This window comes from Microbacterium sp. (assembly GCF_047971895.1).
GTDB lineage: Bacteria > Actinomycetota > Actinomycetes > Actinomycetales > Microbacteriaceae > Microbacterium.
The window spans coordinates 1-50120 of sequence record NZ_JBKEAF010000009.1; the positions used below are offsets into that span (position 1 = coordinate 1).

General features: G+C 68.2%; 41 protein-coding genes. 14 read left to right on the forward strand and 27 right to left on the reverse strand.

The window, feature by feature from the left end; translation table 11 throughout:
* Nucleotides 1-304: 304 nt before the first annotated feature.
* Nucleotides 305-1255: a COX15/CtaA family protein gene (locus ACK5IN_RS01410; RefSeq protein ID WP_416894451.1), complete on the forward strand. Its 951-nt coding sequence runs from the start codon at nt 305-307 to the stop codon at nt 1253-1255.
* 111 nt (nt 1256-1366) lie between these two features.
* On the opposite strand, the gene ACK5IN_RS01415 is transcribed toward ACK5IN_RS01410, so the two are convergent.
* The 3 genes from ACK5IN_RS01415 to ACK5IN_RS01425 form a co-directional block, all read right to left on the reverse strand.
* Nucleotides 1367-2203, reverse strand: coding sequence for a DUF559 domain-containing protein (locus tag ACK5IN_RS01415; protein WP_416889697.1), 837 nt, complete (start codon nt 2201-2203; stop codon nt 1367-1369).
* Nucleotides 2204-2398: 195 nt separating this feature from the next.
* Complete coding sequence (locus tag ACK5IN_RS01420) at nt 2399-3325, reverse strand: heme o synthase (protein ID WP_416889696.1); 927 nt, start codon at nt 3323-3325, stop codon at nt 2399-2401.
* Nucleotides 3326-3397: 72 nt separating this feature from the next.
* Nucleotides 3398-4744 (reverse strand): APC family permease, encoded by a 1347-nt coding sequence (locus tag ACK5IN_RS01425; RefSeq protein WP_416889695.1) that lies wholly within the window; start codon nt 4742-4744, stop codon nt 3398-3400.
* Nucleotides 4745-4897: 153 nt separating this feature from the next.
* On the opposite strand from ACK5IN_RS01425, the gene ACK5IN_RS01430 reads away from it, so the two are divergent.
* The 7 genes from ACK5IN_RS01430 (at nt 4898) to pgl (ending at nt 14202) form a co-directional block, all read left to right on the forward strand.
* A complete protein-coding gene (locus ACK5IN_RS01430; protein WP_416889694.1) occupies nt 4898-5917 on the forward strand; it encodes a LacI family DNA-binding transcriptional regulator in 1020 nt (339 codons plus the stop codon).
* Nucleotides 5918-6091: 174 nt separating this feature from the next.
* A complete protein-coding gene (tkt, locus tag ACK5IN_RS01435) occupies nt 6092-8188 on the forward strand; it encodes a transketolase (protein WP_416894452.1) in 2097 nt (698 codons plus the stop codon).
* On the forward strand, nt 8185-9306 hold the full coding sequence (tal, locus tag ACK5IN_RS01440) for a transaldolase (RefSeq protein ID WP_416889692.1): 1122 nt from the start codon (nt 8185-8187) through the stop codon (nt 9304-9306). The genes tkt and tal overlap by 4 nt, the downstream gene beginning before the upstream one ends.
* Complete coding sequence (locus tag ACK5IN_RS01445) at nt 9303-10919, forward strand: glucose-6-phosphate isomerase (protein WP_416894453.1); 1617 nt, start codon at nt 9303-9305, stop codon at nt 10917-10919. Before tal ends, ACK5IN_RS01445 begins: the two co-directional genes overlap by 4 nt.
* Nucleotides 10920-10926: 7 nt before the next feature.
* Entirely contained in the window at nt 10927-12474 is a 1548-nt protein-coding gene (gene zwf / locus ACK5IN_RS01450; protein WP_416894454.1) for a glucose-6-phosphate dehydrogenase, read from the forward strand.
* On the forward strand, nt 12471-13433 hold the full coding sequence (locus tag ACK5IN_RS01455) for a glucose-6-phosphate dehydrogenase assembly protein OpcA (RefSeq protein ID WP_416894455.1): 963 nt from the start codon (nt 12471-12473) through the stop codon (nt 13431-13433). Before zwf ends, ACK5IN_RS01455 begins: the two co-directional genes overlap by 4 nt.
* Complete coding sequence (pgl, locus tag ACK5IN_RS01460; protein WP_416894456.1) at nt 13417-14202, forward strand: 6-phosphogluconolactonase; 786 nt, start codon at nt 13417-13419, stop codon at nt 14200-14202. Before ACK5IN_RS01455 ends, pgl begins: the two co-directional genes overlap by 17 nt.
* Here the strand turns inward: pgl and ACK5IN_RS01465 are convergent, their stop codons facing one another.
* From ACK5IN_RS01465 to rpsA, 13 genes are all read right to left on the reverse strand, one after another.
* Nucleotides 14203-14559 carry an RNA polymerase-binding protein RbpA gene (locus ACK5IN_RS01465; protein ID WP_416894457.1) on the reverse strand — a complete coding sequence of 119 codons (357 nt, stop codon included), beginning with the start codon at nt 14557-14559 and terminating at the stop codon, nt 14203-14205.
* 1 nt (nt 14560) lies between these two features.
* Nucleotides 14561-14809, reverse strand: coding sequence for a preprotein translocase subunit SecG (gene secG / locus ACK5IN_RS01470; RefSeq protein WP_416894458.1), 249 nt, complete (start codon nt 14807-14809; stop codon nt 14561-14563).
* A 59-nt stretch (nt 14810-14868) separates the two neighbouring features.
* Complete coding sequence (gene tpiA, locus ACK5IN_RS01475) at nt 14869-15657, reverse strand: triose-phosphate isomerase (RefSeq protein ID WP_416894459.1); 789 nt, start codon at nt 15655-15657, stop codon at nt 14869-14871.
* Nucleotides 15648-16862, reverse strand: a complete 1215-nt coding sequence (locus tag ACK5IN_RS01480) for a phosphoglycerate kinase (RefSeq protein ID WP_416894460.1) — start codon at nt 16860-16862, stop codon at nt 15648-15650. The genes tpiA and ACK5IN_RS01480 overlap by 10 nt, the downstream gene beginning before the upstream one ends.
* Nucleotides 16863-16866: 4 nt before the next feature.
* On the reverse strand, nt 16867-17877 hold the full coding sequence (gene gap / locus ACK5IN_RS01485) for a type I glyceraldehyde-3-phosphate dehydrogenase (RefSeq protein ID WP_416894461.1): 1011 nt from the start codon (nt 17875-17877) through the stop codon (nt 16867-16869).
* A 97-nt stretch (nt 17878-17974) separates the two neighbouring features.
* Nucleotides 17975-18601 (reverse strand): superoxide dismutase, encoded by a 627-nt coding sequence (locus tag ACK5IN_RS01490; RefSeq protein ID WP_416894462.1) that lies wholly within the window; start codon nt 18599-18601, stop codon nt 17975-17977.
* A 149-nt stretch (nt 18602-18750) separates the two neighbouring features.
* Nucleotides 18751-19722 carry a DNA-binding protein WhiA gene (gene whiA, locus ACK5IN_RS01495; protein ID WP_416894463.1) on the reverse strand — a complete coding sequence of 324 codons (972 nt, stop codon included), beginning with the start codon at nt 19720-19722 and terminating at the stop codon, nt 18751-18753.
* Between the two features lie 72 nt (nt 19723-19794).
* Nucleotides 19795-20676, reverse strand: a complete 882-nt coding sequence (gene rapZ / locus ACK5IN_RS01500) for an RNase adapter RapZ (RefSeq protein ID WP_416894464.1) — start codon at nt 20674-20676, stop codon at nt 19795-19797.
* 28 nt (nt 20677-20704) lie between these two features.
* Nucleotides 20705-22585 carry an excinuclease ABC subunit UvrC gene (gene uvrC / locus ACK5IN_RS01505; protein ID WP_416894465.1) on the reverse strand — a complete coding sequence of 627 codons (1881 nt, stop codon included), beginning with the start codon at nt 22583-22585 and terminating at the stop codon, nt 20705-20707.
* 4 nt (nt 22586-22589) lie between these two features.
* Complete coding sequence (gene uvrA / locus ACK5IN_RS01510) at nt 22590-25490, reverse strand: excinuclease ABC subunit UvrA (protein ID WP_416894466.1); 2901 nt, start codon at nt 25488-25490, stop codon at nt 22590-22592.
* A 100-nt stretch (nt 25491-25590) separates the two neighbouring features.
* Entirely contained in the window at nt 25591-27687 is a 2097-nt protein-coding gene (uvrB, locus tag ACK5IN_RS01515; RefSeq protein WP_416894467.1) for an excinuclease ABC subunit UvrB, read from the reverse strand.
* Entirely contained in the window at nt 27687-28310 is a 624-nt protein-coding gene (coaE, locus tag ACK5IN_RS01520; protein ID WP_416894468.1) for a dephospho-CoA kinase, read from the reverse strand. The genes uvrB and coaE overlap by 1 nt, the downstream gene beginning before the upstream one ends.
* A gap of 70 nt (nt 28311-28380) precedes the next feature.
* Complete coding sequence (rpsA, locus tag ACK5IN_RS01525) at nt 28381-29835, reverse strand: 30S ribosomal protein S1 (protein WP_416894469.1); 1455 nt, start codon at nt 29833-29835, stop codon at nt 28381-28383.
* A 773-nt stretch (nt 29836-30608) separates the two neighbouring features.
* On the opposite strand from rpsA, the gene ACK5IN_RS01530 reads away from it, so the two are divergent.
* Entirely contained in the window at nt 30609-31544 is a 936-nt protein-coding gene (locus ACK5IN_RS01530; protein WP_416894485.1) for a 5'-3' exonuclease, read from the forward strand.
* 144 nt (nt 31545-31688) lie between these two features.
* Here the strand turns inward: ACK5IN_RS01530 and trpD are convergent, their stop codons facing one another.
* Entirely contained in the window at nt 31689-32753 is a 1065-nt protein-coding gene (trpD, locus tag ACK5IN_RS01535) for an anthranilate phosphoribosyltransferase (RefSeq protein WP_416894470.1), read from the reverse strand.
* 118 nt (nt 32754-32871) lie between these two features.
* Between trpD and ACK5IN_RS01540 the strand changes: the two genes are divergently transcribed.
* The 4 genes from ACK5IN_RS01540 to ACK5IN_RS01555 are packed head-to-tail and all read left to right on the forward strand — an operon-like array spanning nt 32872 to nt 37292.
* Entirely contained in the window at nt 32872-33507 is a 636-nt protein-coding gene (locus tag ACK5IN_RS01540; protein ID WP_416894486.1) for a cytochrome c oxidase subunit 3, read from the forward strand.
* Between the two features lie 20 nt (nt 33508-33527).
* A complete protein-coding gene (locus ACK5IN_RS01545; protein WP_416894471.1) occupies nt 33528-34331 on the forward strand; it encodes a c-type cytochrome in 804 nt (267 codons plus the stop codon).
* 49 nt (nt 34332-34380) lie between these two features.
* Complete coding sequence (locus ACK5IN_RS01550; RefSeq protein WP_416894472.1) at nt 34381-35457, forward strand: Rieske 2Fe-2S domain-containing protein; 1077 nt, start codon at nt 34381-34383, stop codon at nt 35455-35457.
* Entirely contained in the window at nt 35454-37292 is a 1839-nt protein-coding gene (locus tag ACK5IN_RS01555) for a cytochrome b (RefSeq protein ID WP_416894473.1), read from the forward strand. The genes ACK5IN_RS01550 and ACK5IN_RS01555 overlap by 4 nt, the downstream gene beginning before the upstream one ends.
* A gap of 900 nt (nt 37293-38192) precedes the next feature.
* On the opposite strand, the gene ACK5IN_RS01560 is transcribed toward ACK5IN_RS01555, so the two are convergent.
* The 5 genes from ACK5IN_RS01560 to ACK5IN_RS01580 all read right to left on the reverse strand — a co-directional run bounded on the left by ACK5IN_RS01560 (nt 38193) and on the right by ACK5IN_RS01580 (nt 43284).
* On the reverse strand, nt 38193-38657 hold the full coding sequence (locus ACK5IN_RS01560; protein ID WP_416894474.1) for a cytochrome c oxidase subunit 4: 465 nt from the start codon (nt 38655-38657) through the stop codon (nt 38193-38195).
* A 1-nt stretch (nt 38658) separates the two neighbouring features.
* Complete coding sequence (gene ctaD, locus ACK5IN_RS01565) at nt 38659-40425, reverse strand: cytochrome c oxidase subunit I (RefSeq protein ID WP_416894475.1); 1767 nt, start codon at nt 40423-40425, stop codon at nt 38659-38661.
* Between the two features lie 2 nt (nt 40426-40427).
* Nucleotides 40428-41327, reverse strand: a complete 900-nt coding sequence (coxB, locus tag ACK5IN_RS01570; protein ID WP_416894476.1) for a cytochrome c oxidase subunit II — start codon at nt 41325-41327, stop codon at nt 40428-40430.
* A 127-nt stretch (nt 41328-41454) separates the two neighbouring features.
* Complete coding sequence (gene erpA / locus ACK5IN_RS01575) at nt 41455-41820, reverse strand: iron-sulfur cluster insertion protein ErpA (RefSeq protein WP_416894477.1); 366 nt, start codon at nt 41818-41820, stop codon at nt 41455-41457.
* Nucleotides 41821-41865: 45 nt separating this feature from the next.
* Nucleotides 41866-43284, reverse strand: a complete 1419-nt coding sequence (locus ACK5IN_RS01580; RefSeq protein ID WP_416894478.1) for a dipeptidase — start codon at nt 43282-43284, stop codon at nt 41866-41868.
* 47 nt (nt 43285-43331) lie between these two features.
* On the opposite strand from ACK5IN_RS01580, the gene ACK5IN_RS01585 reads away from it, so the two are divergent.
* Complete coding sequence (locus tag ACK5IN_RS01585) at nt 43332-43904, forward strand: DUF3043 domain-containing protein (protein ID WP_416894479.1); 573 nt, start codon at nt 43332-43334, stop codon at nt 43902-43904.
* On the opposite strand, the gene ACK5IN_RS01590 is transcribed toward ACK5IN_RS01585, so the two are convergent.
* The 5 genes from ACK5IN_RS01590 to dnaE form a co-directional block, all read right to left on the reverse strand.
* A complete protein-coding gene (locus ACK5IN_RS01590) occupies nt 43897-44919 on the reverse strand; it encodes a quinone-dependent dihydroorotate dehydrogenase (RefSeq protein WP_416894480.1) in 1023 nt (340 codons plus the stop codon). The genes ACK5IN_RS01585 and ACK5IN_RS01590 overlap by 8 nt on opposite strands.
* Nucleotides 44920-44929: 10 nt before the next feature.
* Nucleotides 44930-45382 carry a transcriptional regulator NrdR gene (gene nrdR / locus ACK5IN_RS01595; RefSeq protein ID WP_416894481.1) on the reverse strand — a complete coding sequence of 151 codons (453 nt, stop codon included), beginning with the start codon at nt 45380-45382 and terminating at the stop codon, nt 44930-44932.
* Between the two features lie 12 nt (nt 45383-45394).
* Complete coding sequence (gene hisD, locus ACK5IN_RS01600) at nt 45395-46696, reverse strand: histidinol dehydrogenase (protein WP_416894482.1); 1302 nt, start codon at nt 46694-46696, stop codon at nt 45395-45397.
* A gap of 30 nt (nt 46697-46726) precedes the next feature.
* Complete coding sequence (locus tag ACK5IN_RS01605) at nt 46727-47776, reverse strand: hypothetical protein (protein ID WP_416894483.1); 1050 nt, start codon at nt 47774-47776, stop codon at nt 46727-46729.
* Between the two features lie 94 nt (nt 47777-47870).
* Nucleotides 47871-50120: DNA polymerase III subunit alpha (dnaE, locus tag ACK5IN_RS01610; protein ID WP_416894484.1), on the reverse strand; the 2250-nt coding region annotated here is incomplete at its 5' end.

Consider the following 50120-nt stretch of genomic DNA (forward strand, 5'->3'; position numbering starts at 1 on the left):
ACATCCGACATGGGCTTTTCCTCCTTCACGGCCGCAACGGTGTCATCCGTCCCGGCATTCCCGCTCCCCCGCCGTGTTCACGATTGGAGGGTCGTGTACGAGGGTGGGATGCCGCTTCCAGGGCCATAACTCGTGGCGCACGGACCGCGCCTATACTTGGGGGGACGGCGAGGCGCGCCCCGCTGTCTCCACCCGTCGAGTCTACAGGCAACGCCCGACACCGACGGCCCCCGCTACGACGCCCCGGGAGACAACCGAGTACATGTCCACGACGGCCGTTGCGAACTCCGTCCGGTCCTTCCTCATGCCCCACGCCATCACCCGGTGGGTGCGAGCTCTGGCGTGGGCCTCGCTGGCCGTCAACATCGGCATCGTGGGTACCGGCGGACTGGTCCGGCTCACCGGCTCGGGCATGGGCTGCGACACGTGGCCGTACTGCACCGGATCGTCGCTCGTCCCGACGAGCGAGCTGGGCATCCACGGCATGATCGAGTTCGGCAACCGCACCCTCACCGGGGTGCTCGTCGTCGTGGCGCTGTTCATGTACCTCTCCGTGGTGCGCCTGCGTCCGCGCCGGCTGGACCTCGCCCGCATTGCGTTCGCGATCGGTCTGGGGATCATCCTGCAGGCCGTCGTGGGCGGCATCACCGTCCTCATGCACCTGCATCCGAGCGTCGTCGGCACCCACTATCTGATCTCGTCCGCCCTGGTCGCGCTGGCGACCGTGCTGGTGGTACGCGTGTACCGCGAGCCGGGTCCCCGGGTGCGCGCCGTCGGCTCCGGATACGCCGCGCTCGCGTATGCCACCGGCGTGGCGGTGCTCGTCACCGTCGTCGTTGGCATCCTCCTCACCGGGTCCGGTCCGCACGCCGGCGATGCCGCCGCGGCGCGCAACGGCCTCGACCCCGTGTGGTGGCAGCACGTCCACTCGTGGCCGGCCTACCTCGCCTTCGCGCTCACGCTTGCGCTCGTCGTCGGCGCTCGGCGGACTCCTCCCGCGCTGCACCTGCGGCGCTGGACCCTGGTGCTCCTGGGGGTCGAGCTCGTGCAGATCGGCATTGGGCTGTGGCAGGCCCGCTCCGGGCTGCCGATCGTGCTGGTCAACGTCCACATGGTGCTCGCGGTGGTGCTGGTGGCAGCCGTGGTCGTCGTCCTCATGCACGTGACGGCACCCTCCCCCACACCCCCCTCCCGTACCCCCAACCGCTCCGGCTCCCTCAACCACTCCGCCACCCCCACCCACTCCCCCGCGTAGCCCGGGTCATCCCGCGGCACATCTCCGCATTTCTGCAGTTCTCCGCATTCAGGCGTGGCTCGGCATCCGGAGAACTGCAGAAGTCCGCTGAAGCGCGTCACCGCGCGCGGGTCAGGCGGCCCGATGCAGGCCCTGCGCGACGGCCTGTTGGATCGCGTCCTGAACCGCGGGCCAGTCGTCGACGATCTGCGCGTAGGTGTAGCGGAGCACGGTGTATCCGCGCAGCACGAGCTCCGCGTCGTGCGCGATGTCCGCGGCGCGTTGCGCGCCGACGTGGTGCCCGCCGTCGATCTGCACGACCAGGCGATCGCCGATCAGGAAGTCGACCCGATGCCCGTGCAGCCAGATCTGGGAGAGGATCCGAACCCGCAGCCACCGCAAGCGAGTGCGAAAGAACGTCTCGAGCCCGGAGTCGGCGAAGGGTGACACCTCGTCGAGCAGGTCGCGCGCGGCGCCGGACAGCGTCAACCGCTCGAGGGTCTCACGGGAGACCGCACCCTGCCGGATCGCCGAGTCCCAGACCGCCAGTGCTTCCTCGAACGGCTGGCAGCCTGCGACAAGCGCGAGGGTGTTCTCGATCCGGTCCACCAGTTCATCGGGTGCGCGGGGCACCAGCGGCGCAGCCCAGTGCACGTGCAGCTGGGCCGGCCAGCCCCCACCGCTTCCCTTGCGGACGGCCACGTGCCGGGTGTCCTCGCCCAACACCCACAGCCCGGCGCGACGCGCGGCGCTGACGCAGGTGATCACGACGCCGTATCGCGCCGCCGCGACCAGTTCGGCATCCGCCCCCGGCGCGGCAACCCAGTCCCGGCGCACGCGAACGAGTTCGCCGTGGCGAACCGCCTCGGCGATGTAGTGTCGGGAGTGGCCGGCGCGCTGCAGCGACGACGCGCGCGCAACACCCCCCGCGACGGCCGCAACCAGTTCTGAAATCCCACGTCTCGACATGGGCACACTCTTGCGCGCCGACCGCCCCGGTGCGTCCCCCGTGCTCGCTTCTGTGGATGCCTGGGCGTATCCGCGCGCTGTGGAGGAATCGACTCGCCCCACGCAACCCCGCACATCTGCACAACTCCGGATGCGGGAGGCCCCGGATATGCGGAGAACTGCAGATCTGCAGAGAAGTGCAGGCCGGGGCAGCGGTCAGAACGGCAGCAGCGGGTCTACGGCGATCGCGACAAACAGGAGTGTGAGGTAGGTGATGGATGCGTGGAACACGCGCATCGGACGCGGCTGCTCACCGCGCACGGCACGGTTGTACAGCACGTGCGACTCGCAGATGAACCAGCCGCCGAACACGACGGCGGACACGGAGTAGACCGCGCCCATCGCGGCGACGGGGATCAGCAACAGCGAGCATGCCACGGTCGCCCACGCGTACAGGATCACCTGCAGTCCGACCTGCGAACCGTTGCGGGTGGCACCCAGCATCGGCACGTCGGCCTCGTCGTAGTCGTCCTTGTACTTCATCGACAACGGCCAGTAGTGCGGCGGCGTCCATAGGAACACGAGCACGAACAGGATGAAGGGAGTCCACGTGAGCGAACCCGTCACGGCCGACCAGCCGATCAGCACCGGGAAGCAGCCCGCAATCCCACCCCACACGATGTTCTGTTCGGTACGGCGCTTGAGGATGATCGTGTAGACCACCACGTAGAAGAAGATGGCCAGCGCGCTCAGGCCCGCGGCCAGCCAGTTCGTCGTCAGCCCCAGCCAGAGCGTGGACCCGATCGCCAACACCCACGCGAACACGAGCGCACCGCGCGGCGAGGCTTCGCCGGTGACCAGTGGACGGTTCTCGGTGCGCTGCATGTGCGCATCGATGTCCCGATCGATGTACATGTTGAACGTCGCCGCCGAACCCGCACTCATGGATCCGCCGATGACCGTCGCGATCACGAGCCACAGGGACGGCAGCCCCTGCTGGGCGAGCACCATCACCGGTACGGTCGTGACCAGCAGCAGCTCCAGAACGCGCGGCTTGGTCAGAGCGACATAGGCGCGGATCGTGCGACCCAGGGATCGGCGATCCGCGGATGCCGCGAACCCGCCCGTGGTCGTGATGTCCATCGCCCCGCAATCGCCGTCAAGTCTCCCCGCCAGTCTATGGCACCGTGGGAGTCCGCGTTCGCGCGCGTCCGCTCAGTCAAGTCCCTCCAACTGCGGGACGGGCCGGCGGAACCCACCGGTGACGACGGCGATCCACAGCGCGCCGAGCGCCACCCAGACCAAACCCACTACCAGTGCCGCACCGGACAGGCTTGTCCACAACCACACCGTGATGGCGAAACCGATCCCCGGGATGACGAGGTTGTTCATGACCGCACCGCCGCTGCGCTCCTTCAGGTCGACGAAATAGTGCTTCGCGACCGCGAGATTCACAAGAGAGAAGGCCGCAAGCGCACCGAAGCTGATCAGCGAGGCGACCGTGCCGAGGTCGAGCACGAGCGCCAGGAGGCCGACCGCCGATGTCATGGCGATACCCGCGACCGGGCTCTGCCACCGTGCGCTCAGCCGGCCGAAGAACCGCCGCGGCAGCACGCCGTCACGGCCCATTGCGTAGATGATGCGCGACACCGCCGCCTGCGAAGTGAGTGCGGAACCGAGCGAACCAGCGACGTAGGCCGCCGTGAAGAATGCCGCGAGGAATGTCCCACCCGCCTGCATCATGACCTCGACCGCCGCCGAATCAACGTCGGCGAACGACGTGGTCGGCAGCACGAGGTAGCTGATGTAGGCGAGCCCGATGAACAACGCCCCCGCGATGAACGTCGTCTGCATGATCGCGCGGGGAACGACCCGCTTCGACTCGCGCGCCTCCTCGGCGAACGTGCTGACGGCGTCGAACCCGAGGAAGGACAGGCAGAGGATCGCGGCCCCGGACAGGAGCGGACCGACCCCGCCGGCGCTCCCGTCGCCGACGAAGGGAGCGAGCAGATCGACCTGACCCGATCCGCTGAGGCCGACGACGGCGAGGATCACGAAGACGACGATGAACACCGCCTGCGCACCGATGATGAGATAGTTCGCCCGCGCCACCGTGACGATGCCGAAGATGTTGAGCGCGGTCACCAGCACGACGCTGCCGACGATGAACACCCAGGCGGGCACCGCGGGGAAGGCGGCCTGCAGGTAGATGCCGATGACGAGATAGTTGATCATCGGCAGCAACAGGTAGTCGAGCATCAGCGCCCAGCCGGTGAGGAAGCCTGCGGTCCCACCGAACGCCCCGCGACTGTAGGTATAGGCGGAGCCGGCGGTCGGGTACGCCCGCGCCATCCGGCCGTACGAGCGAGCCGTGAACAGCATGGCCACGAGCGTCACCGTGTACGCGAGCGGCAGCCGTCCCCCGGTGATCTCCGTCACGATCCCGTACGTCGTGAAGATCGTCAACGGCACCATGTACACCAGTCCCAGCAGCACGAGCGAGGGTGTTCCCAGCGCGCGTTTCAGGGTGACGACGTTCGTCTGTGCAGATGCATCGGCCATGGGCGGACTCCTTCGGTCTTTTCGGCGCCGGCTACTCCCGTCGGGCCACTCTCGCTTCGATGACTCCAGTGCGGAATCGATTCCGCATTGGAATGATGGTAGCGGCCCACGCCGCCGGGCACAAGACCTGACCCGCCGCCTAGGATGAGCGTGATGAATCGATCCCGCGTGACACTGCTCGACGTCGCCGTCGCCGCCGGGGTATCCCGCACGACCGCCTCCGTCGCCCTGGGCGGGTCGGGCCGGGTCTCCCCCGCGACGGTCGACCACGTCCGCGCCGTCGCCGCGCGACTCGGGTACCACGGCAACGACGCGGCTCGGAACCTGAGGCGGGGCCGAGCCGGCATCATCGGCCTGTACCTTCCGGTGGACATCGGCACGCTCGAGTACTACATGCGCTTCGTGTTCGGCGCCGCCGAGCAGGCCCGCGTGCGCGGTTTCGCCCTCACGATCCTGCTGGCCGGCCACGACCTGTCCTCGCTGCCCGACCGCGTCGACGGCGTGATCGCCGTCGATCCGCTCGCCGCCGACGCGGGCCTGCAGGCACTCATCCGCGCAGAGTTCCCGGTCGTGTGCAATGAGCGGATCCCGGATGCCCCCGACGCACCCGTCCCCGTCGTCGAGCCCGACCACGACCAGGTGATGACCACGCTGCTCGACCACCTCGCGGACCGCGGCGCCGAGCGGGTCGCGTTCATCGCCGCCGGCGACAACACCAGCTGGGGGCGTCGCACGGCCGCCGCGTATGCCGGCTGGTGCGACCGCCATGAACGCCGCGCGTTGCTGCGGCAGACGTCGTTCACGGCGTCCGCTGACCACGTCGCCGACGTCGCGCGCGACCTGGTCGCCGACCCGCGACGTCCCGACGCCGTGATCAGCGCTCCCGACGGCGCTGCGATCGGCGTGCTCGACGCGGCACGCAGCCAGGGACTCGTCGTCGGCGGGGACATCCTCGTCGCGGCGGCCGTGGACAGCTCCGCCTTCCGGCTCGTCCGCCCCGGAATCACCGCGGTCGACCACTACCCCGCCCGCATCGGTGCACAGTGCACCGATCTCGTCACCGACTGGGTCGAATCCGGTGCCCGCCCGCCCGCACCGCCCCGGCTGCGGTTCGACCTCATCGCGCGCGGTTCCACCGGGGGTGCGGTGCCGGCATCCGTGCCCGCGCGCTGAGCGCACTGCGCCGGTGAAACGGCGCGTCACGCGGCGCCGTCCGGTGCCGCGCCGACAGGCCCCTTCGATATGCTGGGGGCACATACGCCCCCGTCCCTCGCGCCGCGGCTCGTCGCCTCTCGACGGCCACGAGCGACTGCGACGACGCGGGGCTTCCGAACGAAAGGCGACCCGTTGTCACAGCTGGTGTGGGAAGAGATCGATCGGCGCGCGGTGGACACCGCTCGTGTTCTGGCGGCGGATGCCGTAGAGAAGGTGGGCAACGGTCACCCCGGCACCGCGATGAGCCTGGCACCGGCGGCATACCTGCTCTATCAGAAGGTGCTGCGCCACGACCCGGCCGACACCGACTGGCTCGGGCGCGACCGGTTCATCCTGTCGGCGGGCCACTCGTCGCTGACCCAGTACGTGCAGCTGTACCTCGGCGGTTTCGGGCTCGAGCTGACCGACCTCGAGGCGCTGCGCACGTGGGGGTCGCTCACCCCCGGTCACCCCGAGTACGGGCACACCAAGGGCGTCGAGATCACGACCGGTCCGCTGGGTCAGGGCCTGGCCTCGGCGGTGGGCTTCGCGTACGCGGCCCGCTACGAGCGCGGACTGTTCGATCCGGCCGCTGCCGCCGGAACCAGCCCGTTCGACCACTTCGTGTACGTCATCGCCGGTGACGGCGACCTGCAGGAGGGCGTCACGAGCGAGGCATCGAGCCTGGCCGGGCACCAGCAGCTGGGGAACCTGATCGCGATCTACGACTCGAACCAGATCTCCATCGAGGACGACACCAACGTCGCCTACACCGAAGACGTGCGCGCCCGATACGAGGCGTACGGGTGGCAGGTCCTCACAGTCGACTGGAAGAAGACCGGACAGTACGTCGAAGACGTCGCGGAGCTGTTCGCGGCGATCGAGGCCGCCCAGGGCGAGACCGCCAAGCCGTCGCTGATCATCCTGCGCACCATCATCGGCTGGCCGAGCCCGGGCAAGCAGAACACCGGCAAGATCCACGGTTCCGCGCTCGGCGCCGACGAACTCGCCGCGACCAAGAAGGTGCTCGGTTTCGACCCCGAGCAGGCGTTCGCCGTCGCCGACGACGTCATCGCGCACACCCGAGCGCTGTCGGACCGCGCCGCCACCGCGCGCGCGGCGTGGCAGCAGGGGTTCGACGCCTGGGCGGCGGCGAACCCCGACCGCAAAGCGTTGCTCGATCGACTGGAGGCCGGTGCCCTCCCCGACGGCATCGCCGACGCCCTCCCCGTGTTCGAGGCCGGGAAGGACGTATCGACCCGGGCCGCCTCCGGTCAGGTGATCAACGCCCTCGCCGCCGAGCTCCCCGAGCTGTGGGGCGGATCGGCTGACCTCGCGGAGTCGAACCTCACCACCATCAAGGGCGCGAAGAGCTTCATCCCCACCGAGTGGTCCACCCACGAGTGGTCCGGTGACTCGTACGGCCGGGTGCTGCACTTCGGCATCCGCGAGCACGCGATGGGCGCGATCGTCAACGGCATCCGTCTACACGGCCCCACCCGCCCGTTCGGCGGCACGTTCCTGATCTTCAGCGACTACATGCGCCCCGCCGTGCGTCTGGCCGCGCTCATGAACATCCCGAGCGTTTTCGTCTTCACCCACGACTCGGTCGCCCTGGGTGAAGACGGCCCCACCCACCAGCCGATCGAACAGCTCGCCTCGCTCCGCATGATCCCCAACATGACGGTGGTCCGACCCGCCGACGCGAACGAGACCGCACACGCGTGGCTCGAGATCGTCCGCCGCACCGCCGGGCCCACCGGCATCGCGCTGACCCGCCAGAACGTGCCGGTGTTCCCCCGCGGCGACGGCACGGCATCCGGCGACGTCTTCGCCTCCGCGGCCCACACGGCCAAGGGTGCGTACGTCCTGGCCGAAGCGCCGAACGGAGACCCGGATGTGATCCTCATCGCGACCGGCTCCGAGGTGCAGCTGGCCGTGGCTGCGCGCGACGCGCTCGCCGCCGAAGGCATCGGCGCTCGCGTCGTGTCGGCCCCCTCGCTCGAGTGGTTCGCCGAGCAGGACGCGGCGTACCGCGAGTCGGTGCTGCCGGCCGCGGTCACCGCCCGGGTGTCGGTGGAAGCCGGCGCCACGGGGCTGTGGCGCGGGGTCGTGGGCGACCGCGGCCGCACCGTCGGCATCGACCATTTCGGCGCCTCCGCCGACTGCAAGACCCTGTTCCAGAAGTTCGGCGTCACCGCCGACGCGGTCGTCGACGCGGCCCGCGCAACCGTTGAGGAGAACGCATGAGCACCCCCACCCACGCTCTGTCCGCAGCCGGCGTCAGCATTTGGCTGGACGACCTGAGCAGGTCCCGGATCGCCTCCGGCAACCTCGCCGACCTCATCGCGACCCGCGACGTGACCGGTGTGACCACCAACCCCACCATCTTCCAAGCCGCGATCGGCGGCGGCAGCGCCGACTACGCCGGTGAGCTGGCGGCGCTCGCCGCCGGCGGTGCCGACGCGGATGCCGCGATCTTCGCGCTCACCACGGAAGACGTCGCCGCGGCGGCCGACATCTTCCGCCCCGTGTACGACGCGACCGGGGGCGTCGACGGGCGCGTGTCGATCGAGGTCTCCCCCGACCTCGCCCACGACACCGAGGGCACGATCGCCGAGGCCAAGACGCTGTGGGCGAAGGTCGATCGCCCCAACGCCCTCATCAAGATCCCTGCGACAAAAGCGGGCCTGCCCGCCATCACCGAGGTGATCGGCGCGGGCATCAGCGTGAACGTCACCCTGATCTTCTCTCTGGAGCGCTACGCGGCCGTCATCGACGCGTACCTGGCCGGTCTGGAGAAGGCGAAGGATGCCGGCATCGACCTGTCCAGCATCCACTCGGTCGCGTCGTTCTTCGTCTCCCGCGTGGACACCGAGGTCGACAAGCGACTGACGGCGATCGGCTCGGACGACGCCCTCGCGCTGAAGAGCAAAGCCGGTGTGGCGAACGCACGGCTGGCATACGAGCTGTTCGAGCAGGAGTTCGGCGCCGATCGCGCGCAGGCCCTGGTCGCGGCCGGCGGCACCGTGCAGCGTCCGCTCTGGGCCTCCACCGGCGTCAAGGACCCGAGCTTGCCCGACACACTGTACGTCACCGAGCTCGTCGCCCGCGGCACCGTGAACACGATGCCCGAGAAGACCCTGGAAGCCACGAGCGATCACGGTGTCGTCACGGGAGACACCATCACCGGCAACTACGCCGACGCGCACGCGGTGATCGACGGTCTCGCTGCCGTCGGCGTCGACTTCGCCGACGTGACGCAGGTGCTCGAGGACGAAGGCGTGGCCAAATTCATCGACTCCTGGCACGACCTGCAGGCAACGGTCCGCACGGCGCTGGCCACGGCGCCCGAGGCATCGCGTTGAGCTTCGAGATCCACGTCTCCGGCCACGTGGCGTCCGTCGTCGAGGCGACGCTGCCCGGGCTGGTCTCCGACCTCATCGCCAGCGGCATCACCGCCGGCGACGCCGACCTGTGGGGGCCGGATGCCGAGGCCGAGGCCGCCCGGCGACTCGGCTGGGTACAGGCCGTGTCGGTCTCGCGTCCGCTCGTCGCCGAGATCGCGTCGCTGCGCGAACGGCTGCACGCGGACGGCGTCAGCCGTGTCGTCCTGGCCGGGATGGGCGGATCATCGCTCGCACCGGAGGTGATCACTGCGACAGCCGGTGTGCCACTGGTCATCGTCGACAGCACCGCACCCGCGCAGGTGCTCGCGGCGATCGACGGTGAGCCCGGTCTGGGGCTCGAGCGGACCGTCCTGGTCGTGTCGTCGAAGTCCGGTTCCACGGCCGAGACCGACGCTGTGCTGCGTGCTTTCGAGGCTGCATGGCGGGATCTCGGTATCGATCCTGCCGAGCGGATCGTGGTCGTCACCGACCCCGGTTCAGCGCTCGATGCCGCCGCGTCGCGCGCCGGTTATCGCGTCTTCCACGGCGACCCGACCGTCGGCGGCCGGTACTCGGCGCTGACCGCGTTCGGGATCGTGCCAGCCGGTCTGGCCGGAGCCGACATCGCGGAACTGCTCGACGAGGCCGAAGCAACGCTGTTGGAAGTCGCGATCGACGACGCGAATAACCCCGCACTGGTCCTGGCTGCGGCGATCGCGGGCGGTGACCCGCGACGCGACAAGCTGGGCCTGGTCAGCGACGGCACCCACATCCTTGGCCTGCCCGACTGGATCGAACAGCTCGTGGCGGAGTCGACCGGCAAGGACGGCACCGGCATCCTCCCCGTGGTCCTGCTGCCGGTCTCGCCCGAGACGGACACGCCGCAGACGGACGTTCAGATCGTCCGTTTCGTCGACGACGCGGTGCGCTTCCAGATCATCGAGCGGTACCCGGACGAGGTGCTCATCAGCGGATCGCTGGGCGCCCAGTTCGTCGTATGGGAGTACGCCACCGCGATCGCGGGACGCATGCTCGGCATCAACCCGTTCGATCAGCCCGATGTCGATGCGGCCAAGACCGCCGCACGCGGACTGCTGGAGGCGCGTCCCGAGCCGTCCGCTCCGGCGTTTGTGCAGGACGGCATCGCGGTCCGCGTCTCCGACCCCGCCCTCGCCACCGGGGGGACGATCGAGGCGGTCTTCGACGCCCTCTGGCGTAACGTGGCCGACACCGGGTACGTCGCGGTGCAGGCGTACGTGGACCGGCTCGCCATGCCGCAACTGGCGGGTCTGCGCGAACTCATCGCCGCCGACTGCGGCCGGCCGACCACCTTCGGGTGGGGTCCGCGGTTCCTGCACTCCACCGGCCAGTACCACAAAGGCGGACCCCGCAACGGTGTCTTCCTCCAGATCCTCCAGTCCGGAGACGTCGACCTGGAGATCCCGGGACGCCCCTTCACATTCGGCCAGCTCATCGCTGCCCAGGCCGCCGGGGACGCCGCCGCCCTGACCGCGCTCGGCCGCCCGGTCGTGACGCTCACCCTCAGCGACCCGCAAGCCGACGTGCTCGCGCTGTTCGAAGCCGCACAGTAGGAACCAGATGACTGTCCCGATCTCCCGCGGCCACAACCCGCTGCGCAACGCCGACGATCGCCGGCTGAACCGCATCGCGGGCCCGAGCGCGCTGGTCATCTTCGGGGTGACCGGTGACCTGTCCCGCAAGAAGCTCATGCCCGCCGTCTACGACCTCGCCAACCGCGGGCTGCTGCCGCCGGGGTTCGCGTTGGTCGGGTTCGCCCGGCGGGACTGGAAGGACCAGGATTTCGCCGCGGTCGTCCACGATGCCGTCCGGGAGCACGCCCGCACGCCCTTCCGCGAGGAAACCTGGCAACAGCTCCTGCAGGGCATCCGGTTCGTCTCCGGCGAGTTCGGCGACGCCGACGCCTTCCGCCGGCTCCGCGAGACCGTCGAGCGGCTGGATGTGGACCGCGGCACGATGGGAAACCACGCGTTCTACCTGTCGATTCCGCCCCGGGACTTCCCCATCGTCGCACGCCAGCTGAAGGAGTGCGGCCTGGTCGACGAGACACCCGGAACCGACAGCTGGCGGCGCGTGGTCATCGAGAAGCCGTTCGGTAGCGATCTGCGGACAGCACGCGAACTGAACGCGGCGCTCGAGGTCGCCTTCCCCGCGGACTCGATCTTCCGGATCGACCACTACCTCGGCAAGGAGACCGTCCAGAACATCATGGCGCTGCGGTTCGCCAACGAGCTGTACGAACCGATCTGGAACGCGAATTACGTCGATCACGTGCAGATCACGATGGCCGAGGACATCGGCGTGGGCGGCCGCGCCGGGTACTACGACGGCATCGGCGCCGCGCGGGACGTGATCCAGAACCACCTGCTGCAGCTGCTCGCGCTGACGGCGATGGAAGAGCCCAACTCGCTCGACGCACGCGATCTGCGCGCCGAGAAGGAGAAGGTGCTGGCCGCCGTCCACGTGCCGGACGATCTCGGCGCCGCGACCGCGCGCGGCCAGTACGCCGGGGGCTGGCAGGGCGGCAGAAAGGTGCCCGGTTTCCTGGAGGAGGACGGCATGGCCGCCGACTCCACGACCGAGACCTACGCCGCCGTCAAGCTCGAGATCGCGACGCGCCGATGGGCCGGGGTGCCGTTCTATCTGCGCACCGGCAAGCGCCTCGGCCGCCGCGTGACCGAGATCGCCGTGGTGTTCAAGCGCGCTCCAGAGCACTTGTTCTCCCGCGCGCAGACCTCCGAGCTCGGGCAGAATGCCCTTGTCATCCGCGTCCAGCCCGACGAGGGCGTGACGATCCGGTTCGGCTCCAAGGTTCCCGGCTCGGGCACCTACGTGCGCGACGTCACGATGGATTTCGGCTACGGCCACGCCTTCACCGAGGCGAGCCCCGAAGCGTACGAACGACTCATCCTGGACGTCCTCCTCGGCGACCCCCCGCTCTTCCCTCGTCACGAAGAGGTCGAGCTGTCGTGGCGGATCCTCGACCCCATCGAGCGATTCTGGGCCGCCGAGGGCGGGCCGGTGGAGCAGTACAACCCGGGCTCCTGGGGCCCCGAGTCGGCCGACGCCCTGCTCGCGCGCGACGGACGAGTCTGGAGACGCCCATGATCATCTCGCTGCCCGACACCGATGTGAGCAAGATCGCCCGGGCTCTGGTCGAGGTGCGCGAAGACGGCGGCGCCGTGGCGCTCGGCCGCGTGCTGACCCTCGTCATCTCGTCGAAGTACGGCGCTCTCGAAGACGCGATCGAGGCGGCGAACGATGCGTCGCGGGAGCACCCGATGCGCGTCATCGTGCTGACCCTCGACCGGGATGCGCGCAGCGCGCCGCGGCTGGACGCCGAGATCCGCGTCGGCGGCGACGCCGGCGCGAGCGAGGTCATCGTGCTGCACGCGTACGGATCCGCCGCCTCGAACGCGGAGAGCCTGGTCACGGGGCTGCTGCTGCCGGATGCGCCCGTCGTCGCCTGGTGGCCGTCCGACACGCCTCCGGTGCCCTCCGAATCAGCGATCGGCCGCATCGCTCAGCGGCGGATCACCGACGCGTCCCGGCATGAGAATCCGAGCGCATGGGCCCACGCGCTCGGAGACCACTACGCCCCCGGCGACACCGACCTCGCCTGGACACGGCTGACCCGGTGGCGAGAGCAGCTGGCGGCCGTGCTCGACCAGCCGCCGTACGAGCCGATCACGGCCGTCGAGGTGACGGGCGCGTCCGACTCGCCCTCGACCGGGCTGCTGGCCGCGTGGCTGCGACTGCAGCTGGACGTGCCCGTGCGCCACGAGCACCTCGATGCCGATACGTGGACCAGCGGCATCCGATCTGTACGCCTCACTCGCCGCAGTGGCGACATCGTCCTCGAGCGGCCAACCCCGGGCGTGGCCGTGCTCAGCCAGCCAGGGCAGCCGTCGCACGAGCTCTCCTTCCCGCGCCGCACCCTGCGCGAATGCCTGGCCGAAGAACTCCGCGGACTGGACCCGGACCTCCTGTATGGTCGAGTGATCACGGAGGGCTGGGACCTGCTCGGTGCTCCGGCAACCGGGGAGACAGATGACGACGCCGAGTGACTGGCTGACCGAACGCCGCGTCGTGGTCAGGGACGACCCCGCCGGCGTCGCCGCGGTGCTCGCGAACAGGCTCACCACCAAGCTGGTCAAGGGCACGCGTCACGGCGCCGTGATGCACGTCTCGCTCACCGGGGGCAGTGTCGGGATCGGATCACTGCGGGCAGCGGCGGCACATCCGCAGGCTGCGGATGTGAATTGGTCGCACGTGCACTTCTGGTGGAGCGACGAACGGTTCGTGCCGCGAGCCGATGCCGAGCGCAACGCGCTGCAGGCGCGGGAGGCCTACCTCGATCACATCCCGGTGCCTGCCGGCAACGTCCACGAGATGCCGGCCGCCGACGACGGCATGGGCCTCGATGACGCGGCGCGGGCCTACGCCGCCGAGCTGGCTCGATTCGGCAGCGACGAGCAGCCGTGGCCGGCGTTCGACATCTGCCTGCTCGGTGTGGGACCCGACGGACACATCGCCTCGCTCTTCCCCGACCGGCCCGAAGTGAGGGTCACCGACGATGCGGTCGTCCCGGTGCGCGACTCCCCCAAGCCTCCGCCCGAGCGGCTGTCGCTGACGCGCCCGGTCATCAACTCCTCGCGGCGGGTGTGGATGGGGCTGGCCGGAGCCGACAAGGCACCGGCGCTCGGTCTCATCCTGGCGGGCGCGAGCTATGCGAACGTTCCAGCGGCCGGCGCCAAGGGGCGTCAGCGCACGTTCGTCTTCGTCGACTCCGCCGCGGCGGCCGAGGTGCCGCCCGAGCTCATCGAGCGGGACTGATCAGGCCTGCCCGCGCCGCTCGCGCAGCTGGGTGAGCGCGTCTTCGAGAAGAGTCTCGGCCTCTTCCTCACTGCGACGCTCCTTGACGTACGCGAGGTGGGTCTTGTACGGCTCGGTCTTGGCCACCGCGGGCGGATTGTTCTTGTCACGACCGGCCGGCAGACCCGAGTGCGGGTGGTCGATGACATCCGGGATCTCTTCTTCCGGGAGATTCGCCGCGAAGTAGCGCACCGTCTCGTTGCCCAGGGCGTCCCAGTACGTGATCGCCACGCGCTCGGCGTGGAACCCGTGGTCCTGCTCGCCCATCGGGCCGGCCCCCACGCGGGTGCCGCGAATCGCATTGCCGCCAGTGGCCATATCAGACTCCCTGGAACTTGGTGATAAGACCCAACGCGACGATCGAGACGAACCACGCCAGAGCGAGCACCACCGTGAAACGGTTGAGGTTGCGTTCAGCAAGGCCCGACGACCCCAGCGATGACGTCGTCCCGCCGCCGAACATATCGGACAGCCCGCCACCGCGCCCCTTGTGGAGGAGGATGAGCAGGGTCAGCAGCAGGCTGGTGATACCCAGCAGCACCTGCAGTATGAACTCCAGAATCGGCACGTGTCACGCCCTTCACCGCGGTCCCGGCGGACCGCACGAGTGTCGATTATACCGAGGCTTCAGACCCCGACGTGCTTCTGATAGCGCACGATGGCCGAGAACTCGTCGACGACGATGCTCGCTCCGCCCACCAGCGCACCGTCCACATCGGGCTCGCGCATGAAGCCGGCGATGTTGCCGGCCTTCACCGACCCCCCGTAGAGGATGCGCGTCCGCTCCGCGGTCACGGGCCCCAGCGCCTCGGCGACCACACCGCGCAGGGCCGCACAGACCTCCTGCGCCTGCTGCGGAGTCGCGGCCTGGCCCGACCCGATCGCCCACACGGGTTCGTACGCGACGACGATGTCGGCGTCTGCCGCAACATCCTCCAGCGCGCGTACGAGTTGCGCGGCGGGCACCGCGCTGGCGCCGTGCTCTTCGAGGTCTTCGGCGGTCTCGCCTACGCAGATAACGGGGACCACGCCGTGGCGCAGCGCCGCCTGGACCTTCCGCCCGACCACCTCGTCGGTCTCGTTGTGGTACTGCCTTCGCTCCGAGTGCCCGACGATGACATAGCCGACCTGGAGCTTGGCGAGGAACTGTGCCGACACCTCGCCCGTGTAGGCGCCGGCATCGTGCTCCGACACGTCCTGCGCCCCGAACGAGAACGGGATGCGATCGGCGTCGATCAGCGTCTGCACACTACGTAGATCGGTGAACGGCGGAAAGATGCCCACCTCGACCGACCCGTCCTCGTGCGCCGCGTCGCGCAGCGACCAGTGCAGCTTCTGCACGAACGCGACCGCCTGCAGGTGGTCGAGGTTCATCTTCCAATTGCCCGCCAGGAACGGGGTCCTACTCACTGCCATCCGAGGACCTCCAGTCCGGGAAGCTTCTTTCCTTCGAGGAACTCCAGGCTCGCACCGCCACCGGTCGAGATGTGACCGAACTGCTCATCGCGGAAGCCGAGCAGCCGCACGGCCGCGGCGGAGTCCCCGCCGCCGACGACGCTGAGCCCGTCCAGCTCCGTGAGCGCGCGGGCGACCGCCTGTGTGCCCGCGGCGAACGGCGCCAGTTCGAAGACGCCCATGGGTCCGTTCCAGAACACCGTCCTGGAACCGACGATGGTGTCAGCGAACAGCTCAGCAGTCTGCGGTCCGATGTCGAGACCGAGCCCGTCTGCTCCGAACGGGGTCTCCTCGAGGCGATCGGCCGCGGCGACGGTCACCTCGGCGTCGGCACGGAAGGCCGAGGCCATGACGGCGTCGATCGGCAGCACGAGCTCGACGCCCCGTTCGGCGGCCTCCGCGATGTATCCGCGCACGGTGTCGAGCTGGTCTGCCTCGAGCAGGCTGTTGCCCACCGCGTAGCCCTGCGCCTCGAGGAAGGTGAACATCATGCCGCCACCGATGCACAGCCGGTCGACCCGCGGCAGCAGATGCGAGATGACGCCGAGCTTGTCGCTGACCTTCGATCCGCCAAGCACGACCGTGTACGGCCGCTCGGGCGTCTGGGTGAGGCGATCGAGCACCTCGACCTCCCTCGCGATGAGCTGGCCCGCCGCCGAGGGCAGGATCTCAGCGAGGTCGAAGACGGATGCCTGCTTCCGATGCACCACACCGAAGCCGTCCGACACCAGCGCATCGCCGAGCTCGGCGAGCTGCTGTGCGAACGCGCGCCGCTGCAGATCGTCCTTCGCGGTCTCACCGGGGGCGAAACGCAGGTTCTCGAGCACCGCGATCTCGCCGTCGCCAAGGGCGTCGACGGCACTGTGGGCCGACTCCCCCACGGTGTCGCGGGCGAACGCGACGGGTGCGCCCAGCAGCTCCGACAGCCGCTGCGCGACCGGCTCGAGGCTGTACCTGGCGTCCGGGGCGCCGTCCGGGCGGCCCAGATGCGAGCACACGACCACGCGTGCCCCCTCGTTGATGAGGTGGTTGAGCGTCGGCAACACCGCCCGCACGCGACCGTCGTCCGTGATCACGCCGTCCTGCAGCGGGACGTTGAAGTCGACACGGACGATGACGCGCTTCCCAGCGAGCGACCCCAGCGAATCGAAGGCGCGCAGTGCCATGACGTCAGAGCTTCTCGGCGACGAGCTCGGCAAGGTCGACGAGGCGGTTGGAGTAGCCCCACTCGTTGTCGTACCACGACGACACCTTGACCAGGTTTCCGCTCACGTTGGTCAGACCGGCGTCGAACACCGACGAGTGCGGGTCGAGCTGGATGTCGGTCGACACGATCGCATCGGTGTTGTACTTCAGGTAGCCCACGAGGGCACCCTCGGACGCCGCCGTCTCATAGGCCGCGTTGATCGTCTCTACGGTGAGCCCCTCGGTCGGGGTGACGATCGTGAGGTCGACGATCGAGCCCGTGGGCACCGGCACACGGTACGACGAGCCGCTCAGCTTGCCGTTGAGCTCGGGCAGCACGAGCCCGATGGCCTTGGCCGCGCCGGTCGACGCCGGCACGATATTGATCGCCGCTGCCCGTGCCCGGTGCAGGTCCTTGTGCGGGCCGTCCTGGAGGTTCTGGTCCGCGGTGTACGCGTGCGCGGTCATCATGAACCCGCGTTCGATGCCGAAGTTGTCGTTGAAGACCTTTGCCAACGGTGCCAGGCAGTTGGTGGTGCACGAGGCGTTAGAGATCACGTCCATGGTCGCCGAGTCGTAGCCGTCGTCGTTGACGCCCATGACGAACGTGCCGTCGACGTCGGTGCCCGGGGCCGAGATAATGACCTTCTTTGCGCCGCCCGCGATGTGCTTCTTGGCGTCGGCGGCGTTCGTGAAGCGGCCGGTCGACTCGATGACGATGTGCACGCCCAGGTCGCCCCACGGCAGGTTGGTGGGGTCGCGCTCCTCGAACACTGTGATGCTTTTGCCGTCGACCGTGATCGAGTCCTTGCTGTACGCCACGTCCGCGTCCAGGCGGCCGCCGACCGAGTCGTACTTGAGCAGGTGGGCGAGGGTCTTGTTGTCGGTGAGGTCGTTCACCGCCACGATGTCGATATCGGCCCCCTGCGCGAGCGCCGCGCGAAGGAAGTTGCGGCCGATGCGACCGAAGCCGTTGATTCCGATCTTGACAGTCACGAATGTAACCCCTGGTTGTGTCGTGCGCAGATGCGCGATTTCTTTCGACTGACGGACAACGGCGTCCCGGCGGTGCCCCACCGGGACGCCCGCGCTGCTATGACAGTACCAGCAGGCCCGCGGCCTTCTCCCGTGCAGCGGTGAAGCGCCGCTGCACGTCGGCCCAGTTGGCGATGTGCCAGAAGGCCTTCACGTAGTCGGCGCGCACGTTCTTGTAGTCCAGGTAGTACGCGTGCTCCCAGACATCCAGCAGAAGCAGCGGGACCGTGCCGGCGGCGAATTGCGACTGCTGGTCGAAGAACTGCTGGATGATCAGGTTCTCGCCGATCGAGTCCCAGAACAGTCCGGCCCAGCCGGAGCCCTGCACGCCGAGCGCCGCGGCGGTGAAGTGCGCTTGGAACTTGTCGAACGATCCGAAGTGGTCGTCGACGGCGGCGGCGAGGTCGCCGGTCGGCTTGTCACCGCCCTCGGGCGACAGGTTGCTCCAGAAGATCGAGTGGTTCGTGTGCCCGCCGAGATTGAAGGCCAGATCCTTCTCGAGCTTGTTGACGTTGGCGAAGTCGCCCTTGTCACGCGCCTCTGCCAGCTGCTCGAGCGCGGTGTTCGCGCCGGTCACGTAGGCCTGATGGTGCTTGTCGTGATGCAGCTGCATGATGGTCGCACTGATGTGCGGTTCGAGGGCCGCGTAGTCGTACGAGAGATCGGGCAGCGTGTACTTCGCCATGTTCGCTTCTTCCTCTATACGCCGCGATTCGCGCGGCAGCGATCGTCGGACGCGCCTCTGAACGGCATCGCCCGGATGATTCTCATCCTAACGAGCGACAACGCGGAAGGAACGGGGGTGCTTCCCGATGTGTCGAACGTGCTTGCACGTCAAAGGTCGTCCGGCACGTTCTCCTCGGTACCCGGGATGTCGTCGTGCTCGGCCTTCTTGTCGGCCATCGCGAGCAGCCGGCGGATCCGGCCGGCCACGGCGTCCTTCGTCAGCGGCGGGTCGGCGTGATGGCCGAGCTCGTCGAGGCTGGCATCGCGGAAAGCCAGCCGCAGCTCCCCCGCCTGGCGGAGATGATCCGGGGTCTGGTCGCCGAGGATCTCCAGGGCACGCTCGACGCGTGCGCACGCGGCGACGGCGGCCTGCGCCGAGCGTCGCAGGTTCGCGTCGTCGAAGTTGACGAGGCGGTTCACGCCCGCGCGCACCTCACGGTGCTGGCGCAGCTGTTCCCACCGCCCCGCGGTCTCGGTCGCACCCATCGCATACAGCGTCGCGCGGATGGCCTCGCCGTCTCGGACGACGACGCGCGGCACGCCGCGCACCTCCCGGGCCTTGGCCGCCACCTGGAATCGGTGTGTAGCGCCGACCAGCGCCATCGCCGCCTCCGCCGTGGGGCAGGTCACCTCGAGCGCTGCCGAGCGCCCCGGCTCGCTGAGGCTGCCGCCAGCCAAAAAGGCACCGCGCCAGATGGCCGAAGCATCCTCTCTCGCTCCCGCGATCAGCCGATTCGGCAGTCCGCGCACCGGACGCCGGCGCTGGTCGAGCAGCCCCGTCTGACGGGCCAGCGTCTCACCGCCGTCCACCACGCGCACGACCCAGCGCAGGCCCTGCCGAGAGCCGGACGCCTGTACCTCCTTGACCTCGGGGCGCACACCGTACAGCTCGACGAGGTCGCGGACGGCGCGGCGGGCGACTGCGGGCGAGTCGACCTCGGCCTCGACGGCGACGCGTCCGGCGATCGAGTGCAGGCCTCCCGAGAAGCGCAGGAGGGTCGTCAGCTCGGCGACCCTGGCTGTCGGGCGCACCTCCCGGACGGCGATCAGCTCGGCCTTCACGTCGGCGGTCAGTGTCACTGTTCTCCTCAGTACTCGATGCGGTGCGGGTGCACGGGATGCGCCGCGCCGCCGTAGGTCCGAACGAACAGCCTACTCACGGCCGAGATCCCGGTGGCGCACACGCACGGCGATACCCTCCTCCTGCGCGAGGCGGTTCCCCAGCTCGATCGCGGTCACGACCGAGCGGTGCTTGCCGCCGGTGCACCCCACCGCGAGGGTCGAATGGCGCTTGTTCTCGCGCTGATAGCCCTGCAGCACCGGATGCAGCGCCGCCGCGTACGCGTCGATGAACTCGATGGCGCCCGGCTGGCCGAGCACGAAGTCTCGCACCCGCGGGTCTTCCCCGGTGAGCGCCTTGAGGTCCTCGCGCCAGAACGGATTCGGCAGGAAGCGCATGTCGGCGACGATGTCGGCGTCGGCGGGCAGCCCGTACTTGAAACCGAAGCTCAGCACCGTGAGGCTGTGCCGGGCCTGACCCTCTTCGGAGAAGAGCTCGGAGATCTCGGTGGCGAGCTGGTGCACGTTGTAGCCGCTCGTGTCGATGATGATGTCGGCCCGCTCCCGCACCGCCGCGAGACGTCGTCGTTCGCGCCGGATGCCGTCGACGATCGTCCCGTCGTCCTGCAGCGGGTGGGGGCGACGCACCGCTTCGAAGCGCCGCACCAGCACCTCGTCGGAGGCGTCGAGGAACACGGTGCGCAGTTTGCGCGCATCGCGCAGCCCGCGAAGCACCTCGGGCAGCTCGGCGAACATCTCGCCGCCGCGTACATCGACGACCGCAGCCACCCGTGGCAGCGTGGCCGACGCAACACCGGACAGCTCCATCAGGGGCTTGAGCATCTGCGGCGGGAGGTTGTCGACCACGTACCAGCCCAGATCTTCGAGCGCATCCGCGGCGGTGGATCGTCCGGCGCCGGACATCCCCGTCACGATGAGCACCTCGTTGGTATCGCGCCCGGCTGCTGTGCCCATCTCTTCCTCCCGTCAGCCTCGTCTCAGCCTATCGAGCCCGGTCCTGCCCGGCGAGGTGCCCGTGCACGGCGGCGGCCAGCGTCGGACCGATCCCGGGCAGCTCGGCGATATCGTCGGGCGTGGCGCGCTTCAGCGCGGCCACGGATCCGAAATGACGCAGCAGTCGCTTGATCCGCGCCTCGCCCAGGCCTGGGACCTCGGCCAGCACCGTCGCGATGTCGCGGCGGCGGCGAGACCGCTGGTGCCGGATGGCGAACCGGTGCGCCTCGTCGCGCAGTCGTTGCAGCAGGTACAGCGCCTCGCTGGTCCGCGGGAGGATGACGGGGAAGTCCTCCCCCGGCAGCCAGACCTCCTCGAGGCGCTTCGCGATCCCGCACAGCGCGATCTCCGGGTGCCCGGCGTCCGCCAGCGCACGTGCTGCCGCGGCCACCTGCGGCGCGCCGCCGTCGACCACGAGCAGCTGCGGCGGGTACGCGAAGCGGCGACGCGCCACCGGGTCCTCGTCGCTCTCGTCACGCCGCAGGTGAGCGAGACGGCGACGCAGCACCTGATACATCGAGTCCGTGTCATCCGTCGTCTCGGCCACGCCGAACGACCGATACTGATCCTTGCGCGGCAGTCCGTCCTCGAAGACCACCATCGAGGCGACCACGTTCGTGCCGCCCAGGTGCGACACATCGAAGCACTCGATGCGCAGCGGTGCCTCGGCGAGTCCCAGCGCCTCCTGCAGGTCGGTGAGCGCCCGTGTGCGGGCCACGTAATCGCTGGAGCGTCGCGACTTGTGCAGGATGAGCGCCTGCTGCGCGTTGAGCGTTGCCGTCTTCATGAGCTCGGCCTTGCGACCGCGCTGCGCGACCTGGACCGAGACGCGCTTGCCCCGCCGCTCCTGCAGCCACAGCTCGAGTTCGGTTGCGTCGTCCGGCAGGGTCGGCACGAGCACGGTGCGCGGGATGTCGGCGGCCGATGCCGCCCCGTAGGCACGCTGCAGCACCTGGTCGACGAGCTCCGCTCCGGCGATGTCGATCTCCTTCTCTACGACGGAGGCGTGCACGCCGCGCACCCGGCCGCCGCGAACGACGAAGTGCTGCACGGTCGCGGCCAGCTCGTCCTCCGCGATGCCGAACAAGTCGGCATCGGTGTGGGCGGCGAGCACGAGCGCACTCTTGCTCAGCACGGCGTCGATCGCCTGCAGCTTGTCCCGGTAGCGCGCGGCAGACTCGTAGTCCATCGCGGCCGACGCCTCGCGCATGCGGCCGGTCAGCTCCCGCGTGAAGCGCTGGTCTCTGCCGGACATGAAGGCGATGAAGTCGTCGACGACGGTACGGTGCTGCTCGATCGTCACTGTCATCGAGCAGGGTCCGCCGCAACGGCCGATCTGCCCGGGGAAGCAGGGGCGGCCGGTCGACATCGCGCGCTTGTACGAGGCATCCGAGCACGTCCTGATCGGGAAGACGCGGATCATGAGATCGATCGTGTCGTGCACCGCCCACACCTTCGGATAGGGGCCGAAGTACTTCGCCCCCGGGATGCGCCGGTTCCGGGTGACGATCACGCGCGGCGCCTCGTCGGCGAGGGTGAGCGCGAGGAACGGATACGACTTGTCGTCCTTGTACCGGACGTTGAAGCGGGGCGAGTACTCCTGGATCCACATGTACTCCAGCTGCAGCGCCTCGACATCGCTGGCGACGACGGTCCACTCCACGGAGGTGGCCGTCGTCACCATCCGCCGGGTGCGTTCGTGCAGCGTGTGCAGAGGCGCGAAGTAGTTCGACAGCCGGGACCGCAGGTTCTTGGCCTTGCCGACGTAGAGCACGCGACCCTCGGCGTCGCGGAACCTGTAGACGCCCGGGTCGGTCGGGATCTCGCCCTTTTTCGGTTTGTACGGCACCGTGGGCGTGCGCGACGCCATGCCGTCAGCCCGCTCTGCGCTGCGGTGCCCCGCTGCCGAACGCACCGTCGAGCACCTCGGCGAGGAACGCCCCCGTGTGGCTGCCTTCCGCGCGCGCCACCTGTTCGGGGCTGCCCACGGCCACGACCTCTCCACCGCCGGCGCCGCCCTCGGGTCCGAGGTCGATGATCCAGTCGGCCGACTTGATCACGTCGAGGTTGTGCTCGATCACGATCACGGTGTTCCCCTTGTCGACCAGCCCGTTCAGCACCTCCAGCAGCCGCGCGACGTCTTCGAAGTGGAGACCCGTCGTCGGCTCGTCGAGCACGTAGATGGAGCGCCCGTTCGAGCGACGCTGCAGCTCGGTGGCCAGCTTGACCCGCTGCGCCTCGCCGCCGGACAGCGTGGTCGCCGACTGGCCGAGGCGCACGTACCCCAGTCCCACATCGACCAGGGTGCGCAGGTAGCGGTGGATGGCGGGGATCGGCTCGAAGAACTCCGCCGCCTCGGTGATCGGCAGCTCGAGCACCTCGGCGATGTTCTTGCCCTTGTAGTGCACGGCGAGGGTGTCGCGGTTGTACCGCTTGCCGTGGCACACCTCGCAGTCGACGTAGACGTCGGGCAAGAAGTTCATCTCGATCTTGATCGTGCCGTCCCCGGAGCAGGCTTCGCAGCGCCCGCCCTTGACGTTGAAGCTGAATCGGCCCGGGAGGTAGCCGCGCACCTTCGCCTCGGCGGTCTCGGCGAACAGCGATCGGATCCGGTCGAACACACCCGTGTACGTGGCCGGGTTCGAGCGCGGCGTGCGTCCGATCGGCGCCTGGTCGACGTGCACGACCTTGTCGAGGTTGTCGAGTCCGGTGACGCGCGTGTGCTTCCCGGCGACACGGCGCGCACCATTGAGCCGGGTGGCCAGCACCTCGTACAGGATGCCGTTGACCAGTGACGACTTGCCGGAGCCGCTGACGCCGGTCACCGCGGTCATCACCCCGAGCGGGAAGTCGACGGTGACGTCCTTGAGGTTGTTCTCGCGCGCACCCACCACCGTGACCTGACGCTTCTTGTCGATAGGGCGGCGTGCGGCCGGCACGGGGATCTCGCGCCGGCCGGAGAGGTAGTCGCCGGTGATCGACGCGCGTTCGGCGAGCAGGGCGTCCAGCGGCCCGGAGTGCACGACCGTGCCACCCTCGAGCCCCGCGCGCGGGCCGATGTCGACGATCCAGTCGGCGGCGTGCACGGTCTCTTCGTCGTGTTCGACGACGATCAGCGTGTTCCCGAGGCTCTTGAGGGCCAGGAGCGTCTCGATGAGACGACGATTGTCGCGCTGGTGGAGACCGATGGAGGGCTCGTCGAGGACGTACAGCACGCCCGTCAGCCCTGATCCGATCTGCGTCGCGAGCCGGATGCGCTGCGCCTCCCCGCCGGAGAGCGAACCGGCCGCGCGCCCCAGGCTCAGGTAGGTGAGCCCCACCTGGATGAGAAAGTCGAGGCGCGCGCGGATCTCACGCAGCACCGCCGCGGCGATATGCGCCTCGCGCTCGGTCAGCTCCAGCTCGGCGAAGAACTGCTGCGCCTCGCCGAGGCTCATCCGCGACGCGTCGGCGATCGAGCGGCCGTGCACCAGCACTGCCAGCACCTCGGGCTTGAGTCGCGCGCCGTCGCACGCCGGGCAGGGCACCTCGCGCAGATACTCCGACCATCGCTGTCGCTGGTTGTCGGACTCGGCCTGGAGGTACTGCCGCTCGATATACGGCACGACGCCCTCGAAGCCGGAGGCATAGCGCATCTCGCGGCCGTACCGGTTCTTCCACCGCACCGTGACCTTGTAGTTCTCGCCGCGGAGCACGGCCTCCCGCACCGCCTCGGGCAGATCTTTCCACGGGGTGTCCAGCGAGAAGTCGAGGTCGGCCGCGAGGCCCTCCAGCAGCCGCTCGTAGTACTGGAAGAGCCCCTTCCCCTGCGTCGTCCAGGGGATGAGGACGCCCTCGCGGATCGACAGTGCCTCGTCACCGAGCATCAGCTCGACGTCGACCGACATGCGGGTGCCGAGCCCCGAGCAGACGGGGCACGCGCCGAAGGGCGCGTTGAAGGAGAACGTGCGCGGCTCGATCTCGCTGAGCTGGAGCGGATGTCCGTTGGGACAGGACAGCTTCTCGGAGAACGACTGCCATGCGGCGTCCCCCTCCTCGTCGACGAAGTTCGCCTGCACGATGCCGCCGGCCAGTCCCAGCGCTGTCTCGACCGAGTCGGTGACGCGGGACAGGATGTCGGGGCCGGCCGCCAGCCGGTCGACGACCACCGCGATGTCGTGCTTGTAGCTCTTCTTCAGCGCGGGCGGGTCGGACAGCTGCACGAGCTCGCCGTCGACGATCGCCCGCGAGTAGCCCTTGGCCCCGAGCTCGCGGAAGAGGTCGACGAACTCGCCCTTCTTCTGCGTGACCACCGGTGCGACGATCTGGTATCGCGTGCGTTCGGGAAGCTCCATGAGCTGGTCGGCGATCTGCTGGACGGTCTGCCGCTGGATGCGCTCGCCGCACTCGGGGCAGTGCGGGATGCCGATGCGTGCCCACAGCAGACGCATGTAGTCATGGATCTCGGTGATCGTGCCGACGGTGGACCGCGGGTTGCGGTTCGTGGACTTCTGGTCGATGCTGACGGCCGGCGACAGACCCTCGATGAAGTCCACGTCGGGGCGGTCCACCTGACCGAGGAACTGCCGCGCGTAGGCGCTCAGCGACTCGACGTAGCGGCGCTGGCCCTCCGCGAAGATCGTGTCGAAGGCCAGGCTCGACTTGCCCGAGCCGGACAGTCCCGTGAACACCACGAGAGAGTCGCGGGGGATGTCGAGGTCCACGTCCTTGAGGTTGTGTACGCGAGCGCCCCGGACACTGAGTTTTCCGGCGGTCGCGACAGGGATGATGGGCACCAGACAAGTCTAAGAGCGACCACCGACACCGGCTTCGTCCGGTTCGGTGCGGGGACAGCGACGCGCCGTCCGGATGCCGCGGGCGATGCGACATATCGGCTCACGCGTGACCGGCGACCTCCATTGCCCGCAGGTCGCGCTTCATCTCCTGCACCTCGTCGCGAAGGCGCGCGGCCAGTTCGAACTTCAGCTCCTCGGCGGCGGCCAGCATCTGATCCGAGAGGTCTTTGATCGTCGCCTCCAGCTGGGCCGCACCCTCCGCCGCGATCCCCTCGCGCCGCAGCTGCGGGGTCGGGCTCTTGCCCTTTCCGGACGCGCCGGACCGCGATCCCTGACCGCGTCGCGCACTGCCGCTCAGCATGCGGTCGGTGTCCGCGCCTTCCCGGGCGAGCACCTCGGTGATGTCGGCGATGCGCTTACGCAGCGGCTGCGGGTCGATGCCGTTGACGCGGTTGTACTCGAGCTGCTTCTCGCGGCGCCGCTCGGTCTCGTCGATGGCACTGCGCATGGAGTCGGTGATCGTGTCGGCGTACATGTGCACCTCGCCCGACACGTTGCGCGCCGCGCGCCCGATCGTCTGGATCAGAGACGTGCCGCTGCGCAGGAATCCCTCTTTGTCGGCGTCGAGGATCGCCACCAGCGACACCTCGGGCAGATCGAGGCCCTCGCGCAGCAGGTTGATGCCCACCAGCACGTCGTAGACGCCCGAGCGCAGCTCGGTGAGCAGCTCGACGCGCCGCAGCGTGTCGACGTCGGAGTGCAGGTAACGCACGCGCACGCCGTGCTCGCCGAGGAAGTCGGTGAGCTCCTCCGCCATCTTCTTGGTCAGCGTGGTGACCAACACCCGCTCGTCGCGCGCGGCTCGCACCCGGATCTCCTCGAGCAGGTCGTCGATCTGACCCTTGGGGGGCTTGACGACGATCTTCGGGTCCACGAGGCCGGTCGGACGGATGATCTGCTCGACGACGCCGTCGGCGACGCCCATCTCGTAGCGGCCGGGCGTCGCCGACAGGTACACGGTCTGCCCGATGCGCTCTTTGAACTCGTCCCAGCGCAACGGCCGATTGTCCAGTGCGCTGGGCAGCCGGAACCCGTGCTCGACGAGGGTGCGCTTGCGCGACGCATCCCCCTCGTACATCGCGCCGATCTGCGGGACGGTCACGTGCGACTCGTCTATGACCATGAGGAAGTCGTCGGGGAAGAAGTCGAGCAGCGTATGCGGCGGCTCGCCCGACTCGCGCCCGTCGAGGTGGCGCGAGTAGTTCTCGATGCCCGAGCAGAAGCCCAGCTGCTGCAGCATCTCGAGGTCGAACGACGTGCGCATGCGCAGCCGCTGCGCCTCCAGGAGCTTGCCCTGGCCCTCGAGCTCCTTCAGCCGCACGGCCAGCTCGTCCTCGATCGTGCCGATGGCGCGCTGGATGACGTCGGTCCCGGCCACATAGTGGGAGGCCGGGAAGATCGGCACGGAGTCCAGCTTCTGCACCACGTCGCCGGTGAGCGGATGCAGCATGTACAGCGCCTCGATCTCGTCGCCGAACAGCTCGATGCGGATCGCGTATTCCTCGTAGACGGGGATGATCTCGATCGTGTCGCCGCGGACGCGAAAGTTGCCTCGTGAGAAATCGACGTCGTTGCGGTTGTACTGCATCGCGATGAACTGGCGGATAAGCGCGTCGCGATCGTAGCGCTCCCCCACCTGCAGGGCCACCATCGCGCGCAGGTACTCCTCGGGGGCACCCAGGCCGTAGATGCACGAGACCGTGCTCACCACCACGACGTCGCGGCGGGAGAGCAGCGAGTTCGTGGTGGAATGCCGCAGTCTCTCCACCTCGGCGTTGATCGACGAGTCCTTCTCTATGAAGGTGTCCGTCTGGGGGACGTAGGCCTCAGGCTGGTAGTAGTCGTAGTAGCTGACGAAGTACTCGACCGCGTTGTGCGGCATCAGGTCGCGGAACTCATTCGCCAGCTGCGCGGCGAGAGTCTTGTTGTGCGCGAGCACCAGGGTCGGCCGCTGCACCTGCTCGATGAGCCACGCCGTGGTCGCCGATTTGCCGGTGCCCGTGGCGCCGAGGAGGACGACGTCGGTCTCGCCCGCGTTGATACGTGCAGCGAGCTCGGCGATCGCCTGCGGCTGGTCGCCGCTGGGCGCATACTCGCTGACGACCTCGAAGGGCCGCACCGATCTCGTGGTCTGCATCACTCCAGCGTAGGCGGCGCGGCCAGAAGCGCCGGGAGCCGTCGCCACAGATCGTCAGCCTGGCGCAGGGTCTCGTCGAGCTCCCCCGAAGTGTCGATGACGACGTCGGCCACGGCGAGTCGACGCTCGTCCGGCACCTGCGATGCGAGGCGTGCCGCGGCATCCTCTTCCGTCAATGCGCGCAGCTCCACGAGTCGCCTGCGCCGCACGCCGGCCGGCGCGTGCGCGACGACGATGAGGTCCCATGGGTCGTCGACACGGGCCTCGACCAGCAGCGGCACGTCATAGACGACGACGCCGGCGGGATCGGCCGTCCGGGCCTCGGCCAAACGCTGCGCAGACAGCGCACGCACGGCGGGGTGCACGATCGCGTTCAGCCGTGCGAGCTGCTCGGGGTCTCCGAATGCGCGTGCCCCCAACGCCGCACGATCCAGTGATCCGTCGGCACGGAGGATGTCGCGGCCGAACGCGGCGGCCAGCTCGGCCAGCACGGGCGAGCCCGGCTGCTGCACTTCGCGCACCAGCGCATCGGCGTCGATCACAGTGGCGCCGTGCTCGGACAGTCGCCGTGCGATCGTGGACTTGCCCGACGCGATTCCGCCGGTCAGTGCGATGAGAGCCATGGAGAGAGTCTGCCAAAGAACGGCGAAGGGTCGGAGACCGCAGGCTCCGACCCTTCGTCACGCACCGCGCTCAGCGACCGGACAGCTTCTCACGCAGTGCTGCGAGCGCCTCGTCGTCGGCGAGGGCGCCGCCCCGGCCGGAGTCGCCGGTGAACGACGACGGCGCCGACTCCACACCCTCGGGGGTGTTGGCCTCCGCCTCGATGTTCTTCGCGACCAGTTCCTTGTGGGCCTCCCAGCGCGCCTGAGCGGCGGCGTACTCCTGCTCCCACTTCTCGCGCTGCTCGTCGAAGCCTTCCAACCACTGGTTGGTCTCCGGGTCGAAGCCCTCGGGGTACTTGTACTCGCCGTTCTCGTCGTACTCGGTGGTCATGCCGTACAGCGCGGGGTCGAACTCGGTGCCGTAAGGGTCGACCGACTCGTTGGCCTGCTTGAGCGACAGCGAGATGCGACGGCGCTCGAGGTCGATGTCGATGACCTTGACGAAGACCTCTTCGCCGACCGACACGACCTGCTCGGCGAGCTCGACGTGCGTGCCCGACAGTTCGGAGATGTGCACGAGGCCTTCGATGCCGTCCGCGACGCGCACGAACGCACCGAACGGAACGAGCTGGGTGACCTTGCCCGGCGTGACCTGTCCGATGGCGTGCGTGCGGGCGAAGACCTGCCACGGGTCCTCCTGCGTCGCCTTCAGCGACAGCGAGACGCGCTCGCGGTCGAGATCGACCTCGAGGATCTCGACGGTGACCTCCTGGCCCACCTCGACGACCTCGCTGGCGTGCTCGATGTGCTTCCACGACAGCTCGGAGACGTGCACGAGGCCATCCACGCCGCCGAGGTCGACGAACGCACCGAAGTTGACGATCGACGACACGACGCCCTTGCGGACCTGACCCTTGTGCAGGTTGTTCAGGAAGTTCGAGCGCGACTCGGACTGCGTCTGCTCCAGCAGAGCGCGACGCGAGAGCACGACGTTGTTTCGGTTCTTGTCGAGCTCGAGGATCTTCGCCTCGATCTCCTGCCCGAGGTACGGCGTCAGATCGCGCACGCGGCGCAGCTCGATGAGAGATGCCGGCAGGAAGCCGCGCAGGCCGATGTCGACGATGAGACCGCCCTTGACGACCTCGATGACCTGGCCGGTGACGACACCGTCCTCTTCTTTGATCTTCTCCACGTCGCCCCACGCGCGCTCGTACTGCGCACGCTTCTTCGAAAGGATGAGGCGGCCTTCCTTGTCCTCCTTCTGGAGCACAAGGGCTTCGACGTGGTCCCCGACCACGACGACCTCGTTCGGGTCGACGTCGTGCTTGATGGAGAGCTCGCGCGAGGGGATGACGCCCTCGGTCTTGAAGCCGACGTCGAGCAGGACCTCGTCGCGGTCGATCTTGACGATCGTCCCCTCGATGATGTCGCCGTCGTTGAACGACTTGATGGTCAGTTCGACCGCGGCCAGGAAGTCTTCAGCAGATCCGATGTCGTCGACGGCGACCTGCTTGGTGGCCGGGGCGGTCGTTGCGGTAGTCATGTAGTGGGTTGTCCTTGGATTCGGGGGTGTCGGGCACGGGCGTGCCGAAGCATCCCGTGCGAGGTGGATTGTATGATGCAGAGTCGTGAACGCATGGCGATGACGCCACACGAGTGACACTCCACAATATCAGAACTGCGCCTACGCTTTAACAGCGAGCGCTCCCCCGGTCTCGATCATCACCCCGCGTCGTCGTCTGGTCGTCATGCCGGTCATCTGCGCTGTGTTCACGGCGATGGGCGTGGTCATCCTGCTGCTGGCTGCGTGCCACCCGGAGCCACACGGGCTGGGATCTCGCGTGGCCTGCCACCCTGCTCGACCGCACGCCGCGCGAGGCGGCCGCCGCAGCGCTCAGCGCGCTCGGCACACGCGGTGAGCACCTCTTCCACCGCGAACGAGGACGGCAGTCGCGTGCCCCGCGCCCCTTCGATGAGGCGACCGGTGCGATGCCCGAGCACATCCGTGTGCGGGTTCTGCGCCGCAGCGCTCATGCGCGCCGTCGACCAGAACGTCTGACTCGGGCACCGGGCCGTCCAGGGCCTCCCGGATCACCCGGAACGTCGGCGCGCCGATACCCTGCTGACGCTGGAGCGCCGCGGCATCCGCCAGCTCCTCCGGAGTGCGTCCCGCGACCACGCCGCCGCCATGCGGAACGCCTTCGATCTGCAGCGCGACGAGCGCTCGCGCTCGAGCAGAAAGGCGATCTCGTTCAGTGCGTCGAGAGGATCAACTCCGTCAGTCCGCCGTGCAAGGATGACCGCGTGGCCCGACTCATGCTGCTCGACACCGCCTCTCTGTACTTCCGCGCGTTCTACGGCGTGCCCGACACGGTGCGCGCCCCGGACGGGACGCCCGTGAACGCCGTGCGCGGACTGCTCGACATCGTCACCCGGCTCGTCACCGAGTTCCGCCCGACGCACCTGGTCGCGTGCTGGGACGACGACTGGCGTCCGCAGTGGCGCGTCGACCTCGTTCCCGGCTACAAGGCGCATCGCGTGGCGGACGAGGTCGCCGGGGCCCCCGACGTCGAGATCGTCCCGGATGCGCTCGAGATGCAGGTGCCGATCATCCGCGAGGTCCTGGCGGCAGTCGGCGTCGCCGTGGTGGGCGCTCCTGGGCACGAGGCGGACGACGTGATCGGCACGCTGGCCGCCACCGCTGACATGCCCGTCGACGTCGTGACCGGCGATCGCGACCTCTTCCAGGTCGTCGACGACGCCCGCCGGGTACGCGTGATCTACACGGGCCGGGGAATGGCGCGCCTCGAGGTCTTCGATGACACGGTCGTGTTCGCCAAGTACGGCGTGCACGCCGCCCAGTACGCCGACATGGCGGTGATGCGCGGGGACCCGTCGGATGGACTGCCCGGCGTCCCGGGCATCGGCGAGAAGTCGGCGGCACAGCTGCTGGATCGCTTCGGCGACCTGGCCGGCATCCGGGCCGCTGCCACCGACCCTGCGGCGTCGATGACTCCCGGGCAGCGGGCGAAGCTCACCGCCGCGGCCGACTTCCTGGAGGTCGCGCCAACGGTCGTCGAGGTCGTGCGCGACCTTCCGCTGCCGGCCTTCGACGCGGCCCTGCGCCCGCTGGACGATGCACAACAGACCGCGCTCGCACACCTCGCGGTCGAGCACGGGCTGGGCACGACCGCCCGGCGAACGGCGGCCGCTCTGGCCGCATCCGCCGATGAGACGAGCTCGAGGCTCTGAGCACGACCGGGGCGCTCGCCAGGCGCTTCAGCGCCCAGACTGCGGGCCAGGTTACTCTGTCATCGCTACGGCCACGGAGTCCGTCGGCATGTCGTCGTGCACCTCTCGCCCCTCCGATGCATCCCGAGCGGATGCGCCTCGGTGTCACCCTGACGACAGCTCGCGGGTCACAGCCACCCACAGATCGAGCGTGCGCAGTGCCGACCCGTCGTCGATCGCCGCGGCAGCGGCATCCTTCGCCTCGGCCAGACGCTCCAGGATCGGGCGACCCACCTGCGCCGGGTCCTGCGAGAGACGGAACGCGACGATCCCGGCGGCGGTGTTCAACAGGACGATGTCGCGCACCGGCCCCTGCTCCCCGGCGAGCACCCGGCGCACCACCTGGGCGTTGTATGCGGGCTCGCCTCCGAGCAGGTCGTCGATGTCGGCGAGGGGAATGCCCAGGTCTCGCGGATCGAGATCGTGCTCGTGGATGTCGCCGAGGCTGACCTCCCAGAGCCGGCTGTGCCCGGTCGTGGTGAGCTCATCGAGGCCGTCGTCGCCGCGGAACACCAGCGCCGTAGCGCCCCGGGTCCGGAACACGCCGGTGATCAACGGCACACGATCGAGGTGGGCCACGCCGACCGCGTTCGCCTCGGCGCGCGCCGGATTGCACAGCGGGCCGAGGAAGTTGAACACCGTCGGCACCCCGAGCTCGGACCGCGTCGGCCCGGCGTGCCGGAAGCCGGGGTGAAAGGCGGAGGCGAACGCGAACGTGATCCCGGCACGCTCGAGCACGACGGCCACCTGTTCGGGAGAGAGGGTGAGGTCGAGCCCGAGCGCGGCGAGCACGTCCGACGCGCCCGACGAGGAGCTCGCAGCCCGGTTGCCGTGCTTGACGACCGGCACACCCGCAGCCGCTGCGACGATCGCCGACATGGTCGACACGTTGACAGTCCCGTACTGGTCTCCGCCGGTGCCGACGATGTCGAGGACGTTCGGGTCGACGGGCAGCGGAAGCGCCGCCTCGAGGATCGCGTCGCGGAACCCCACGATCTCGTCGACGGTCTCTCCCTTGGCGCGCAGGGCGACGAGGACTCCGGCCAGCTGCGACGGCGTCGCCTCACCGCGCATGATCTGACGCATCGCCCACGTCGACTCCCAGACGCTGAGATCGCGGCCCTCCAGCAGCGTGGAGATCAGATCGGCCCAGGAAACGCGCTCCGCCATATCTGCGATCCTAGTGGCGCTTTCGGCGACTTCTCGGTCATCTCTTAGGCAGTCCTAAGTCGCCGCGTGGACGAATCGAGGGCACGCCTGCGAAAATCGACGCGCGAAATCGGCCATAATAGGGAGCGTGACAACCCCAGCTACCTTTGCCCCCGTGCCAAGAGGCATCAAGCGTCCCGATCCCGTCGCGGTCGGGACGATCGTGTGGCTCGGCAGCGAGGTCATGTTCTTCGCCGGTCTTTTCGCGATCTATTTCACGCTCCGGAGCACGTCTCCCGAGCTCTGGGAATATCGCACCGACATGCTGAACGTGCCCTACGCGCTCGTGAACACGCTGATCCTCATCGCCTCGTCCTTCACATGCCAGGCCGGCGTCTTCGCCGCTGAGCGCCTGCAGCCGTACACGACGCGCACGCCGAAGTACCGCTGGGGCATGGTCGAGTGGTTCTTCCTCACCTTCGCCCTCGGCGCCATCTTCGTCACCGGCCAGGTGTGGGAGTACGCACAGCTGGTGATGGAGGGCATGCCGATCACCGCGGATGCCTACGCGTCGGCCTTCTACCTGACCACCGGCTTCCACGCACTGCACGTGACCGGCGGGCTCATCGCCTTCCTGCTGGTCATCGGCCGCGCCTACGCGGTGAAGAACTTCGGTGCCAAGGAGGAGACGACCGCGATCGTCGTCTCGTACTACTGGCACTTCGTTGACGTCGTGTGGATCGCGCTGTTCGCGGTCATCTACTTCCTGAAGTGAGAGCGGAGCACATTCCCGACATGGCACGAGAGAAGAAGCATCGCTCGACCGGGCGCCGCAGCCCGTGGGCAGCCGCTGCGCTGATCGGCATCGGTCTGCTCATCACCGGCGGGGCCTACGCCGGCGCGTCGGCGGCCATCGCATCCACCGCCGCGACGGCGGACGTGAGCAGCGGGCTGACCGTCGAGGACGGCAAGAAGCTGTTCCAGGCCAACTGCGCGACCTGCCACGGCATGGACCTGCAGGGGACGCAGAACGGGCCGTCGCTGTACGGTGCCGGAGAACTGGCTGTCTACTTCCAGGTGTCGACAGGGCGCATGCCGCTGCAGATGCAGGGACCGCAGGCGCCGCAGAAACCCGCGCAGTTCACCGAGGCCGAGACGGCTGCGATGGGCGCGTACGTGCAGTCGATCGCCCCCGGTCCCAGCTATCCCGCCGACGATGTGCTGGACGGCGAGGGCGATGTCGCGCAGGGTGCAGAACTGTTCCGCATCAACTGCGCGATGTGCCACAACGTCGCCGCTGCCGGTGGCGCGCTGACCGAGGGCAAGTGGGCTCCCGCGCTGCACGACACCACGGCGCTCAACATGTACGCCGCGATGGTGACCGGACCGCAGAACATGCCGGTGTTCAGCGACCTGAACCTCACCACCGAGGACAAGCGCGACATCATCTCGTCTCTGCTGTGGCTGCAGAGCAACCCCGCGCCCGGAGGATTCACTTTGGGCGGGCTGGGCCCGGTATCCGAAGGTCTGTTCATCTGGATCTTCGGCATCGGCGGGCTGATCGCCATCACCGTATGGATCACCGCGAAGTCGAACTGATCCCAGCACAGCACGACGATCTCACAGAACGGAACGCACGAGGAGCACAATGGCACACGAGGTAGAGGCGCACGGCGACGACAGGTCACACGTGCCGTCGCCGGGACTCGCGGTGGCCGTTCAGGACCCGGTGGAGGTGCCTGGCCTGCCGCCGCACCGCGAACGGGTCACCGACAAGGACCCCGGCAAGATGAGGTCCGCCGTCCGCACGGTGTACACGCTGTTCTACGTGTCCCTCGCGGGCAGCATCTGGGCCATTGCGGCGTACATGCTCTTCCCGATCGAAGACGGTCAGGTCTCGAGCATCTACGCGAACAACATGTTCATCGGGCTGGGCATCGCCCTCGCTCTGCTCGCGATCGGGGTCGGGGCCATCCACTGGTCCAAGGCCATCATGAGCGACAAGGAGTTCGTCGAGTACCGGCACCCCACGCGCGGCCTGGACTCCACGCGAGCTGCGGCGGTCCAGGCATTCGCCGATGCGAACGAGGAATCGGGCTTCGGCCGTCGCGGCATGATCCGCGGATCCCTCTTCGCCGCACTCATCGCATCGATCCTGCCCGGAATCGTGCTGTTCCGCGGTCTTGCACCGCAGAGCACGCCGAGCGACCCAGAGGCAGGCGATCCGGTGGCACTGCTGAGCCACACGATGTGGGAGAAGGGGATGCGCCTCGCGCACGACCCGACGGGGCGGCCCATCAAGGCTTCGGACGTGACCCTCGGTTCTGCGTTCCAGATCATTCCTGAACCGCTCCCTGAGATCAGCCACCAGGACGGCTACCTCGACAAGAAGGCGAAGGCAATCGTTCTGCTGGTGCGCCTTCGTCCCGAGCAGCTCAGCGCCGAAACCAACCGGCTCGACTGGACGTATGACGGCATCGTGGCGTACTCGAAGGTCTGCACCCACGTCGGCTGCCCTGTCGCCCTGTACGAGCAGCAGACCCACCACCTGCTCTGTCCGTGCCACCAGTCGCAGTTCGATGTCGCCAACGGAGCCGCCGTCATCTTCGGCCCTGCAGCGCGTCCGCTGCCCCAACTTCCGATCACCGTCGATGACGAGGGGTATCTCATCGCCCAGGATGACTTCCACGAACCCGTCGGCCCGAGCTTCTGGGAGCGTCATTGAGTACCGCCACCGTCACCGAGGAGCGCGAGTCGACGACTGACACGCGAGACAAGCCGCTTGGCGGCCGATTCGTCGGCTGGGCCTCGAACTACATCGATGAACGCACCAGCCTGTCGGGATTCGTGAAGGAGCTCGGCCGCAAGATCTTCCCCGACCACTGGTCATTCATGCTGGGCGAGATCGCGTTGTGGAGCTTCGTGGTCGTGCTGCTGTCCGGCACGTTCCTCACCTTCTTCTTCCAGGCCTCCATGGTCGAGACGCACTACACGGGCAGCTACGAGCCGATGAGGGGCGTCGCAATGTCGGCCGCCCTCGACTCGACGTTGCGGATCTCGTTCGATATCCGCGGCGGCCTGCTGGTGCGTCAGATCCACCACTGGGCCGCACTCGTGTTCGTCGCAGGCATCGGCGTGCACATGCTGCGTGTCTTCTTCACCGGGGCGTTCCGCAAGCCGCGTGAGCTGAACTGGGTCATCGGATTCATCCTCTTCATCCTCGCGATGGCCGAGGGCTTCACCGGCTACTCCCTGCCGGACGACCTGCTCTCCGGAAACGGTCTGCGCATCATCGATGGCATGATCAAGGGTCTACCGGTCATCGGCACCTGGACCTCGTTCCTGATGTTCGGCGGTGAGTTCCCGGGAGACCAGATCGTCGGACGCCTCTACACCCTGCACATCCTGCTGCTGCCCGCCATCCTCGTCGCGCTGCTGCTGCTGCACCTCATGCTGATGGTGATCAACAAGCACACGCAGTTCGCCGGCCCCGCACGCACGAACGAGAATGTCGTCGGCTATCCGATGATGCCGGTGTACATGTCCAAGATGGGCGGGTTCTTCTTCATCACCTTCGGTGTGATCGTGCTGATCGCCTCGGTGTTCCAGATCAACGGGATCTGGAGCTACGGCCCCTACGACCCGTCCCCCGTGTCTGCCGGGACACAGCCGGACTGGTACATCGGGTTCGCAGACGGCGCCCTGCGCCTTGTGCCGCCGCATCTTGAGTTCGTGTGGCTCGAACACACCTGGTCGTGGAACATCATCCTGCCGATGCTCGTCCTCGGACTGTTCATCGTTCTCGTGCTCATCTACCCCTTCATCGAGGCGTGGATCACCGGAGACAAGCGGGAGCACCACATCGCCCAGCGACCGCGCAACGCTGCAACACGCACTGCGATCGGCGCCGCCGGTGTCGTGTTCTACGCCGTGTTGTGGGCGGCTGCCTCGTCCGACATCATGGCAACGCACTTCCGTCTGACGATGGAAGGGGTCATCCATTCCCTGCAGGCTCTGCTCATCCTCGGACCGATCGTCGCGTACTTCGTCACCAAGCGCGTCTGCATCGCGCTGCAGAAGAAGGACCGCGAGATCGCCCTGCACGGATACGAGTCCGGGCGCATCGTGCGGCTTCCCGGCGGTGAATACATCGAAGTGCATCAGCCGGTGGACGAGTATGAGCGCTACAAGCTCGTGGGCTACGAGACCTACGCTCCGCTCACTGTGCGGCCGAACGCCCAGGGCCGCATCGGCTTCTGGCAGAACGTGCGCGCCGGGATGTCGCGGTGGTTCTTCGAGGACCGACTGATCCCCGTCACACAGGCGGAGCTCGACGAGGCGCTGTCGCACCAGCAGCACACACTCGAGCACATCCAGCACGAAGAAGAGGTCGAGATCCAGGGCGCACACGCTCGGGCGGGCTTCCCCGATGCCCCGCTGGATCCGCTCGATCCGGAGTTCCGCTCCGAGACGGCCGTGAAGCCATCGCATCTGATCACCTCCGAGACCGAGCCCGAGACGAAGCCTCCGCGCAACAAGGACAAGGACCGCGACCAGTAGTTCCGGGCGCCTCACCGCGGCGAGTCGCATCTTCTGTTCTCAGAGGGTGCGACTCGCCGTTTCCCGCGTCGGGGAGTCCGTTAGCGGAGTCCGCGAGTGCGTGGCGTGCTCTCCGGCGTTGTCTCGCTTGCCGCGTTCCGCGGGCGGGACCCACAGAACGCGGCAAGTGGAACGCCGCAAGGGGAAGTACGCTCGGCGACGTCTCGCCCTTGGTTTGACGGGGGCTCTGATCATCCCGGAAGCATGAGGGGTCGTGCCGGAGCTGAGGAAGTATCCCGTTGCGTTGAAGGAGCATGCGATCTGGATGGTTCTGGACGTTCGTGATGAGTCGGGTGGGCGGCACGGTGTCTGCACGCGAGTCGGGCAGCTCGGCATTCCTGTCGACACGCTGCGCGGCTGGGTGTAGCGTGCCAAGATCGACGAAGGCACCCAGTCGGGCCCCTCGACGGACATGCCGTTGCACGAGTACGGGACAGCGACGCTTCCGCATCGCCGCGCTCGTAGCCGACATGCTCGGTCAGCTCGCTCTCCAGCCCGCGGACTGATAGCCATGGTCTCCGTAAGGTTCTCCTTGGTGGTGGATCTCACCCCTCACACAGACCATCTGGCACCCGCGACTCACCCGCCGCGAGCTTGACAAGTTCGGGGTCGACGGCGCGTCACGCCGTCTTCCACGATGTACCGAGTTGCCGGGCGAGACGTCGGACAGTGGCATGCTCGCGTCGCGGTTATCCGTTCGCTCACGCGACCGCACGCTTCGTGATCGATCCGCGCGGCACGACCAGCGACGGAACCAGCTCCACGAACGTCTCTGCGGACACCCTCAACCCACCAGATGTCCGAAGAGACTGTTTGGGCAGGGATCTCCGCAAAACCGCGGTCGACAGTACCGAGGGGTGCCTAGCGTGCGAAGTACCCGCGGTAATACTCGTAGACCCAGCCGATGATGGCGACAGCCACGACTGCGACGCCGATCGGCAGAAGCCAGGTGCCGATCGCGAGCCCCAGAACGAGGATCCCGGCAGCCGAAGCCAAGACGACCGGCCACCACGACCAGGGGCTGAAATGGCCCTGCTCGGGGTCACCGTCGTCCACGACGGCCGTCAGCACGTCCTCGGGGAGGTCTCCGCGTTGGGCCTTGTGCACCCGCTGAAGGTAGAAGGCAATCAGCGCAGCCATGAAGGCGATGAAGAAGAGTGTGACCGTGCCCACCCATTCGATGGAAACCGTGGTGATCGTCCACCAGTCGGCCCCGGGCACGACGTTGCTCTCCCAGTAGGTCGCCAGGTTCCAGGCCGTGTAGACGCCACCGATCAGGAGGAAGAAGACGGTGAGCACCCACCAGACGACGATGTTCGTACGCACGTTACTTGACCTCTCCGTCGGCGACGTCGACGGCCGGGGCGCCCGGCGCATCCTTGACATGACCCCCGCCGACCGGGACGCTCGCCTCGGGGTGATTGATGTCGAACGCGGGACGCTCGCTGCGGATGCGCGGGATCGAGGTGAAGTTGTGACGCGGCGGAGGACAGCTCGTTGCCCACTCGAGCGATGCGCCGTAGCCCCAGGGATCGTTCACCGTCACCTTGGGAGCCTTGCGCGCCGTGATCCACACGTTGAACAGGAACGGGATCATCGAGGCGCCAAGAAGGATCGCACCGTACGTGGAGATCTGGTTCTCCCACGTCCAGCCGTCGGATTCGGCGTAGTCCGCGTAGCGGCGAACCATTCCGTCGACGCCCAGCCAGTGCTGGATGAGGAACGTCATATGGAAGCCGATGAACAGCATCCAGAAGTGCACGTACCCCAGCCGCTCGTTGAGCATGCGCCCCGTCCACTTCGGCCACCAGAAGTAGAAGCCGGCGAACATTGCGAACACGACGGTGCCGAACACCACGTAGTGGAAGTGCGCGACCACGAAGTACGAGTCGGTGACCTGGAAGTCCAGCGGCGGCGATGCGAGGATCACACCGGTCAGACCCCCGAACACGAACGACACGAGGAAGCCGAGTGCGAACACCATGGGCGTCTCGAACGTGATCGACCCACGCCACATCGTGCCGATCCAGTTGAAGATCTTCACGCCCGTGGGCACGGCGATGAGCATCGTCATCAACGAGAAGAACGGCAGCAGCACGGCACCGGTTGAGTACATGTGGTGCGCCCACACCGACACAGACAGCGCGGCGATGGAGATCGTCGCATAGACGAGCGTCTTGTAGCCGAAGATCGGTTTGCGGCTGAAGACGGGGAAGACCTCCGAGACGATGCCGAAGAACGGCAACGCGATGATGTAGACCTCTGGGTGACCGAAGAACCAGAAGAGGTGCTGCCACAGCAGCACGCCGCCGTTGGCGGGATCAAAGATATGCGCGCCGAGCACACGATCTGCCGCGGCGGCGAAAATCGCGGCGGCGAGAACCGGGAAGACCATGATCACGAGGATGCTGGTGATCAGTGTGTTCCAGGAGAAGATCGACATGCGCCACATCGTCATGCCGGGAGCGCGCATCGTGACGATCGTCGTGATGAAGTTCACCGCGCCGAGGATTGTGCCGAAGCCGCTCAGGCCGAGCCCCAGCATCCAGAGATTTCCTCCGACGCCGGGAGAGAAGGTCGCTCCGGCGAGTGGCTGATAGGCGAACCAACCGAAGGATGCCGCGCCCTGCGGCGTGAGAAAGCCGGCGACCGCAATCGTCGAGCCGATGCCGAACAGCCAGAACGCAAAGGCGTTCAGGCGCGGGAAGGCGACATCGGGCGCCCCGATCTGCAGCGGCATGATGACGTTGGCGAAGCCGGCGAAGAGGGGCGTCGCGAACATCAGCAGCATGATCGTGCCGTGCATCGTGAACAGCTGGTTGTACTGCTCCTTGGTCGGCACGATCTGCATGCCGGGCTCGAACAGTTCCGCGCGGATGATCAGCGCCATGACGCCGCCCAGCATGAAGAACAGCACCGACGTGATCAGGTACATGTACCCGATCGTCTTGTGGTCGGTGGAGGTCATCCACTTGACGACGATGTTGCCCTTCTGCTCGGTGCGCGATGCGCTGAGCAGTGCGGCCTGGCGGGGCGGGAGCGTGGTCGGTCGGTCGTGCGCCTGATCGGACTGCGGCGGGAGGGTCGTCGTCATGCTCAGTTTCCTTCCCCGTTGTCAGGAGCGCCCGTACCCGGGAAGTTGTTCAGGCGACTGTAGGCATCATCGATGGCACCGGTCTGACCGGCGGCGCGCAGCGACTGCAGGTAGGCCTCGTACTCCGCCTCGCTGACGACCTTCACGTTGAAGAGCATCTCGGAGTGGTACTCGCCGCACAGTTCGGCGCACTTGCCCGCGTAGGTGCCTTCGCGCGTCGGCGTGAAGGACCACGAGTTGTCCTTGCCGATGTACATGTCCTTCTTGTAGAGGAAGTCGATGATCCAGAAGGAGTGGACGACGTCGCGCGACCGCAGGTCGATGCGCACCGTCTGGTCGACCGGGAGATAGAGCGTAGGCAGCGCGTCCTGGTCGACGTCGCCGGTGCGGTTGTCGACCTGGCCCTGGATGCCCATGGACCAGACGGCGTCGGAGTAGTCCTCTTCGTCAGCGTTGTACTGGAAGTCCCACGACCACTGCTTGCCGTACGCGACGACCGAGACCTCGGGATCTTCGGTCTGCGTCTCGAGGATCGTCTGGTCGCGCGCCGTGAACGCGAAGAAGCCCAGTATGAGCACGACGGGCACGACCGTGTAGAAGATCTCGATCGGCATGTTGTAGCGCAGCTGGACGGGTAGTCCGGTCTGTCCCTTGCGGCGGCGGTAGACGATGATCGCCCACAGCATGAGCCCCCATGTGAGGACGCCGACGCCGAGAAGAACGATCCACGAGGTCGTCCACAGACTGGCGATCATCTCCGTGCGGTCGGTGGCAGGCAGGCCGTCTTCAGTGAAGCCCGGCATGAATCCGTGGAGCTGCGTCGAGGTGCAGCCGGCAAGAGCGACCACCACCGCGATCCCGACGGGGATCACGGCCCAGCGGAGATGGCGTTTCGAGTGCACAGCACACCTTTCCGGAACGAGAACGTGACTGCAGCCAGTCTAGAGCAAGCTCACGGGTGATTCAGGTCAACCACCCAGCCGGTCGCGACGATTCCCCCGGCTGACCGGGTGGAATCACGGGTCTGGCTCAGTGGAAGCTGTCACCGCACGCGCAGCTGCCGCCGGCGTTCGGGTTGTCGATCGTGAACCCCTGCTCGGAGATCGTGTCCTTGAAGTCGATGTTCGCACCATCGAGGTACGGGATGCTCATGTCGTCGACGACCACCTCGACCCCGTCGAAATCGACGGTCTTGTCACCGTCGAGAAGGCGCTCATCGAAGTACAGCTGGTAGATCAGGCCGGAGCAACCGCCCGGCTGTACGGCCACACGCAGTCGGAGATCGTCGCGGCCCTCCTGCTGAAGCAGATTCTTAACCTTCTCGGCGGCATCATCGGTGAGGGCGACTCCGTGCGCGCGAGCGGCGGTGTCGGGCGACAAAGCGGTGTCTGTCATGTCTTCTCCTTTAGGGACTGCCGCGGAGCGGCTGCTCCCCCGAGTCTACCGCGACGGCTCTCCCGAGGCCCGTGTCCGCTCGTTCAATCTCGACAGCAGCAGCGCCTCGGTGAGCACAGCGTGCCGGAAGGTGTCCAGGTGCAGCGACTCGTTCGGGCTGTGCGCCCGCGAGTGCGGGTCCTCGACGCCGGTGACGAGGATCTGCGCGTCGGGGAACTCGCGCACCAAGTCGGCGATGAACGGGATCGATCCTCCGACGCCGGCATCGACGGGAGCGACACCGAAGCCATCCCGCATGGCGTCCCGCGCCAACTCCGCGGCCCATCCCGCCGTGTCGACCAAGAAGGCGTCGCCGCAGTCGACATCCGTGAACTCGAGCTCGGCACCGAAGGGCGCGTGCGCACGCAGGTGCGCCGCGATCGCCTCATAGGCATCGGTCGCCGCCTGCCCCGGCGCGACACGTGCGCTGACGACGACGCTCACCTCCGGCAGGAGTGTGTTCGACGCGGCGGCGACGCTGGTCGCGTCGAGGCCGGTGACGGTGATCGACGGCTGGTACCAGAGGCGGCTGAAGACGCTTCCGGTGCCGATCGGCGAGACGCCGGGCAGCAGCCCCGTCTCCGCGCGCAGTGCGTCTTCGCTGTCGGCGGGCGTGGGAGCGTCGTGTCGGTGGAGCCCTACCACGGCAACCGATCCCTCGTCGTCCCACAGGGTCGCCAGCAGCTTCACGGCGGCGAGCATCGCGTCCGGCACCGCTCCCCCGGCCATGCCGGAGTGCGACGCATGCTCGAGCGTGCGCACGCGCAGTGTGAACCGGGCGTTGCCGCGCAGCGACACCGTCAGTGCGGGCGTCGTCTCGTCCCAGTTCCCCGAGTCCGCGACGACGATCACGTCCGAACGCAGCGCATCGGCGTTGTCGGAGAGGAACTGTCCGAACGAGCGCGAGCCGAATTCCTCCTCGCCCTCGATGAACATCGCCACGCCGAGGTCCAGGTCATCGCCGTACGCATCCTTCACTGCGCGCAGGGCGGCGATGTGCGTCATGATCCCGGCCTTGTCGTCCGCGGCTCCACGGCCGTACAGTCGACCGTCGCGCACCGTGGGCTCGAATGGCGAGGAGTCCCACAGCGCCTCGTCGCCGGGCGGCTGGACGTCATGATGCGCATAGAGGAGCACGGTCGGCCGCCCGTTGCGTGCTGCGCGGACCGCGAGCACGGCGGGCTGGCCCTGTTCCTCCGTGCCCGGGATCGCGGCACGCTTGACCTCGACGCGGTCGAACAGGCCCGTGGCGGTGACCAGCTCGGCGACAGCATCCGCGCTGCGCACCACCTGCTGCTGGTCGAAGGCGGGCCAGGCGATGGAGGGGATGCGCACGAGCCGGCCGAGATCGGCGAGCGCGCTCGGGATGCCTCCGGCCGCTGCTTCGCGGACGGCGGACTCGCGCTGAGGGGTCTGTGATTTCATGCGGGTAATCTTAAGGTGCCCCGCGACGTCGATACCAAGGATTCACCGTGTCCAAGACCCCACCCGCATCCGCTCCCAACGACGAGCAGAGCGCGACGCCGGGCGCCGGTAAGGGGCGGCCCACGCCCTCCCGCGCCGAGCAGGAGGCCGCACGCAAGCGCCCGTTGGTCGCCAACACCAAGGAGGCGAAGGCTCGCGCACGTGCGGAGCTGGCCGAGAAGCGTGAGAAGGCGCGCGTCGGCATGGCCGCCGGCGACGAGCGTTACCTGACTCCGCGCGACAAGGGACCGCAGCGTCGTTTCGTCCGCGACTGGACCGATGCTCGCTGGAGTCTCAGCGAATGGGTGATGCCACTGATGCTGGTCGTCATCGTCATCGGCCTGCTGCCCAACAGCGGGTGGCTGGTCACCTACTCGTTCCTCGCCCTGTGGGGTGTGATCTTCCTGGTGATCGTCGAGATGGTGCTCACGTCGGTGCTCGTCAAGCGTGCGGCACGCCGCACCTTCGGTGAGGATCGCGTCGAGAAGGGCCTCGGGTGGTATGCCGCGATGCGGCAGATCCAGATGCGCTTCCTGCGCCTGCCCAAACCTCAGGTCAAGCGGGGCACGAAGCTCAGCTGACAGGTCGCCGCCGGTTGAGCTGTCGTGCCCACAGCGGACCGCGATAGAGGAACGCGGTGTAGCCCTGCACGAGATCGGCACCGGCGTCCCTGCGCTCTTGCATGTCGGCCGGGGTCTCGACCCCACCGGCGGAGATGACGCAGAACGAGTCGGGGACGCACGCGCGTACGATGCGCAGCACGTGCAGGGCGCGTGCCTTCAGCGGTGCGCCCGACAACCCGCCGTCGCCTGCGGCCGCGACCACCGAGGGTGCGGTGTGCAGATCCTCCCGCGCGATCGTGGTGTTCGTCGCGATCAGGCCGGCCAACCCGAGCCGCACCGCCAGCCGGGCGACGGCCTCGATCTGTGGGTCCGGCAGATCCGGCGCGATCTTGACGAGCAGGGGTGTGGTTCCGGCCGCATCGCGCACCGCCACCAGCAGCGGTTCGAGGGTCTCCACCTCCTGCAGTCCACGCAGTCCGGGCGTGTTCGGCGACGACACGTTGACGACGAGATAGTCGGCGAGTGGAGCGAGTAGGTGCGCGCTGTACACGTAGTCGGCGGTCGCATCGGCCACGTCCACGACGCGGCTCTTGCCGATGTTGACCCCGATCACCGGGCGGGGGCCCCGGCGGCGGAGCCGCGTGAGGCGGCGGGCCGCCGCATCCGCTCCCCGATTGTTGAAGCCCATGCGGTTGATGACCGCACGATCCGGGATGAGCCGGAACAGCCGCGGTCGTGGGTTTCCATCCTGCGGGATCGCGGTGATCGTCCCGACTTCGACGTGACCGAAGCCCAGCGCGTAGAGTCCCCGGACGCCGGTGACGTTCTTGTCGAAGCCCGCGGCCACCCCGAACGGCGAGTCGAAGTCCCGCCCGAGCACCCGCGTGCGCATCTGCGGGCGCGGGCGGGTGAGCGCGCGTGCGATCCAAGAGAGCGGCGGGGTGCCGAGCAGCCGGATCACCGACATCGCCGCGTGGTGGGCCGTCTCGGGATCCAGGCGCGAGAGCACGACGCGGAAGAGGAGGGGATACATCTCGGTCGGGCTAGTGGTCGTGGTCGGCGCGCAGCTGCGCGATAGCGCTGTCGAAGTCCTCGAGAGAGTCGAACGCCTGATAAACGCTCGCGAACCGCAGGTAGGCGACCTCGTCGAGCTCGCGGAGCGGGCCGAGGATCGCCAGCCCGATCTCGTTGGTGTCGACCTGGGACGACCCGGTCTGCCGCACGGACTCTTCGACCGCCTGCGCCAGCAGCGCCAGATCGGCCTCGGTCACAGGTCGCCCCTGACAGGCCTTGCGGACGCCGGACATGACCTTTTCGCGACTGAACGGCTCGATGACGCCAGAGCGCTTGATGACGTTGAGACTCGCCGTCTCGATCGTCGAGAAGCGCCCGCCGCACTCGGGGCACTGGCGGCGGCGGCGGATGCTGAGACCGTCGTCGCTGGTGCGAGAGTCGATGACGCGCGAGTCGGGATGGCGGCAGAAGGGACAATGCATGACGGGTAAAGCCTACGAGAACCGAGCCTGCACCGCTTCGCCGTGCGCCGGCAGCGCCTCGGCCTGCGCCAGCGCCTCGATGTCGGCGGCCACCGACTGCAGCGCCGGGCGGTCGTACTCGACGACCTGCTGCGGGCGCAGGAACGTGTGCGCACCCAGCCCCGGCGCGTACCGAGCCTGTCCGCCGGTGGGCAGCACGTGGTTGCTCCCCGCCAGGTAGTCGCCGAGACTCACCGGACTGTGCGCGCCGAGGAACAGCGCGCCGGCGTTGACGTAACGCGGCGCGGCCTCCGCAGCATCGGCGATGTGCAGCTCGAGGTGCTCGGGCGCGTACGCGTTGCTGAAGGCCTCGGCCGCGGTCAGGTCGTCGACGAGTACGATCGCCGACTGTGGACCCGCCAGCGCGGCAGCGATACGGTCGCGATGGCGCGTCGTCGCGGCCGCTCGCTGCACCTCGGCGCCGACGCGCTCGGCGAGCGCGGGTGACGGCGTCACCAGCACCGCTCCGGCCTGCTCGTCATGCTCGGCCTGGCTGACGAGGTCGACGGCCACGTAGCGGGCGTCGGCCGTGTCGTCGGCGACGATGAGGATCTCGGTGGCGCCCGCTTCGGAGTCGATGCCGACGACGCCGGCCACCGCCCGCTTGGCGGCGGCGACGAAGTTGTTGCCCGGACCTGTCACCACGTCGACCGGGGTGAGACCGATGCCCGGTACACCGTGGGCGAGGGCGCCGACCGCCCCGGCACCGCCCATCGCATAGACCTCGTCGACGTCGAGGAGACCTGCCGCGGCGAGAATCGTCGGGTGCACTCGACCCGCGCAGTCTCGCTGCGGCGGCGAGGCGATCGTGACCTCGTGCACACCGGCAACCTGTGCGGCAACGACATTCATGACAACGCTGGACGGGTACACCGCCTTGCCGCCGGGTACGTAGACGCCCGCGCGGGTGACCGGCTGCCAGCGCTGGGTGATGCGTGCACCGGGACCGATCTCGGTGATGGATGCCGCCGGCACCTGCGCGGCCGAGGCCTCCCGCACACGGCGTATGGCCTCGACGAGGGCGTCGCGGACGACGGGGTCGAGCGTGGCGACGGCCTCGTCCAGGTGCGTGGCCGGTACACGGATCGCGTGGCCGGTGACGCCGTCGAAGCGATCGGCCTGATCGCGCAGCGACTGCTCGCCGCGCGTCCGGACGTCGGCCACGACCTCGGCCGCGACCTGCAGCGCCTCCGACCGCGCGCTCGTGGCACGCGGCACGATCGTCAACAGCTCTGCAGTCGTCCAGGGACGCCCGCGCAGATCGATGGTGCGCACGCGTCAAGCCTACCGGCGCGTACGAACTCGTCAGCCCCGGATGACGCCCGTGACATCGTGCAGGTAGCCGATGCGCCCGTCCTCATGTCGGATGACGAACAACGACCCGCGGTCTTCGATCACCAGCGCCCACGCCGTCGGCCCGATGCGGAACATCGGCATTCCACGCTCGTCGTGCACATCGCGCTCGACGGGGGCCAGTGCCCAGAACGCCTGCTGTGCAGCGAGCGGCTGCTCAGGCTCAGGCTCATGTGCGGGAACAGGCTCCGGTTCTGGAACAGGCTCTGGCACGGCGACGGGTTCCGATGCGGGGACGGGCTCCGGCTCCAGTGCCGGAACAGGCTCCGGCTCGACCGCAGGCTGCGGTGCGAACTCGGACACGGTCTCTGCCTCCGTCTGATTCACCGCCTCTGCGGGCGGCGCCCACGCAGAATCTGACCCGGGCTCCGCATCCGGATTGGAGCCCGAGCCCGAGGCGGGCTCTGCGTCGGGCACAGGACGCGGACGCGGCGGACGGGCGGTGACCTCCCGCACGTGCCGCGCACTGCGGTGCGCCGGCGCCTCGGGGCGCCCCTGGAAGTCCTGCGCGAACGGCGGGATGATCGGCGCAGCGACGGTCAACACGACACCGGCGAGCATGAGGAAGAACTCCACCCAGACCACCCACGTACGCACCCACGTGCCCGCGGAGATGGCGACCGAGACGGTCTGCCACAGCACGACCAGCCAGACGACCGTCGAGACCGAGAACGCCACGGACGCGAACTGGTCGATGCCCAGGGAACCGACGCGGCGGATCCCCTGCGGTGAGAAGCGACGCAGCACGATGAGGAACAGGGCGACCGTGGGCACACCGATCGTCAGGATCCAGTCCAGCCCGACGGTCCACACCGACAGCCCGGCGCCGAGGGCGGCGCTGACCGAGCCGGTCAGCAGCGGGAAGAACGACACCACGAAAGCGGCGACCCAGACCGCGAGCAGCGCGACCTCACGAATGGTGAAGGGCCCGACGCCATACTGCGGAGGCAGCGCTTCCGCGACGGGGGTATCGGTCTGTTCGGCGAACCGGTCGTCGGTCACGGTCTTCCTTCCATCGGGGGGACAGCACATCGTATCCGCGTTCGTACGCGTCCCGATACTACTTGCGCGGCACGGGAGAGCCCAGGTCCCCTGGTCATCCCAGGCAGCTGGGCCCGAGCAGGCCCTTGAGCTCGCCGTACAGATCAGCGGTGACCGCCACCGGCAGGGGCACCTCGAAGAGCTTCGCGGAGCCGCCGCCGGCACGGCCCGGCAGCAGGCGCAGATTCACCTCGGTCTGTCCCCGATGCCTGCCCAGTACGGCGGCGAGCTCGCCGACCACTGCCTCGGTCGCCCGGTGCTCGGGGATCACGAGCATCAGCGGGCCACCGGCATCCATCGTTCCGAGATCCGGTGCGAACGCCGACTGCGCGTGCAGATTGAGCCCGTCATCGCGCCGCGACACGCGCCCGCGGATCACCAGGATCGCATCGGACTGCAGCTCGGGCTGGAACTCGGTGTAGGTCTTGCCCATGAACATCACGGTCACCTCGCCGTTGAAGTCCTCGACCGTGACCATGCCGTACGGGTTGCCGCTCTGCTTGGCCACGCGGTGCTGCACGCCCGTGAGCAGCCCCGCAATCGTCACCTGATCCCCGTCCTGCACATCCTCGTTCGCAAGCAGATCATGGATCGACGTCGACGCGTGCTTGGCCAGCGGGATCTCCAGACCCGCCAGCGGATGGTCGGATACGTAGAGACCGAGCATCTCGCGCTCGAAGGCCAGCTTGTCCTTCTTGGTCCATTCGGGCCGCTCGGGCACCTTCGGCGGCGCGATCTCTTCGAGCCCGTCGTAGAGGCTGTCGAAGTCGAAGCCGATCGCCCCCTGCGCTTCGTTGCGCTTGCGGTCCACCGCCGCTTCGGCGGCATCCTCGTGTATCTCCATGAGCGCGCGCCGCGTGTCGCCCAGCGAGTCGAACGCGCCGGCCTTGATCAGCGACTCGATCGTGCGCTTGTTGGCGACGTGCACCGGCACCTTGCCGAGGAAGTCGTGGAACGACGTGAACGGGGCGTCCTGGCGCGCGGCGACGATGGCATCGACGACGTTGGCACCCACGTTGCGCACGGCGCCCAGTCCGAAGCGGATGTCGTCACCCACCGCGGCGAAGAAGTTGATCGACTCCCCCACATCCGGCGGCAGCACCTTGATGCCCATGCGACGGCACTCGTTCAGGTACACCGCCAGCTTGTCCTTCGAGTCGCCCACGCTGGTCAGCAGAGCCGCCATGTACTCGGCGGGATAGTGCGCCTTCAGGTAGGCGGTCCAATACGAGATGAGGCCGTACTCGGCGGTGTGCGCCTTGTTGAAGGCGTAGTCGGCAAAGGACTCGAGCACCTTCCACAGTGCGTTCTGCGCGGCCTCCGAGTAGCCGTTCGACGTCATCCCCCCGAAGAAGTCGGCCTGCTGCTTGTCGAGCTCGGACTTCTTCTTCTTGCCCATCGCGCGGCGCAGGATGTCGGCTTGGCCGAGGCTGAAACCGGCGAGCTTCTGCGCGGCCTCCATGACTTGCTCCTGATAGACGATGAGACCGAAGGTGGTGCCGAGGATGTCGCGCAACGGCTCTTCGAGCTCGGCGTGGATGGGCGTGATCTCCTGCAGGCCGTTCTTGCGCAGTGCGTAGTTGGTGTGCGAGTCGACGCCCATGGGACCGGGGCGATACAGCGCGAGCACGGCGGAGATGTCTTCGAAGTTGTCGGGCTTCATCAGGCGCAGCAGCGATCGCATGGGTCCACCGTCGAGCTGGAAGACCCCGAGGGTGTCACCCCGCGCCAGCAGCTCGTATGACGCCGGGTCGTCGAGGGCGAGGTCTTCGAGCACGAGCCTCTCGCCGCGGTTGGCCTCGATGTTGTCGAGCGCGTCGTCGATGATGGTGAGGTTGCGCAGCCCCAGGAAGTCCATCTTGATGAGGCCGAGCGACTCGCACGCGGGGTAGTCGAACTGGGTGACGATCTGGCCGTCCTGCTCCCGCTTCATGATCGGGATGATGTCGATGAGCGGCTCGCTCGACATGATGACGCCGGCCGCGTGCACGCCCCACTGGCGCTTCAGCCCCTCGAGCCCCATGGCGGTGTCGTAGACCGTCTTGGCGTCGGGATCCTCCTGCAGCACCGCGCGGAACTCCGCGGCCTCCTTGTAGCGGCTGTGCGTCGTATCGGTGATTCCCGAGAGCGGGATGTCCTTCGCCATCACCGCGGGCGGCATGGCCTTGGTGAGCTTCTCCCCCATGCCGAACGGGAACCCGAGCACGCGCGAGGCGTCCTTCAACGCCTGCTTGGACTTGATCGTGCCGTAGGTCACGATCTGCGCGACCCGCTCGTCGCCGTACTTCTCGGTGACGTACTGGAT

What these genes read in the sequence shown, in the direction of transcription:
- ACK5IN_RS01410 (WP_416894451.1), top strand. Translation starts at nt 305, where the DNA reads ATGCCCCACGCCATCACCCGGTGGGTGCGAGCTCTGGCGTGGGCCTCG.
- ACK5IN_RS01415 (WP_416889697.1), bottom strand. Translation starts at nt 2,203, where the DNA reads ATGTCGAGACGTGGGATTTCAGAACTGGTTGCGGCCGTCGCGGGGGGT.
- ACK5IN_RS01420 (WP_416889696.1), bottom strand. Translation starts at nt 3,325, where the DNA reads ATGGACATCACGACCACGGGCGGGTTCGCGGCATCCGCGGATCGCCGA.
- ACK5IN_RS01425 (WP_416889695.1), bottom strand. Translation starts at nt 4,744, where the DNA reads ATGGCCGATGCATCTGCACAGACGAACGTCGTCACCCTGAAACGCGCG.
- ACK5IN_RS01430 (WP_416889694.1), top strand. Translation starts at nt 4,898, where the DNA reads ATGAATCGATCCCGCGTGACACTGCTCGACGTCGCCGTCGCCGCCGGG.
- tal (WP_416889692.1), top strand. Translation starts at nt 8,185, where the DNA reads ATGAGCACCCCCACCCACGCTCTGTCCGCAGCCGGCGTCAGCATTTGG.
- zwf (WP_416894454.1), top strand. Translation starts at nt 10,927, where the DNA reads ATGACTGTCCCGATCTCCCGCGGCCACAACCCGCTGCGCAACGCCGAC.
- ACK5IN_RS01455 (WP_416894455.1), top strand. Translation starts at nt 12,471, where the DNA reads ATGATCATCTCGCTGCCCGACACCGATGTGAGCAAGATCGCCCGGGCT.
- pgl (WP_416894456.1), top strand. Translation starts at nt 13,417, where the DNA reads ATGACGACGCCGAGTGACTGGCTGACCGAACGCCGCGTCGTGGTCAGG.
- ACK5IN_RS01465 (WP_416894457.1), bottom strand. Translation starts at nt 14,559, where the DNA reads ATGGCCACTGGCGGCAATGCGATTCGCGGCACCCGCGTGGGGGCCGGC.
- tpiA (WP_416894459.1), bottom strand. Translation starts at nt 15,657, where the DNA reads ATGGCAGTGAGTAGGACCCCGTTCCTGGCGGGCAATTGGAAGATGAAC.
- ACK5IN_RS01480 (WP_416894460.1), bottom strand. Translation starts at nt 16,862, where the DNA reads ATGGCACTGCGCGCCTTCGATTCGCTGGGGTCGCTCGCTGGGAAGCGC.
- ACK5IN_RS01490 (WP_416894462.1), bottom strand. Translation starts at nt 18,601, where the DNA reads ATGGCGAAGTACACGCTGCCCGATCTCTCGTACGACTACGCGGCCCTC.
- rapZ (WP_416894464.1), bottom strand. Translation starts at nt 20,676, where the DNA reads ATGGGCACAGCAGCCGGGCGCGATACCAACGAGGTGCTCATCGTGACG.
- uvrC (WP_416894465.1), bottom strand. Translation starts at nt 22,585, where the DNA reads ATGGCGTCGCGCACGCCCACGGTGCCGTACAAACCGAAAAAGGGCGAG.
- uvrB (WP_416894467.1), bottom strand. Translation starts at nt 27,687, where the DNA reads ATGCAGACCACGAGATCGGTGCGGCCCTTCGAGGTCGTCAGCGAGTAT.
- coaE (WP_416894468.1), bottom strand. Translation starts at nt 28,310, where the DNA reads ATGGCTCTCATCGCACTGACCGGCGGAATCGCGTCGGGCAAGTCCACG.
- rpsA (WP_416894469.1), bottom strand. Translation starts at nt 29,835, where the DNA reads ATGACTACCGCAACGACCGCCCCGGCCACCAAGCAGGTCGCCGTCGAC.
- ACK5IN_RS01530 (WP_416894485.1), top strand. Translation starts at nt 30,609, where the DNA reads ATGCTGCTCGACACCGCCTCTCTGTACTTCCGCGCGTTCTACGGCGTG.
- trpD (WP_416894470.1), bottom strand. Translation starts at nt 32,753, where the DNA reads ATGGCGGAGCGCGTTTCCTGGGCCGATCTGATCTCCACGCTGCTGGAG.
- ACK5IN_RS01545 (WP_416894471.1), top strand. Translation starts at nt 33,528, where the DNA reads ATGGCACGAGAGAAGAAGCATCGCTCGACCGGGCGCCGCAGCCCGTGG.
- ACK5IN_RS01550 (WP_416894472.1), top strand. Translation starts at nt 34,381, where the DNA reads ATGGCACACGAGGTAGAGGCGCACGGCGACGACAGGTCACACGTGCCG.
- ctaD (WP_416894475.1), bottom strand. Translation starts at nt 40,425, where the DNA reads ATGACGACGACCCTCCCGCCGCAGTCCGATCAGGCGCACGACCGACCG.
- erpA (WP_416894477.1), bottom strand. Translation starts at nt 41,820, where the DNA reads ATGACAGACACCGCTTTGTCGCCCGACACCGCCGCTCGCGCGCACGGA.
- ACK5IN_RS01580 (WP_416894478.1), bottom strand. Translation starts at nt 43,284, where the DNA reads ATGAAATCACAGACCCCTCAGCGCGAGTCCGCCGTCCGCGAAGCAGCG.
- ACK5IN_RS01590 (WP_416894480.1), bottom strand. Translation starts at nt 44,919, where the DNA reads ATGTATCCCCTCCTCTTCCGCGTCGTGCTCTCGCGCCTGGATCCCGAG.
- nrdR (WP_416894481.1), bottom strand. Translation starts at nt 45,382, where the DNA reads ATGCATTGTCCCTTCTGCCGCCATCCCGACTCGCGCGTCATCGACTCT.